Origin of the sequence: Agrobacterium sp. LY4 (assembly GCF_001526585.1) — a bacterium.
In the GTDB taxonomy this organism is placed as follows: Bacteria; Pseudomonadota; Alphaproteobacteria; order Rhizobiales; family Rhizobiaceae; genus Agrobacterium; species Agrobacterium leguminum.
In genome coordinates this window covers 54,452-111,758 of record NZ_ASYA01000055.1, presented here as the reverse complement: position 1 = coordinate 111,758, position 57,307 = coordinate 54,452, and the positions used below count along the sequence as shown (strand labels likewise).

The following is a 57,307-nucleotide window of genomic DNA, read 5'->3' as shown; positions in this document are numbered from 1 at the left end:
GCGTCGAGAAACTGTGTCTGGCCGAAGGTTTCCGTAACGCCTTCGTGCGCGGCGCGCTGGGCAGTCTGGTGGATGCGTGTCTCGGCACCCGCAGCGGCGCGTTTTTGCAGATAAGCGGTCCTGCCGTTGAAATCGTTTCGATTGCCGGTGAGGTACGCGCCCAGCCGGATGGTTCCCTGCGCGCCGCGCTGACCGGCGTTGTCGCCGATACCGATGGCGCGGTTTACGGCGGTCCCTTCATCGCCGGCGCCAACCCCGTGTGCATGACCTTCGAGGTGACGCTGGAAGAATGGCTGCCTGCGGAAAAGCCGCAGGTGGCGTGAGGTGCGGTAAGGCGGGCGGTGGAGTTGCACCGCGCAACTCATGAGGCCGCCCCCTGTCTTTCGGTCAGAAGCAGCTCGAAAGTCACGCAGACCGGGTTTTTGCCGCGCACCAGCCGCCCGCCGCTGATCTGCGTGGTAAGATCGACCATCGCAATATCCAGCATTGCCCGTTCGCCACCCGTGGCGGCGGGGTGGATGCGGCCATTGCGGATGAGGATTTCGCTGGCATAGGCGGTGAGGCTTGTTCCGTCTTCATAATCCGCACCGATCAGGCTGCCGATACCATTGACCTCGGCCTCTCGCAGGTCGAACTGTCTGCAGGCGGCTTCAAGCGCCGTGCAGATATCGGTATTGGGCCGCACTGTGCACAACAGCGCCCGGAGCCCCGCATCTTTCCGGTTGCGCGGCTGCGTGATGGGCGTGAAGAGGGGGAAATTGGTTTCCTCATCCTTCTGCACGTCCAGAATTGCGCCATCCAGCGCCAGCGCCTCGAGCGGCGTTTCCCCGGAAAATTCAGACTCCAAAGGCAGCAGGTGCCCCATGGATAGAACGCCTTCGGCACTTTCCCACGAACCATGGCAGTGCAGGAACGGCTGACCGTCGCGTCGCCCCATATGCAGGCCGGCATCGATGATCGTGCCTCCCGGCATGGAGAATGTTTCGCTATACCAGGCGGCGTGGGCATCATCGGGGGCGGCTGCGGGCATGACATAGTGCAACCGCTTCATCGGCACATTTTTCAGTCTGACATAACCACCATCGAAACCCTGTTCGACAAAGGCCTCTGCAATCGCTTCGTTGACGCAGACACCGGGTCTGGCATTCAGCGTGACCGGATGGGCGTGGCAGCCGACGACGCGGAAGCGTTCGGGTGTTGCCGGCCCCGGATGGACGATGCTGCGCGAAAGCCCCTCCGGGGGCATTGTCGTCATACTGCAAGCCCTGCGGTAATGAAGCCGCCATCCACGGCCAGCACCTGTCCGTTGATGTAGCTCGCGTCGTCCGACACAAGGAAAGCCACGGCAGAGGCGATCTCGTCCGTCCTGCCATAGCGGTGCATGGGAACGCGGCTGTGCCATTGGTTGCGAACATTCTCCGTATGAACCGCCTGGGTGAGGGGGGTATCGACGGGGCCGGGCGCAATCGCATTGACGCGAATGCCCGATTGCCCCAGCTCGTTTGCCATAACCATCGTCAGAAGATTGACGCCGCCTTTTGAAGCGCCATAGGCGCTGCGGCCGCGATTGCCGCACATGCCGGAAACCGAGCTGATATTGACGATCGAACCGGAAATTGCGCGGTCCAGCCAGTAACGCGCGGCGGCGCGGGCCACGGCGAAACTGCCGACGAGATTAACGTCAACGATGCGACGGAATTCTTCCACGCTGGTATCGACGGAAAGCTTGTCGATGCCGATGCCGGCGCTGTTGACGACGGCCACCAGATCAACGGCATGATCGGCGCCGCCTGCCGTCAAGGCGGCGAAAGCCTCTTCTATCGACGCCTCATTCGCCACGTTGCAGACGATGCCGCGCGAGGCATCGATGCCGAGTTTTTCACAGGCCGCATCCAGCGCCTCACGCTTGAGGTCCAAAAGCCATGGCTGCCAGCCGCGCGCCATTAACAGCTGCGCCGTGGAAAAGCCGATACCCGATGCGCCGCCGGTGATGGCGACAGCGCCTTTTATCTCTCTCGTCTGCTGTGTCATACCGTCTCCTCCCGGTTATGCGTTACGGCCTTCAGCCGGTCAGTTTTTCCTCGAAAACCGGCATCTGGCCGCGCTTTTCCAGCTCCTCGCGGATCATCTTCTTGGTGATCTTGCCATAGGCGGATTTCGGCATGGCATCCCAAAACACAACGGCTTTCGGCAACTTGTAGCGGGCCATCTTACCGTCGAGATAGGCTTTCAGGTCGATGCCGGCGATATCCGCGCCCTCCCGCGCCACGCAGACGGCGACGCCGACCTCGCCCCAAACCGCATCCGGCACGCCCAGAACCGCTGTCTCGCTGATATCCGGGTGCATGAGGATTTTCTCCTCGATCTCACGCGGATAGATGTTCGAGCCGCCGGAAATATACATGTCGGAGGCGCGGCCGGTGATGTAGACGAAACCGTTCTCGTCGCGGTGACCAAGATCGCCGGTGCGGAACCAGCCGTTGCGGAAGGCTTTGGCATTGGCATCGGGATTATCGTAATAACCCGCGAAAACAGCAGGACCGATCACGCAGATCTCGCCGGTTTCACCGGCCTGAAGCTCCTCGCCCGCATCGTTCTGGATTTGCACTTCCATGCCGGTGCGATCGAAGCCGCAGGTGCCGATCCGCGCCTCCGGGCCGTCCTCGGCGGCGTGGAAGGAAGGCGGCAGCACGGTGATGTTGCCGGTCACTTCGCCGAGGCCGAAATATTGCACCAGCACCGGGCCGAGCTTGGCGAGCGCCCGTTTCTGATCGGCGCGATACATGGGCGCACCGGCATAGATGACGTAGCGCAGCGAGGAATGATCGAAACGATCCACGGAAGGGTCTTCGATCAGCATTTTCAGAATGGTCGGCACGGTAAAGGCATTGGTGATGCGCCATTTCTCGATCAGCGCCCACACCGCAGGCACATCGAGTTTTTCCGCAGCCGGAAGCACCGTTTTTGCCCCATGCGCCACCTGCACCAGCTGGTGAATACCCGCGCCATGCGAAAGCGGCGCAACGACGATGGAAGCGTCGCCTGGTCCGGTGCCGGGCATCAGATCGCAAAGATGGTTGGTGATGACGAAAGCCATCTGGCCATGGGTCAGCACCGCCGCCTTGGGCCGACCGGTGGTGCCGGAGGTGAAGAAGAACCAGCAGGGATCGTCCCGATCCACCGCCTGGCTTTTGACTTTCTGGCCCAGATGACGGGCCACGATGGTATCGTAGTCCTCGCCGAATTCGGCCGTGCCGATGGCGACGGTGAAATCGATCGCGGTCGCTTCCCGGCTGGCCCTTGCATGCTCGGGAAAAGCGCTCGCGCAGATCATGCCGCGTGCGCCGCTGGCTTTCGCCAGATAGGCCACCTCATCGGGCGACTGGCGATAATTGGTCGGCACCCACACCGCGCCTACGCGGAAGCAGGCGAACATGGATTCGAACATCTGGTTGTTGTTGGAAGACTGCACCAGAATGCGGTCACCTTTCCTGACGCCGAATTCCGTTACCAGCGCCTGCGCCATGGCATCGACGCGGGCGTCCATTTCAGCCCATGTCCAGGTCTTCTCACCCCATACGAAGCCGATGTCGGCGGGGTTGCGGCGCGCTGCCTGGGTCAGGAAATGCGAGAGATTCATCACCCGCGTGGTGGAAGGCGCAACTCCGCCGGGAGGATGCTGCACGGCGCTTTGTATCGTCATTTCACGCGCTCCATGATCGAGACATAGTTGGCAACCGCAGTTCCCCCCATGTTGAAAACACCGGCGAGCGAGGCGCCGGGGATCTGCATGTCGCCCGCTTCACCCATCAATTGCATCGCCGCCATGACATGCATGGAGACCCCGGTTGCTCCGACCGGATGCCCCTTGGATTTCAGCCCGCCGGAGGGGTTGATCGGCAGGCGACCGGTTTTCAGGGCCGTGCCTTCGCGCACCACCCGATGACCTTCACCGGGCTTTGCCAATCCCATGGCCTCATATTCGATGAGTTCGGCAATGGTGAAGCAATCATGGGTTTCGACGAAGGAGAGGTCGTCGAGCGTCGCCCCGGCGAGTTCCAGCGAACCTGCCCAGGCGCGGCGCGCGCCCTCGAAGGCCAGCGGATCGCGGCGGCTGAGCGCCAGAATGTCATTGACATGCTTGCGGCCCCTGAAACCGATGGCCCGGTTGAGTGTCGCTGCAGTTTCCTCATCGGCCAGAATGATGGCGGCGGCGCCATCGGAAATCAGCGAGCAGTCGGTGCGGCGCAACGGGCCTGCGACGTATGGGTTCTTCTCCGATACCGTGTTGCAGAAATCGAAGCCGAAATCCTTGCGCATATGGGCATAGGGATTGACCGCGCCATTGGCGTGGTTCTTGGCGGCGATCATCGCCAGTTCTTCCGAGCGATCGCCATAGCGCTGGAAATAGGCCTGTGCTATGCGTCCGAACTGGCCGGCAAAGCCGCCGGAAATATCGGCTTCCTCAGCACGGTAGCAGGCGGATAGCAGGATTTCACCCACCTCGGCGGTTGGCAGCGCCGTCATTTTTTCGGCGCCGACAACGAGCGCGATGCGTCCACGCCCGGCCTCGATGAAATCCATGGCGCTGTAAAGGGCGGCCGATCCCGTCGAGCAGGCATTCTCGAAACGCACGGCGGGCGTATAGGCGAGGCGCTCATCGCCCATGGCCACCAGCGCGCCCTGGAAATCCTGTTTCGAGAAACCGTTATTCATCACGCCGACGAAAATGCCGTCTATATCGCCGACATCGACGCCGGCATGATCGATGGCCGGCGCCACGACCGAAGCCATCAGTTGCTCGGTATTTTCAAGGGCCGATTTGCCGAAAGGCGAATGCGCCCAGCCGACGATCTGCGCTTTGCTCATTTGCTCGTTCTCCTTGTTTGCCGTTTCGCGTCGCCTTCGCCGCGCGTGCGGGCGCGGCTGGCCATCATTTCCGCAATGCGTGTCTCGATGCGGGTCACTTCCTCGCGCAGCACCGCCGCCAGTTCCGGCTGGCGCTCCGGCCGCATGCGGCTGTCGACGGCGGCAATGCTCAACGCCCCCGCCACCGCGCCATCCGGTGTTCGGATGGCAACGCCGATACCCCAGGAATTCGAGAGGATCAGACCCGGATTGAGCGAATAACCATTGGTTCGCGTCAATTCGACATCGCGGCGCAGTCCATCCAGCGTGATGCCGGGATAGTTCGCGGCAATCAGCCCGCTATTGGCGGCAATGACGCTTTCCACCTCGGCATCGGGCAGCGCCGCCAGCATGGCGAGCGATCCCGCGCCAATACCCAGCGGGTGCTCGAAACCGGCCTGAAGCGCGTGGGTGCGCACCGGCCAGGTGCCTTCTTCGCGATAGAGGCACAGTGCAAACGTATCGCGACGCACGGAAAGGAAGCTCGAATCTTCTGTGCGGCGGGAAATGCGCGTCAGACTGTCCTGGGCCATCTGCAGCAAGCCGAAACGGCGCGATGACAGGCTGCCCAGCACATAGGCTTCCTCGCCCAGATAATAACGGCGCGTTTCCTCATCCTGCTCCACCAGGCCTGCGCGGATCAGCGCCAGCAGCAGGCGGCGGGCCGTGGGCTTGTTCAGCCCGCTTTCGGTGACGATGACCGAAAGCGCCACACCGCGTTCGGCATGACGCCCCACCATCGATAGAAGCCCCAGCGCCCGGTCTACCGCGCGCGCGCCTGTCAGGTCGTTTTCCGTCGGGATCATCGTGGCCATATCAGGAAAACGCTCCCACCGCACAGCTTTGCCCGCCATCGACCGGCAGGCAGATGCCGGTGATGAACTTGGCTTCATCGGATGCCAGAAAGACTGCCGCGCGGGCGATATCGAAGGCATCGCCCATGCGGCCGACCGGGACCGCGGCATTGCGCGCTGCCACCATATCCTCGACGGAGGCATATTGATTGCTGATCTGCTTGTAGATCAGCGGCGTGTCGATCATTCCGGGCAGAACGCAATTGGCGCGAATGCCCTGGCGGGCATATTGCATGGCCAGCGCCACGGTTGCCTGGTTTACGGCGGCTTTCATGGCGTAATAGGCAAAATAGGGATAGCCGGTCCAGCGAATGGAGGCGAGCGAGGAGATGTTGACGATGGCCCCGCCGCCCTGCACCAGCATCACCGGCAGCACCGCCTTGGCGGTGCGATAAACGGAGCCGATATTGAGATCGACCGAGGCTCGAAAACGTTCCTCGTCCAGCTCGACCGGGCCGCCCATATGGGTCGCGCCGACATTGTTGTGCAGGATATCGATGCCGCCGAAGACCTCGCAGGTCCGCGCAACCGTGGCCGATACGGAATCGAGTTCCGTGACATCGGCAGCAATCGCAATCGCCTCGAAACCTTCGCCGCGAATGATCTGCGCGGTTTCCTCGGCCGCATCAGCGGAGAGGTCGACACAGGCCACGCGTGCGCCTTCGCGGGCAAATTGCACGGCCGCAGCCTTGCCATTGCCGAAACCCGGACCAGATGATCCTGCGCCAAAAACAATGGCGCGTTTTCCCGTCAGGCGACCTGTCAAAACAGTCTCCATTACAATCGTCAGAAATAGTCGGGTCGGCCCCGCCTGATGCGGGGCCAGTTATTCAGCGGACCGATCAGGTCAGGCTGGCGCCAACGGCCTTTTCGAGAATGGCCCAGGCTTCATCGCCATATTTGCCCTTCCATTCGGAATAGAAACCGGCTTCCTTGAGGGTTGCACGGAAGAGTGAGGCGTCGGTATCGTTGAAGGTCATGCCCTTGGCAATCAGGTCTTCCTTCACCGAGGCATTGAGTTTCGCCACATCGGCCCGCTCGTCCTTGCCGGCCTGATTGAGGTTTTTGGCAACGATGGCGCGCAGGTCATCCGGCAGGCGCTCCCAGGCGCGCTTGTTCGCCAGGAACCAGAAGCCGTCCCACATATGGTTGGTGACCGAGCAGAATTTCTGCACTTCGAACAGCTTGGCGGTGGAAATGATCGCCAGCGGGTTTTCCTGGCCATCGACAACGCCGGTCTGCAAGGCGGTGTAGACTTCAGCGAAATTGATCGAGGCAGGGGCCGACTTGAAGGCCTTGAACATCGAGGTCCAGAGCGGGCTTACCGGCACGCGGATCTTGAAGCTTTCGAGATCGGCCGGCGTGGCGATGGGCTTCGAAGCGCTGGTGATCTGGCGGAAACCGTTATCCCAGATGGTGTCCATGGCAACGAGGTTCTGCTTGGCGATTTCGCCGCGCACATATTTGCCGAGATCGCCATCCATGGCCGCCCAAACCGAATCGTAGTTCGGGAAGGCGAAGCCGATGCCGCTGATGGATGCATTCGGCACCAGCGTCGACAGGATCAGTGGCGAAAGCGTAAAGAATTCAACGCCGCCCGAGCGTACCTGACTCAACACATCGGTATCGGCACCCAACTGGCTGCTGGGGAAGATGTTGATATTCACCTGGCCGTCGGTTTCCTTGGCGATACGGTCAGCCGCTTCCTTGGCGCGGATGTTCATGGGGTGCGCGGCAGGCAGGTTGTTGGCATATTTATAATTGAATTGCGCAGCGCGGGCGCGCGACACAAAAGCGGTGGCAAGAACGGCAGAACCGGCGCCGGCCAACACGGTACGTCTGTTGATATTCATTGCTTTCTCCTCCCAAAATAAAAGCATGTGTCATTCATCGGCGTGGCGGGTGGACCCGCCACGGTCTCAGAGCAGAATTGTCGAGAAGCCCGGAATTGCCGCAATCAGCAGCAGACCTATGACCATGGCTGCGAGATAGGGCCAGATGGCGCCCATGGCCTCATCAGGCGAAACATTGCCTATCTTGCAGGCGATATAGAAACCGATGCCGATGGGCGGCGCCATCAGGCCGATATTCATGGCGACCACCACCACCATCGAATAATGGATGTCGTTGATGCCAAGCGTGCGGGCAATGGGGAACATGATCGGTGCGAGCAATACGATTGCCGGCAGGCCTTCCAGCACGCAGCCGAGGATCATGAAAATCAGGATCGACACGACCATATAGGTCATCCAGCCGCCCGGCAGATCGGTGATCATCGCGGTCAACTGAAAGGCAAAGCCGCTCTGCGTCAACCCCCAGGCCATGGCCGAGGCGCAGCCGAGGATCAGCAGGATCGCCCCGGAAAGGGCGGCCGTCTCCACCAGCATGGAATAGAGCTTTTTGAGGCTGATACCGCCATAAAGCACCGCACCGATAATCATCGCATAGAGCACGGCAATGGTGGAAACCTCGGTTGCCGTCGCCACGCCGCCGCCGACGAGGCTGCGGATGAGGAAGGGCAGAACCAGCGCCGGTGCTGCAATCAGGGCCGCCTTGCCGACCAGCGGCCACGGGGTGCGTTTTGCGCCTTCCATGTTTTCATGCCGCGCCTTCCAGCGGGCCAGAACGGCCAGCACCAGAAGCAGCACCATGGCGATCATGAAGCCGGAAGTGAACAGGCCGGCAATCGACACGCCCGCCGCCGAACCGAGAACGATCAGCACGATGGAGGGCGGAACCGTATCGGCCATAGCGGCGCCGGTGGCGAGCAGCGCAATCATTTCCTTGGGTTTGTGGCCACGGCGCTTCATTTCCGGAAACAGCGCCGGTGCAACCGTCGCCATATCCGAAACCTTGGAGCCGGAAATACCCGAGACCAGAAATAGCGAGCCCAGCAGCACATAGGACATGCCGGCGCGAATATGGCCGAACATCGAGGATAGCAGTTCGACAATCGCCTTGCCCATGCCGGTGGCATCGAGCACACAGCCCAGCAGCACGAAAACCGGAACCGACAGCAGAATGATGCCCGACATGCCCTCGTCAATGCGTCCGATCATCACGATGGTCGGAACCCAGGTGGTAAAGGTCAGGTAGGCGAGGGTTCCAAGGCCGAAACAGAAGGCAATCGGTACGCCCAGCACCAGAAACACCGCCACGAACAGGCCGAGGAAGATCGCCAGATTGAAATTGCCGAAAGTTTCGAGCGTCGGCGATGCCAGATAGAGCAGGCCGGAGGCGACCGCGACGGTGACAACGGCTGCGATGATGTCCCGCAGATTTTCTCTGCGGAAGAGGTTGTTGAGGACCAGCAGCAGCATTAGACAGGCGCCAACCGGCAGCGCCGCGGCGCGGAAGGACATCGGAATATTCAGCGCCGCCGAGGTGACGACCCATTCCTCGATGGCATATTCTATCGCCGGCTTGATAATCGCCGCAAGAAATGTCGCCACCAGCACCAAAGCGAGCGAATTGACATAGCCCAGAATACGCTGCGGAAACATGTTGAGAAACAGCGTCAGGCGCAGGTGTTCGCTGCGATCGATGGCAATTGCCGCACCCAGCATGGCAAACCAAAGGAAGCTCAACGACGCCGTTTCATCGATCCAGACGATTGGCAAATGCAGGGCATAGCGCGATGTCACGCCCAGCAGAAGCAGGCCGATCATCACCGCCAGCAGCACCGCCGCCACGGCCTCGATGGGTCGCATGAACCACGAGCCTGTTACCGGCCCGGTATGCAAAAGCTCTCCATCGAGTACAAATACGTCGTCATTCGCGTTTGCGGTCATGGTCATCGGGGCCTCCTCTCCCACAGAACAACCTTCGCAACGGACTGCGGCAGACAAAGAGAATTATCCGCGCCGAGGCCAATATCATGACCGACGCATCAGGATATATCTGTCATTGCCAGACCGGCCAGACCCCTCCAAAAGCCTGAAACTAGCGGTATATTGCCTCCACAATATGGACCGTTAAAAAACTATGCATTCGGGATACACAGGAAAAGTGCCAAAATCAACTGTATAAATGCAGTATTGCGCGGTTTTCATCGCATGTTTATAGGTCCACATAGTGGATCTACTGTAATTGATTGAAATTTATCTGTGATGTAACGAGCGCGCAGCAATTTCCGGGGCTTTTCGGAAGCCCGTCGAGACGAAAGCGCTTATGATGCCGGGCGATCCGGATGGTCTGGCGCTATGCGCTGGAGAAGTCGGGGAGGGCATCCACAGTCTATTGCGGCAATGACGGTCATAAAGTCGTCAGGTCGCACGACTTGAGCGGATAAGGCTGCCCATGGTGGACATGCTTCCACGCAGGTAGCGATGCACAATCAAAACGGTTGAGAATTATCAGTCAGGTAAAATGAAAGACGATTGGTCCGGGTGACGGAATACGGATGATGATCTTGCTTTATCAAACGAAGCAGCCGCCCGTTGGGGCGGCTGCTGTTTATCTGATGTTCTCTGTGAGGCTCAGGCTGCCTTTTCGAGTTCCTGTTTCCAGTTGCCCTTGGCGGCGAGGCTGTTCATCGCGGCGCGGTGCGTGAAGGCGCGCTGGCCGGCGGCGACGTTTTCCTGCTTGCCGCCCCATGTCTTGAGGGCCGTATCCTGAAGCGCGCGGCCGTAGGAATAGGTCAGCGACCAGGGCAGGTCGTAGCCGGCATTCATGGCGGAGAGATGGGCGGTCGCCTCTTCGGAGGACTGGCCGCCGGAAAGGAAGGCGATGCCCGGAACGGCGGAAGGCACGGTCGCCTTCAGAACCTTCACGGTCTTTTCGGCCACTTCCTCGACGGAAGCCTTGCGGGCCTTCTTGCCGTCGATGATCATGTTCGGCTTGAGGATCATGCCTTCAAGGTTCACGCGGGCGTCGAACAGGTCCGCAAAGACGGTCTGGAGAACCCACTGCGTGACTTCCGCACAGCGGTCGATGTCATGCGTGCCCGGCTCGCCGTCCATCAGCACTTCCGGCTCCACGATCGGCACGATATCCGCCTGCTGGCAGAGGGCGGCGTAACGGGCGAGCGACTGGGAGTTTGCCTTGATCGAACCCCAGCTCGGACGCTGTTCACCAATGGTGATGACGCCGCGCCATTTGGCGAAACGGGCACCGGCCTCATGATACTTGCGCAGGCGCTCGTAAAGACCGTCGAGGCCTTCGGTGATGAATTCATGCGGATGGAAAGCCATCGGCTTGGCGCCGATATCCACCTTGATACCCGGCAGGCTGCCAGCGGCCTTGATGATATCAACGAAAGGCGTGCCGTCGGCGGCCTTCTGGAAAAGGGTCTCTTCATAAAGGATGACGCCGGAGATGTATTTCTTCATGGCGTCGTCGGAACGGAACAGCATCTCGCGATAATCGCGGCGGGCGGTCTCGGTGGACTCCAGATTGATGCTGTCGAAACGCTTTTTGATCGTTCCTGTGGATTCGTCGGCGGCGAGCAGGCCCTTGCCGTCGGCGACCATTTTGATTGCGATGTCTTCGAGACGTTCGGTCATTTGCTATTCTCCCAAGGCACAATAAATTTCCGATAACAGAAGTTCCAGGGCAGGGAAATGGCACGCTAACTCATTGAAACGATTGAAATGATTTCAATCGTTTGAAAGTTTTCCTCCCGGTGCCGCTTACCAAAAAGCAAGGCCGGACAAGCATGGCTTGTCCGGCCTCGTGTCAGGCAAGTAGGGTGAGTTTACTTGGCGGCGGTCAGGATGGCAACGCCCGGCAATTCCTTGCCTTCCATCCATTCGAGGAAGGCGCCGCCGGCCGTCGAAACATAGGAGAAATCCTCGGAAACGCCGGCATGGTTGAGCGCGGCAACGGTATCGCCGCCGCCAGCGACGGAGACGAGCTTGCCGGCCTTGGTGCATTCCGCCGCGTGTTTTGCAGCGGCAACGGTCGCCGCGTCGAAGGGCTCGATTTCGAAGGCGCCGAGCGGGCCGTTCCAGACCAGCGTTTCGGCGCGGGAAATCCAGGCCTTGATGCTTTCAACCGATTTTGGGCCGACATCGAGAACCATGGCATCAGTGGGAATGGCGTTGATGTCGACGATTTCATTGGCGGCACCGGCCTTGAATTCGCGAGCGACAACGCCGTCCTCCGGCAGCACGATGGCGCAGCCGGATGTCGCAGCCTCGATCATGATCTGCTTTGCGGTCTCGGCGAGATCATGCTCGCACAGCGATTTGCCGACCTGCGCGCCGCGGGCGGCGAGGAAGGTGTTGGCCATGCCGCCGCCGATGACGAGGGCGTCGACCTTCTTGACGAGGTTCATCAGCAGATCGATCTTGCTCGAAACCTTGGCGCCGCCAACGATGGCGACGACCGGACGAACTGGCTGGCCGAGGCCCTTTTCCAGGGCCTCAAGCTCGGCCTGCATGGTGCGGCCGGCATAGGCGGGCAGGTGGCGTGCAAGGCCTTCGGTGGAAGCGTGGGCGCGGTGGGCGGCGGAGAAGGCGTCGTTCACATAGATATCGCCATTGGCAGCCAGAGCTTCGACGAAGGCCGGATCGTTCTTTTCTTCGCCCTTGTGGAAACGGGTGTTTTCCAGAAGCAGGATATCGCCATCGTTCAGGTTCGCGACGGCATCCGCCGCCGGTGCGCCGATGCAGTCGGCTGCGAAGGAAACGGCGTGATCGAGCACTTCCTCGACGGCAGGCACGATCTGGGAAAGCGACATGTCGGCCACCGGTTCACCCTTCGGACGGCCGAAATGGGCAAGCAGAATGACTTTCGCGCCCTTGGAGGACAGTTCCAGAATGGTCGGCGCAACGCGTTCGATACGGGTTGCGTCCGTCACCTTGCCATCTGCGACCGGCACGTTGAGATCAACGCGGACGAGAACGCGCTTTCCGGCAATGTCGTTGAGGTCGTCGAGGGTCTTGAAAGCGGGCATAGGTCGATCCTGATTTGTTGCGAGTTCGGCACGGACCATACTATGCCTGATTGACGACGCAAGCCGGTCAGGCCTCATTTTCTCTTACTGTATTCGCAGCGGCGGGGGCGCCTTCTTCAACGCTGGCGGCGCGCGGCTGGCGCTTCTCTGCCAGATGGTTGCGCACACGATTGAGGATTTCCGAAAAGCTGATGAAGATCGGCAGGCTGGTGGCCGGTTCCACCGGTTCGAGGGAGATGCCCACACCGGTTATCGCCTCGTGTTCGTCCAATGTGCGGACGATCAGCACGATGGAGCCGAGGCGCACGCGGTCGGCATAATCGGCCTTTCCGGCAAGACGGGCCTCGATGAGTTCTGCGACGCTCATCGCCTGTTCGGCGGGCGAAAGCAGGCCGGGGCCATAGGCTGCGTCCAGCTCCTTTGCCGGACGGGTGGGCGAGATCGCGAAGGTGCCGAAGAAATCGGCGTCGTCATCGGCAACCGGCAGGGCGCTCGCAAACAGCCGGTCGATAAGGCGGGAATAGCCGGGCGCGATGAAGAGATAGACGAGATCGTTCTCCCGCAGCCGCCCGGCATATTGATAGCGGATCGATTTGCCGTCGCGCACCACCAGCGAGGGCATGGCCCAGCGCGGAATGCGCTCGCCCTGCATGATGGCGCTACCCTTGGCGACCCGGTAGGAGATCAGTTCGTGATTGGCGGTGCCGGGAAGGTCCACCTCCAGCTTGTCCACTTCGCCCATGCGCGGCGGCACGATCAGCCCGAGCCTTGTTGCCACCGGCTTGATGGTCCAGCCCTGCACGAGGAGCGACACCAGCACGTGATGAAGGCGGCGTTGAAATAGATCTGCGCATCGTCAAGTCCGCCGAGAATGGGCATGATGGCGAGCAGGATGGAAACCGCGCCGCGCAGGCCCACCCAGGCGACGAAGGAGGTTTCCTGCTGGGTATAGTTGAAGGGCATCAGGCTCAGCCAGACCGCAAGCGGGCGGGCGACGAAGATCAGGAAAAGCGCGAGCAGCACGGCCGGAATGGCGATTGCCGGAAATTGCGACGGGGTGGCCAGAAGGCCGAGCATCAGGAACATGATGATCTGGGCAAGCCAGGTCAGCCCCTCATGGAAACGGCGGATGGTTTCCTTGGCGAAAATCCGCCGGTTGCCGGCAACGATGCCAGCCACATAGACCGCCAGAAAACCGCTGCCGCCAATTGTGCCGGTGAAGGAAAAGACCAGCAGCGCCAGCGCCAGCACGAAGATTGGCGCAAGCCCGCGGTCGGCGGCGAACCGATTGACGACGGTGGCGATCATGACGCCGCCGAGCAGGCCGAAAATCACGCCAAGGCCCATCTGCTCGATGAAAAGCAGCAGAAAGCCGCTATCGATGCCGGCCAGCCCCTGGCCCTTGGCGATGATTTCGACCAGGGCGATGGTGAGGAAGATCGCCATCGGATCGTTGGTACCGGATTCGACTTCCAGCGTCGAACGCACCTGATCGCGGATATGGATGCCGCCGATGCGCAGCAGGAAGAACACGGCCGCCGCATCCGTGGAAGCGACGATGGCGCCAAGCAGCAGGCCCTCAAGCCACGAAAGCCCGAGCAGCAGGGCCGCCGCGCCCGCAAAAAAGACGGATGTGAGGATGACGCCGACTGTAGCGAGAGCGACGGCGGGTGCCGCCGAAAGCCGGAAGGACTGGATGGACGTGCCGAACCCGGAATCGAAGAGGATGACGGCAAGCACCAGCGAGCCGAGCATATAGGCCAGCGGATTGTTGGTGAATTCGATACCGAGGCCATCCACACCAGCCACAAGGCCGATCATCAGGAAAAGCAGGAGGAGCGGCGCGCCGAAGCGGAAGGCGATGAGGCTGGAAAAGGCGGCGACGAGAACGAGAACAGTTGCGACCAGCAACAGAAGATAAAATGATTCCACGTCCACCGCCTCATTCAAACCGCGTTGACCGCTGCAATGAATGCTCTGCGCGTCTGCAGTCAATGCGCCACGGGTTGCGGTCTGTCAGCGCTGTTTCGGGTGGCGTTGAAAGGCGACGCAAGGCGGGGTGTATCGAATGATACGGCAGGGCCGAAGTGCATTGCGCACGACCGTTAACCCTGTGTTTCTTGTCCGTCCCAAAGTGGACCAGACAAAGGCAGGAAATGGGAATTTTTTCGGCGTGCAGGGAAAACATGCAAGGCCTGGAGAAGCGGCGCATAGCCTGCACAAACAATTCAGCCGCCGGTGTTTCAACGTAACATAGAGACAATGCAGCTGCGTTAGTTCTCGCCTCCGAATTGCTTTTCCCCATGATCGGAGCGATCGGATGAAACGGATATCTACCTTTATGATGCTGCTGGCGGCCGGCCCGATAGTTTCGGGTTGCTCGAGTACGGAGCAGACGGCAGAAAACATGGCCGCGCAACGGGAGCGCTGTCGCGTCTTCGGCTATTACGAAGGCTCGCGGGATTTCGCCGACTGCATGATGAAACTTTCCATGCAGCAAAGCGAATTGAGGCAACAGACTTTCGATACGATCTGGAGCAGTGCCGGCAATTCCGGTCCGGTCATTATCAACAATAGAAAATGACGAATGCGCGCACCTCTTCCGGCTGGTTGAGGGACGGCTTGCATCGTCGCTTGGCCAGTGACGGTTTTCGATCCGAAGCGCCCCGCCTTGCTTCTGGATCAATGCCGGCGGGATCCCTCATTCCCGCCGGCATTTTTAGGCAAACAAAAACCGGCAGGATCGCTCCTGCCGGTTTTTACGAAAGTGATATTTGCTTAGATGGTCTTCGCGAAGGCGACGGCCGTGTCCGACATGCGGTTGGAGAAGCCCCACTCGTTGTCGTACCAGGACAGAACGCGCACGAACTTGCCTTCCATGACCTTGGTCTGGTCGATAGCGAAGATCGAGGAATGGCTGTCGTGGTTGAAGTCGCGGGAAACCAGCGGCTCCTCGGTATAGCCGAGAATGCCCTTCAGCTTGCCATTGGCGGCAGACTTGATCGCCTCGTTGATTTCCTCGACCGTCGTGTCGCGCTTGGCGATGAACTTGAAGTCGACGACCGAAACGTTCGGGGTCGGAACGCGGATCGAGGTGCCGTCCAGCTTGCCCTTGAGGTGCGGCAGAACGAGGCCAACGGCCTTGGCGGCGCCCGTCGAGGTCGGGATCATGGAAAGGGCTGCGGCGCGGGCGCGGTACAGATCCTTGTGCATGGTGTCGAGCGTCGGCTGGTCGCCCGTGTAGGAGTGGATCGTGGTCATGAAGCCATGGTCGATGCCAACGACGTCATCGAGAACCTTCACGACTGGCACGAGGCAGTTGGTGGTGCAGGACGCGTTGGAAATGACCAGATGGTCCTTCGTCAGCTGGTCGTCATTGACGCCGAAGACGACCGTGAGGTCTGCGCCGTCAGCCGGAGCAGACACGATGACGCGCTTTGCGCCGGCCGTCAGGTGTGCTGCGGCCTTGTCGCGGGCGGTGAAGATACCCGTGCATTCCAGCGCGATGTCGACGCCGAGTTCCTTGTGCGGCAGCGTTGCCGGATCGCGAACGGCCGTAACCTTGATCGGCTTGCCGCCGCCAACGATGATCGTGTCGCCTTCGACCTTCACATCGGCCGGGAACTTGCCGTGAATCGAATCGTAGCGCAGCAGGTGGGCGTTGGTCTCCACCGGGCCGAGGTCGTTGATGGCAACGACTTCGATATCGGTGCGGCCGGATTCGACGATGGCGCGCAGGACGTTGCGGCCGATGCGGCCGAAGCCGTTAATGGCAACTTTTACAGTCATTTACAGTCTCCCGAACAAGAATGGGCGTGGTCTTTGCTGAATGGTGAGGGCCTGGGAAGCCCTCACGCAAGTTTTGCCTCGACTGCGGCGACGACGGCTTCCGCCGTGATGCCGAAGTGCTTGAAGAGATCCTTCGCCGGCGCGGACGCTCCAAAGGAGTGCATGCCGACGAAAGCACCGTCGTTACCGATGAAATAATCCCAGCCCTGGCGGATGGCGGCTTCGACCGCGATCTTGACCGGAGCCTTGCCGATGATGGCGTTGCGATAGGTTTCCGGCTGTTCCTTGAAAAGCTCGAAGCAGGGGACGGAAACGACACGGACGGAAACGCCGTTGTCCTTCAACGTTGCGGCGGCCTTCAGCGCCACTTCGACTTCCGAACCAGATGCGAAGATCGAAACCTTGGCGTCGCTGGCGGAGACGAGTTCGTAAGCGCCGTAAGCAGACAGGTTCTTCTCTTCATATTCCTTGCGCGAGGGCGCAAGGTTCTGGCGGGTAAGGGCCAGCGCGGAAGGACGATGCTTCTGCTCGAGAGCCAGCTGCCAGCATTCCGCCGTCTCGGTTTCATCCGCCGGGCGGAAGACGAGCAGGTTCGGAATGGCGCGCAGGGCTGCGATCTGCTCCACCGGCTGATGGGTCGGGCCGTCTTCGCCGACGCCAATGGAATCATGCGTCAGAACGTGGACGACACGGATGCCCATGAGCGCTGCAAGGCGGATCGAGGGACGGCAATAATCCGAGAAGATCAGGAAGCCGCCGGCATAGGGAATGAGACCGCCATGGAGCGCGATGCCGTTCATCGCCGCCGCCATACCGTGCTCGCGGATGCCGTAATGCAGGTAACGGCCGGAGAAGTCCGTCGGCGTGATGGACTTCATCTGGCTGGTCTTGGTGTTGTTGGATGGCGTCAGGTCAGCCGAACCGCCGATCATTTCCGGCAGGACGCCGTTGATGACTTCGAGCGAATCTTCCGAGGCCTTGCGGGTGGCGACGGTCGGGTTGTTCTCGATGATCTTCTTCTTGAAGGCATCGATGGCGCTGTCGAAATTGCCGGGCAGGTCGCCGGCGAAGCGGCGCTTGAATTCGGCCTTCTTGCCGGCTTCAGCGGCTTCAAGGCGGGCTTCCCAGTCCTGGCGGGTCTTGGTGGAGCGCAGGCCGGCAAGACGCCATGCATCGAGCACGTCTTCCGGAACGACGAAGGCTTCGGCTTCCCAGTTCAGGTGCTTGCGGGTGGCGGCGATTTCTTCGGCGCCGAGCGGGTTGCCGTGAACCTTGTGGGTGCCCTGCTTGTTGGGCGCGCCGAAACCGATGACGGTCTTGCAGGCGATGAAGGTCGGGCGGTCGGATTTCTGCGCGGCTTCGATGGCGGCTGCAATCGCGTCCGGATCGTGGCCGTCGACGCGGATGGTGTTCCAGTGAACGGCCTGGAAGCGGGCGATCTGGTCGGTGCTGTCGGAGAGGCCGACTTCGCCGTCGATGGTGATGTTGTTGTCATCCCAGAACAGAACGAGCTTGTTGAGCTTCAGGTGGCCGGCAAGCGCGATGGCTTCGTGGCTGATGCCTTCCATGAGGCAGCCGTCGCCGCAAAGCACATAGGTGAAGTGGCTCTGCAGGTCGGAACCGAACTCCTCTTCCAGCTTGCGCTCAGCGATTGCCATGCCGACGGCGTTCGCGATGCCCTGGCCGAGCGGGCCGGTCGTCGTTTCGATGCCGGTCGCGTGGCCGTATTCGGGGTGGCCGGCGGTCTTGGAACCGAACTGACGGAAACGCTTGATCTCGTCGATCGTCATGTCCTCGTAGCCCGTCAAATAAAGCAGCGAGTAAAGAAGCATCGAGCCATGACCTGCTGACAGCACGAAGCGGTCGCGATCCGCCCAGAGCGGCGCCTTGGGATCGAATTTCAGGTAACGGGTGAAGAGAACGGTGGCGACATCAGCGGCGCCCATCGGCAGACCGGGATGGCCGGAATTGGCCTTCTCCACTGCATCCATGGCAAGAAATCGGATCGCATTTGCCATCCGGTTGTGTTTGTCGCGAGAAATCATGGCTTTTCCGTCTGTTTCCGGGTGAAAGGAGATAGTTTTACGCAACTATCCAAAAAGCGGGTTGATCCATAGCAGGTGAGGCCGGCAAGTCAATAAATCCACGGGCGTTTGCGGTTCGCTGAAGGAGAAAAAATCGTTTAGAAAATCGGGCATCCTGACAAAATCCGTGCGATAGGCGCTGCCGCCTCTTCGTTCATCCACAGAGCAAAACGTCTCAATGCACTGGTTTGATTGACGGGATGGTAAATCGGGTAATAACCTCGTGATTGTTGAAAAGGCCTGAAACCGGACGATTCGGCCGGTGGCGTGCGAGTTGGAAAAAACGATGTCGGCTGACAAGACCGTACAATCTGCGCTGACGGAGCTGAATGCTGCCATCACAAATCTCGAAAATGCCATCGATATGCGTATCGAGCGGCAAAGGGAGACGGGCGAGATCGATAACGAGGTCAAGCGGGTCCATGTCGACCGCGCAAGGCTCGCGCACGAGTTGGATCAGGCCGAGTTTCGCGCCAATCGTCTTGAAGAAGTCAATCGCGAGGTTTCCCGCCGGCTGGTGACGGCGATGGAGACGATCCGCGCGGTGCTGGATCGATAGGAGCGGGCTCATGGCGCAAGTCACAGTTATGATCGACGGCAAGGCCTATCGCATGGCGTGCGAGGCGGGGCAGGAAGACCATCTGACTGATCTCGCAACGAGGTTCGACCGGTATGTCGGGCACCTCAAGAGCCAGTTCGGTGAAATCGGCGATCTTCGCCTGACCGTCATGGCGGGCATCATGGTGATGGACGAGCTTTCCGAACTCAATCGCAAGATCGAGAAGCTGGAAGGTGAGGTCGCATCCCTTTCCCGCAACCGCGACGGCATGGCCGAGCACCGGGCGAAATCGGACGAGATGGTGGCGCTCGCCATCGGCGATCTGGCCGACCGCCTGAACGGGATCACCGAAAAACTGCTGGCGCGGCCGAAGCCCGCCGCGCATTGATGGCCTGAACGGTTCTGAGGCGGCAAAATTTCGCGCGCTGCCCTCTGGCGGTTTTCTCCGATCCGTCCTATATCTTCTATGCGTTCTGCGCTTCCCGACAGGAACCACAATCCCTGGGGCCATACTCGATCCAAAGGGAGCTGTCCCTGGCCAGTCCCGTGGGGCTGGACACACGGTGCCCACCTACTTTTGTAGGCGCCCAGGATCGTAAATCTCCATCGGTCGCCGTGGATCGCGCTTGAAGTTTCGGATCAACCTCCGGGGCTTTCCTGTATCCTTGATATATTCGACAGTCATTTTTCATAACTGCCGGACGCGGCTTTTTTATATTGCCGTCATTGCAATGGCGGAACAATTCCCTATTATCCGGATTGGTATGTCTGTCATGCCCTTTAAAAAAGGGCGCTGCGGTCAAAACCGCGACGTGCCGTTCAACAGCCCAAAGAGCTAAACTTGTTTACTGAAATTATGATCGTGGTCCTGCTCACCGTATTGAACGGTGTGCTTGCCATGTCCGAGCTTGCCGTTGTCTCCTCCAGACCGGCGAGGCTCAAAGTGCTTGCCACACAAGGCAGCAAGGGCGCCACAATGGCGCTCAGCCTTTCCGAAAATCCCGGACGCTTTCTTTCCACGGTGCAGATCGGCATCACGCTGGTCGGCGTCCTTTCCGGCGCTTTTTCCGGCGCCACGCTCGGTGCCCGCTTTACGGCGTGGCTTCTGGAGCAGGGCGTTCCCGACCGTGCCGCCGATGCGCTCGGCGTCGGCTCGGTGGTCGTCGCCATCACCTATCTGTCGCTGATCGTCGGCGAGTTGGTGCCCAAGCAGATTGCGCTGCGTGATCCCGAAAAGGTCGCCGCCCGCGTCGCCCCCACCATGATGCTGCTGTCCAAGGTCGGCGCGCCGCTGGTGTGGCTGCTCGACCGGTCGGGCAAGGCCGTTCTGGCGCTTCTCGGCCATAGCGGTGAATCCAACGCGTCGGTCACCGACGATGAAATCCGCACGGTTCTGGCCGAAGCCCACAGTGCTGGCGTGATCGAGACCGAGGAATCGGCGATGATCACCAGCGTCATGCGCCTTGCCGACCGCAATGCGCGCGGCCTGATGACGCCGCGACGCGATGTGGAAGTGGTCGATATCGAAGACAGCGCCGAAGAAATCCGCGAGCAGCTTCGACAGACGCAGCGTTCGCGCCTGCCGGTGCGCAACGGCGCCTCGGATGAAATTCTCGGCGTGCTTTTCGCCAAGGACGCTTTCGATGCGCTCGCTTCCGGCAAGGAACTCAACATTCGCGAGCTTCTGCGGGAAGTGCCGGTCGTATCGGATCTGACGAGCGCGGTGGATGTCATCCAGTCGCTGCGTCGCTCCACCGTCCATATGGTGCTGGTTTACGACGAATACGGCCATTTCGAAGGCATCATCAGTTCCGGCGACGTGCTGGAAGCCATCACCGGCGCGTTCCAGGAAGATGATGACGAGGAGCCGGCCATGGTCGAGCGCGAGGACGGTTCGTTCCTCGTCGCCGGCTGGATGCCCGCCGACGAGTTCGCCTATCGCATGGGTTTCCAGATCGACGAGGATGCCGAGTTCGAAACCGTTGCCGGTCTGGTTCTGGACGAGTTCCGCCGCCTGCCGGAACTGGGCGAGCATGTCACCCGCAATGGTTGGCGTTTCGAGGTTATCGATCTCGATGGCCATCGTATCGACAAGGTTCTCGTGAGCCGGGCCGCCTGATGCCCGGTGACGTTGCCGAAAAAGCAAGGCTGCGCGGCGAAAGGCTCGCCGCGCGCGATGCGCTGACGCTGGCGGAGCGCCAGCAGAAGAGCCAGTCCATAACGGCCCATGGCGCCTCCGGCATCCCCTTTGCACCGGGCACCGTAATTTCCGGCTTTATGCCGATCCGCTCCGAGGCCGATACCCGGCCGCTGATGGAAGCGTTGCGGACAAGGGGCGGGCGTCTCGTCCTGCCCGTTGTGCTGGATCGTGAAACCATTGTCTTCCGCGCCTTTGAAACGGATACGCCGCTGGTGAAGACCGGCTTCGGCACGACCGGGCCGGGCGAGGATGCGGAGGTTCTCGATCCGGATATTCTGCTCGTGCCTCTTTCCGTCTTCGATGGCAAAGGTCAGCGGGTCGGTTATGGCGCGGGCCATTATGACCGCGCCATTGCGCGATTGCATGGCAAAGGTCGGTTTCCCATTCTCATCGGCGTCGCCTTTGACTGTCAGGAAGTGCCGTCGGTACCGGCAGAACCCCACGATGTGCCGCTTCATGCCATTTTGACGGAGAGCGGCCTGCGCTGGTTTTCCGGCCAGCCGTTGATGTCTGATAATGGGCAAACGGCGCTTTAGCACTTTTTAAAAGACGGATTACCCGCTAGAGGGACGAAATCCAAAGAACATACGCAAAACGGGGCGGTGAATGAGACTTCTTTTTCTCGGAGATATGGTTGGCAAGACCGGACGCACGGCTGTCTGGGAGCGGTTGCCGGGGCTGATTTCCGACCTGAAGCTGGATTTCGTCATCGTCAACGGTGAAAACGCTGCCGGCGGTTTCGGCATCACCGAGGATATCTATCTCGAGACCATCAATGCTGGCGCCGATGTGGTGACCACCGGCAACCATGTCTGGGATCAGAAGGAAGCGGTTTCCTTCTGCGAGCGCCACGACCAGTTCCTGCGGCCCGCCAATTATCCTGACGGTACGCCGGGCAAGGGCTCGGGAATTTTTTATGCCCGCAACGGCGCGCGTGTGCTCGTCGCCAACATCATGGGCCGGGTCTTCATGCATCCGGAACTGGACGACCCCTTCAAGTCGGCGGAAAACATTCTTGCCGCCTGCCCGCTGAAGGAGCAGGCCGACGCCATCATTTTCGATTTCCACGCGGAAGCGACCAGCGAAAAACAGTGTTTCGGCCATTTCGTTGATGGGCGCGCTAGTTTCGTTGTCGGCACCCACACCCATGTTCCGACCGCCGATGCCCAGATATTGAACGGCGGAACCGCCTATATGTCGGATGCCGGCATGTGCGGCGATTATGACAGTTCGCTTGGCATGGAGAAGGAAGAGCCGATCAACCGCTTCATTTCCAAAATGCCGAAGGGCCGTTTCGAGGCTGCGAGCGGACCTGCAACGATCTGCGGTGTCGGCGTTGAGATTTCCGACCGAACCGGACTTGCGGAAAAGATTGCGCCGCTGCGCATCGGACCGCGACTTTCGGAAACCCTGCCATCCTTCTGGGTTTAATCTTCCCCGAAGCGTTCACAATGACGAGAGTGTAAGCCTTCCGTTGCTCTTGTAACTGGACGCTCGCCAAAACCTGTCCCATCCTCTCAGCTTCGCAAGTTCAGGGGAGTGGCATGATGCTGCGCGTGCTAATGCTTGCAATAGCGGGGCTGATCGCCTGTTCGGGAGCGGCCTTCTCCCAGACGGCGAGCCGTCCTCCCGTCAGCCAGTGCCAGGCGATCGCCAGCAACATTCCGGGCGTCATGTTCGCGAGCTTCAATCCGTCGGGTGTTCAGCTGGCGCAGGCGACGGCGAAGGAAGAGGTGAAGATCAGCTTCATCGGCCATTCCACCTATCTGATCGAAAGCCCCGGCGGTGTGACCATCGCCACCGATTATAACGGCGTCTATCGTCCGCCCGTCACGCCGACGGTGGTGACGATGAACCGGGCGCATTCGACGCATTTTACCCTCAGTCCGGACCCGGCCATTCAATATGTGCTGCATGGCTGGAGCGATACGCCGGGAGAAAAGGCCGAGCACAAGGTTCTGGTGGGCGATGTCTATATCCGCAATGTCGCAACCGATATCCGCAACCGCTGGGGCGATTACGAGTCCTTTCAGGAGAACGGCAATTCCATCTTCATCTTCGAGGTTGCCGGGCTTTGCATCGGCCATCTCGGGCATCTGCATCATGAGTTGACGGATACGCATTATGCCGAGATCGGCCGTCTGGATGTGCTGATGGTGCCGGTGGATGGCGGGCTGACCATGGGTGCCGACAGCATGAGCCGGGTGGTCAAGCGTCTGCGCTCCGCGCTTATCCTGCCGATGCACCGCACCGGCCCGCCGCTGGAGCAGTTTCTGACGATGTTCGGCGAAAGTTTCCGCATTGCCTATGCGACCGATCCGGTGATCCGGGTTTCGATGAGGAACCTTCCCCGCCAGCCGCAGATACTGGTGCCGAAGGGCATGTAGCATGGCGACAGGCGAGGAGGGCCGGGGAGAGCCGTTTCTCAGGCAAAGGTGAGGTGCTGGCGGACGCCGACGTCAGGCGTCTTGTCATCCGACATGTTCGCCTTGGCGATTTCCCAGCCGAATTTCAGCGTGCTGTCCGTCGAAGCCCAGATATCGGCATCGTCGACATGCAACGCCAGCATGGTCAGTTGCGGGTCGCTTTTGCCATGTTCGTACCAGGCCGCCGTGACGGAGTTCCAATATTCGTCGATCTTGGTTTTGTCGTCGCGCGCTTCGAGGATGCCTGAAAGGCAGGCGTGGTAGTCATGATCCTTGCCCACCACGCAGAAATGCGCCCGGGAGCCGGATTTCAGCGATTTTACCAGATCGGTGTCTTTTTTGGAGAAAAACCAGATGGTGTTGGTCTTGGGGTCAGCATGAGGCGCCATGGGCTGCATGTGGTTGTGCAGTCCTTCGAGACCGAGCATGCCGGCATGGACGGAATTGATCTCGTCCCATAGCTGGCGGGCCGGTGCTTCTCGTGCTTCAGTCAGGCTGACCATATGTTTTCTCCTTTGGGTCTCATGCTGCGACGGAGGAAAAATGCCCTGTTCCGCCGCGTTCATGATCAGAACGAAGAGCGGATAAATCAGTTCCTTCTGTTGTTGCGGCAAGAGAAAGCGCTTGCGGGGTTGAATGGCGCGGCTATCGCACTTATAAGGCCCGCAATCTCCAAATTACGACAATCAGGTTTTCCATGGCTGGTCATTCACAGTTCAAGAACATCATGCACCGCAAGGGCAAGCAGGACTCCGTGCGGTCCAAAATGTTTTCCAAGCTTGCGCGCGAAATCACCGTTGCGGCAAAGACGGGCATGCCCGACCCGAACATGAACCCGCGCCTGCGTCTGGCAATCCAGAACGCCAAGGCCCAGTCCATGCCGAAGGACAATATCGAGCGCGCGATCAAGAAGGCCTCCGGCGCCGATGGCGAAAACTATGACGAAGTCCGCTACGAGGGTTACGGCCCGGGCGGCGTTGCCGTCATCGTCGAGGCCCTGACGGACAACCGCAACCGCACCGCCTCCAACGTTCGCTCCATCTTCACCAAGGCCGGTGGTGCGCTTGGCGAAACCGGTTCGGTCTCCTTCTCCTTCGACCGGGTTGGCGAAATCTCCTACAAGGCTGAAGTCGGCGATGCCGACAAGGTCATGGAAGCCGCCATCGAGGCCGGTGCCGACGACGTCGAATCCAGCGAAGACGGCCACACCATCATCTGCGGTTTCGAAGCGATGAACGAGGTTTCCAAGGCGCTGGAAGGCGTGCTGGGCGAAGCCGAAAGCGTCAAGGCCATCTGGAAGCCGCAGAACACGGTGCCGGTGGATGAAGAAAAGGCGCAGTCGCTGATGAAGCTCATCGACAATCTCGAAGACGATGACGACGTACAGAACGTCTATTCCAACTTCGAAGTGTCCGAAGAAATTCTCGCCAAGCTTTCCGCCTGACGTCTTTCAAAAAAGCCCCGGCAGCGATCCGCTCCGGGGCTTTTTGTTTAGGCGGCCTTCTTTATGGAGGTCCGCACGGCGGCAAAAATCTCCACGGATCGCAGCCGCTTTTCGATGTCATGGATCGGCATGGAAACGATCAGCTCATCCGCCTGCGTTTCCGCCAGGAAACCGTCGAGATGGCGCTGGATCGTCTCAGGCGAGCCCACGGCTGCGAAACGCAGCGTGTGTTCGACAGAGAAACGTTCCATCTCGTTCCAGTAATCGTCCATGCTGTGCACCGGCTTCGGAAACTGCGTGCGCACGTTGCGGCGCAGGTTGACGAATTGCTGCTGCGACGAGGTGAAGAGATGCTGCGCCTCCTCGTCCGTATCGGCGCCGACCCCCATCACACCCACCATCACATAGGGCTTGTCCAGCACTTCGGAGGGCTGGAAGCGCTCGCGATAGATATGGATCGCTTCCATCAGCATGTCAGGGGCAAAATGCGAGGCGAAGGAATAGGGCAGGCCGAGGGCTGCGGCGAGATGCGCGCTATAGGTGCTGGAGCCGAGCAGCCAGATCGGCACATTCGAATTCATGCCGGGCACGGCGAGAATCGCCTGATCCTGCTGCGGCGGGCCGAGGTAACGCTGGAGTTCGACGATATCGTGCGGGAAATTTTCCGCGCCGGCATCGAGATTGCGGCGCAGCGCCCGTGCCGTGCGCATGTCGGTTCCAGGCGCACGGCCGAGACCGAGATCGACACGGCCGGGAAGCAGCGCCGCAAGCGTGCCGAATTGTTCGGCGATGACGAGCGGGGAGTGGTTGGGCAGCATGATGCCGCCGGAACCGACGCGGATATGTTTCGTGGCCGCGCCCACATGGGCGATGACGAGCGATGTCGCCGCACTGGCAATGCCCGGCATGCCGTGGTGCTCCGCCAGCCAGATGCGGTTATAGCCGTGTTCTTCGGCCTTGATCGCCATTCGGCGGGAATTTTCAAGCGCCTCGCTGACGCTCTCGCCTTCGCCGATGGGCGAAAGGTCGAGAATGGAAAAGGGGATCATCCGACGCTCCTGCGAAATTTAAATCTTTGCTGCGGATGTAAGGCGCGTGTCCCGATTTACCAGTGAAGTCGCGCAGAATTGAAGGATGGTTCAAAAAAATTGGGGCCTCCGGAGAGGCCCCTTTGCTTTTTCAGCCTGCCCGCCGAATTTGTCGGGCGTTGTGATTGCCTGCCGCATCCCGGTCGGAAGCCAGCGTGAATTGTCCAAGCCTGCCGTCCATTTCACCCGCTTCGGAGGCGAGATTGTGAATGGCGGCCGTCGTTTCTTCCACCATGGCGGCATTCTGCTGGGTCATGGTGTCGAGGCTGGCGACGGTGCTGTTGATTTCCGAGAGCGTGTGCGCTTCCTCGCGGGTGGAGTCCATGATCTCCTCGATGCGCGCGCTGATGGTCTGCACATGCTTGCCGATGCCGGAAAGCGACGTGCCTGCTTTTTCCACCAGCGCCACGCCGGCGGAAACCTCGTCGGTGGAGCGTTTCAGCAGGCTGGTGATCTCCTTTGCGGCCGCTGCCGAACGCTGCGCCAGTTCGCGCACCTCCTGCGCCACGACCGCAAAGCCCTTGCCTGCTTCGCCTGCGCGGGCTGCCTCCACGCCGGCATTGAGGGCGAGAAGATTGGTCTGAAAGGCGATTTCATCGATGACGCCGATGATCTGGTTGATCTGGCGTGATGAGGTCTGGATCGCTTCCATGGCGGCGATGGTCTGCTCCATCACGCGGCTGGATGCCGTGGCCTCCGCGCTGGCGTCGCGGGCGATCCGCGTTGCCAGTTCGGCGCGTTCGATCTGGTCGCGAACGGCTTCGGTGATCGCCTTGATGGCGCTTGCCGTTTCGGTGATGGAAGCTGCCTGCCGCTCGGTGCGTTCGGCGAGCTGGTCGGCGCCCACCCGCATTTCCTCGGAACCGCCACGAACTGCGGCGGAGTTGCCGCCGATGGCCTGCATGGTTTCGCTGAGCCGGGAAAGCGCCGTGTTGAAGTTATGACGCAGGCTTTCGAGATCGTCGGGGAAGACGGTTTCGATACGATAGGCGAGGTTGCCGTTCGCCAGCCGGTCCAGACCTTCATCCAGGGAATGCACGACCATCTGCAGGGTGCCGGCCTCGGCCTCCCGTTCCGCAAGATGCGCGCGGCGGGCCGTTTCGGCTTCCTCCCGCGTGCGTGATGCGGTTTCTTCCATCTCCCGCTGCAGGATGAGCTTTTCGCGGAAACTGCCGAGCGCCTGCGCCATGCGGCCGATCTCGTCCTTTCGGTCCTGATTGCCGATCTCCGCATCGAGACGGCCTGCGGCCACTTCGCCGGTCAATCCTGCAAGCTTTTCCAGCGGTGCAAAGAGACGCCGCGCGAAAAAGGCCGTGGCCGCGCACATGGCCGCCAGAACGCAAAGGCCGATCACGGCAAGCGTGCCGGCAATCGAAACCGAGCCCGCATTCAATTCGCTGCGCAGCATGCTTTCCACCGCGAGATATTTTTCCCCGGCAAAGGAGAAGGGGCGGGCATAGGCATTGGCCTCGCCATCCGCACGGTCGATCTTGGCAATCGTCATGCCCGTCGTATTCAGCGCTTGTCCATGGAAACCATAGATTGCCGGATCGAGGCCGACCAGCCTGTTGCCCTCCACGCCGATAACCTTGCCATCGGCGGAAACGATCGCGGACTGTTCGGAACTGCCGGCCGTCACACCCTTCGTGAGGATCTGGCTGAAGACCTCTTCCTTGACCCGGAAGAGGACGATGCCCTTGAACGCGCCGAACTTGACGACTGGAACGCCGAAATAAATGCCGGCTTCTTTCGTGGCGGCATCGATGCGCAGGCCGGAGAAGCTGGTCTGCGCTACGTCGTTTACGGCCTTTTCGGCATTCGCGGCACCACGCGCGAAAGCCGCGCCGAGGCCGCTTTCCGCCCAGGCGCCGCCTGTGACGGTTTCCCCGAAAGCCGATCCTTTCAGGTAAGAGTAATAGACCGTGCCTGCGGGATCGATGAAGAGAACGTCGCTGAACGGCGTTCCCTGCAGATAACCGCCAATATCCGTCTGGGTCTTTTCGTGGGTGGAATAATAAAAGCCGCTCGGGCTTTCCGGCTTGATCAGCTTTTCCTTTTCGCCAAAGGGGTTTTCCTTGACGAAGACGCGCTGCAGTTCCGCCCTCGCGTCGCCGGAGTTCTTCTGCACGGTCGCCCAGCCGCTGCGCATGGAGACGACAGCCATTTGCAGGGATTCGATCTTGGCAATGGAATCCGCCTGCGTTTTCAGCTGCTCAAGACGCTCCTGAAGCATGTCGCCGCGAAAGACGAGAATGCTCTCCATGGATTTCGACGCCTGTTCTTCGAGAACGCCGCTGCTGCTTTGATAGCCGAGAAGTGTCAGAGCCCCGGTCGAGATCGCCATCAGCGCCAGGAAAATCGCCAGCACTTTGGTGGATATGGAATGAAAACGGTTCAGCATGGCCGATGCAGCCCCCAATGCCGGATCAGTTCCCGCGCCAAGCATGTGGCGCCACCGGATGGCTGATATGGCTCAAATATTATGCTGCGGATCATCATGTCCGCAGCTCCCCTTTTTTTGGTTTTGTGGGGGAACAATGCGGTACGCGGTTTAAGCAGAGGTAAATGCTGCACTGCAAATTTGATGAATGTTGTCGTTTTGTTCACTTATCGCTGGCAGGGTCGCAGCCGGAAAGATAAGGTGCCTCATGCAAAAGACGATTCGAATCATCGGCATTGACCCCGGATTAAGGCGCACCGGCTGGGGGGTGATCGACACCCTCGGCAACAGCCTGCGGTTTGTCGCCTCCGGCACGGTGACGTCGGACGGCGATATGGATCTGGCCTCGCGGCTCTGCCAGCTGCATGACGGGCTGGCGGATATCGTGCACAGCCATCAGCCCGATGAAGCGGCGGTGGAGCAGACTTTCGTTAACAAGGATGCGGTTGCGACCCTGAAACTCGGCCAGGCGCGCGGCATAGCCATGCTGGTTCCGGCACGCGCAGGGTTGTCGGTCTTCGAATATGCGCCGAACGCGGTCAAGAAGGCCGTGATCGGTGTAGGGCACGGCGAAAAGCAGCAAATTCACATGATGCTGAAAATCCTGATGCCGAAGGCCGAATTCAAGGGTAACGATGCGGCGGACGCGCTCGCCATCGCAATCTGCCACGCCCACAATCGCGGCGGTGACAGGATGCGGCGACTGCTGGCGGCCGGTTGAATATTTAGAGTCTCATTGCAGCGGGCGGCATCATGATCGGAAAACTGAAGGGCAGCATCGAGGAAATCGGCGCGGACCATGTGCTGGTGGATGTGCACGGCGTCTGTTACGTCGCCTATTGTTCGGCGCGCACGCTGTCGAAAATCGGCTCCGTCGGGGAGGCGGTGGTGCTGTTCATCGAAACCTATGTGCGTGAAGACCAGCTGAAGCTCTTCGGCTTTCTCTCCGCGCTGGAGCGGGAATGGTTCAATCTTTTGCAAAGCGTGCAGGGCGTGGGCTCGAAAGTGGCCTTGGCCGTTCTTTCCACGCTGTCGCCCTCCGAACTGGCCAATGCCATCGCGCTACAGGACAAAACGATGATCTCACGCGCGCCGGGCGTCGGGCCAAAGGTGGCGGTGCGTCTTGTGACCGAGCTTCGCAACAAGGCTCCGGCCTTTGCGGGAGAGGCTTCCGCCTCAATCGGCCTCAAGCAGGAGCTTGGCGAAGGCGTCGCGTCCGCGCCGGTAGCGGATGCCGTTTCCGCGCTCACCAATCTCGGCTATTCGCGTGACCAGGCCGCCAATGCGGTTGCCGCCGCACTGAAGAACGGCGGGGAGGGCGGCGACAGCGCCAAGCTGATCCGGCTCGGGCTGAAAGAGCTTTCGCGGTAGGCCGGGCGCGGTACACATGGTGTTCGGGCGCGATGTTGAATTTCGTGAAGCGCCTTGGCGTGACAGTCATGATATAGCGGCGAAGACCACCTCATGAATTCGTTTAGAACAATGGAATGCCCTGAATGAGCGATGCGGACAGACTGATTTCGGCGGACAAGCGCGGTGAGGACATCGACACCACCCTGCGTCCGCAATCGCTGGACGATTTTACCGGCCAAGCGGAGGCCCGCGCCAATCTCAAGGTATTTATCGAGGCGGCCAAGAACCGTGGCGAAGCGCTGGATCATGTGTTGTTCGTCGGCCCGCCCGGTCTCGGCAAGACCACGCTGGCGCAGATCATGGCCAAGGAGCTTGGCGTCAACTTCAAGTCGACATCCGGCCCTGTCATCGCCAAGGCGGGCGATCTTGCCGCACTTCTGACCAATCTCGAGGAGCGCGACGTACTCTTCATCGATGAAATCCACCGTCTCAACCCGGCGGTGGAAGAGATTCTCTATCCGGCAATGGAGGATTTCCAGCTCGACCTCATCATCGGCGAAGGACCGGCGGCACGTTCGGTGAAGATCGATCTTTCCAAATTCACCCTTGTCGCCGCGACGACCCGTCTTGGGCTTTTGACGACGCCGCTGCGCGACCGTTTCGGCATTCCCGTCCGGTTGGCTTTCTACACCGTCGACGAACTGGAACTGATCGTCCGGCGCGGCGCGCGGCTGATGGGGCTGAACATGACCGACGAGGGCGCGCGCGAGGTGGCAAGGCGTGCCCGCGGCACGCCGCGTATCGCCGGACGGCTATTGCGCCGCGTGCGCGATTTCGCCGAGGTGGCGCGGGCGGAAGCGGTCACGCGCGAGATCGCCGATGAGGCTTTGACCCGGCTTCTGGTCGACAAAATGGGTCTCGACCAGCTCGACATGCGGTATCTGACCATGATCGCCGTCAATTTCGGCGGAGGCCCGGTTGGCATCGAAACCATCGCCGCCGGCCTTTCGGAGCCGCGCGACGCCATCGAGGATATTATCGAACCCTATATGATCCAGCAGGGCTTCATCCAGCGCACGCCGCGCGGCCGTATTCTGACCGGCACGGCCTGGAAACATCTGGGGATGCAGCCGCCGAAGGATCTTGAGGCGGCGCAGTTCCGGCTGACGCTGGAGGAGGATTGAGGGAACAAGCCCAGTGTGCCGGCATTTGATCGTCTTTGGCACGGAGATGATCATGTCGGTGTATCGCAAGGGCACGAAGGTCCGATGGAACTGGGGCAGTGGTACCGGTGAAGGTAAAATCGTCGAGATTTTCACGGATGATGTCGAACGCACCATCGCCGGCTCCAGAATAAAGCGGAAAGCGAGCAGGCAGGAGCCCGCCTATCTGATCGAGCAGGAAGACGGCGCCAGTGTTCTGAAAAGCAGATCGGAGCTGGAACGCGTCGATTGAACGACGCCGTCCTTCGGCGGCAATGGAGGAGCCTTCATGTCTTACGATCCGCTGCGGGTCTTCCGCAAACTTGCGCGCAACAACAGGCTGGCCAATTTTCGGCTGCATCAGGCTTGTCTTCAGCTTTCGCAGGAAGCGTTCGTCGCCTCTCGTGTGAGTTTCTTTCCAACGCTGCGCGCGACGCTGAACCACATCTACACCGTCGACCTTTTTTATATCGATGCCCTGCAGGGTGGCACACTTGGCCTTGCGGCCTTTGCCGAAGAAGAGCCTTTCGCCACCATGGCGGATCTGCGTGTCGCCCAGACGGAGTTGGACGAGGTGCTGATCGCATTTGTCGACAGTCTCGATGAAGACGGCCTTGCGGCTAACGTCAATATCCATCGCGGCGCGCGTATCCAGCAGGATCGCTGCGACGATGTTCTGTCGCATCTCTTCCAGCACCAGACGCATCATCGCGGGCAGGCGCATGCGATGTTGTCCGGCACAGCGATCAAGCCGCCGCAACTGGATGAATTCATTGTGGGAGATGACGCAAAAGCAAGAAAAGAAGAGATGGATGCGCTAGGGTGGACGGAAACCGATTTGATGTTTCCAGCCCGCAGGTCAGCGCCATGACACACGATACCAAGCAGGACACCCGTATCCGCATGAAGTTCAAGCCGAAGCGCATTTTCCAGATGCGGGTGGCGGGACTGGCGTTTCGCGATGGCCACGTGCTGGTGCACCGGGCGTCGCATGAAAAATTCTGGACCTTTCCGGGCGGCCGTGCCGAAATGGGCGAACGCTCCGAAGAAACGCTGGCGCGCGAAATGGTGGAAGAGCTTGGCGTCGAGGCCAAGATCGGGCGGCTTCTCTGGGCGGTCGAAAATTTCTTTCACTACGAAGGCAAGGACTGGCACGAACTCGGATTTTATTACCTGATGGACCTGCCGGAGACGCTGGCCTTTCATCCGACCGATATCATTCACCGCGTTCAGGACGGCGATAACGAACTGGAGTTCCGCTGGGTTGTGGCAACCCGTCAGGCATTGACGGAGCTTGATATTCCGCCCTATTTCATCGCCGACGAAATAGAGCACCTGCCGAAGGCCACGAGACACCTCGTCTGGCATGACGGCGACCTGGACGATAAATGACCTCTGCCCCCGAACGCCACATGATCCGGCTGGACCGGAAACCGCAGCTTTTCAGCATGCGCGTGGCGGCGCTGATCTTTCAGAACGGCCATGTTCTCGTCCAGCGCGGTGCGAAGGACAGTTACTGGGCCTTGCCCGGCGGGCGGGCCGAAATCGGCGAAAGCTCGCAGGAAACCATCATCCGCGAGATCGGCGAGGAGCTTGACCGGGATTGCTCGGTCGAGCGTCTTCTCTGGTCGGCCGAGAATTTTTTCGCCTATGACGATTTTGCGGCGCATGAACTCGGATTTTATTATCTCGTTTCGCTTCGCCAGCCCCTGCCGTTCCATGAAAGCGATATCGTGCATCGGGTGCTGGATGGCGTCGAAGTGGAGTTCCGCTGGCTGCCCGCGCAGCCTTCCGCGCTTCTGAAGAGCGATCTGAGGCCCCGTTTCATCGCGGAGCGTATCGAGGCGCTGCCGCAACGGCATGAGCATCTTATCGTCCGCGAAGGACGTCGCGATGCAGTTGAAATTCCCAAGGAGATAGTATGAGCGAGCTTGTGGTTTCGCTTTCGGGTGAGCTTATCGAACATGGCCACCGCCTGACGCAGCGTGTCTATTACGAGGATACGGATTTCTCCGGCCTCGTTTATCACGCGCGTTACCTGCATTTTCTCGAGCGCGGCCGCACGGACTACCTGCGTTGCCTCGGCTGCGAACAAAGCGCGCTTCTGACCGCTGACGAAGAAGGTCTGGTCTTCGTCGTGCATCGCATGGAGATCGATTTCAAAAGCCCGGCGCGGATGGATGACGTGTTGACGATCACCACCGTTACCGAGAAAGCCGGTGGCGCGAAAATGGTGCTCAATCAGGAAATCCGGCGCGGCGAAACGCTGCTGGTCGCCGCCAAGGTCATCATCGCCGTCATCAACGCCAATGGTCGCCCAAGGCGTCTTCCGGAGACAGTGGCGGAAAAATTCCTGAAGTAATTGACGGCCCGGTCCAGTAAATCCATCCGGCGTGGCCCGGCTGTAACACTCCTTTAACCATAATGGTGTCTTACTTTAGCAACTGGCATTTGTGCGGCGCACGCCTTCCTTTCACCAAATTTATTGGCAAGTAAGGCTTACTGGCAAGTATCGGGGTATGGCTAAGGGGTTGGCGGCTGTTGCCGCAGGACTTCGAGCGTTAACACGCGTTTGAATCGCCCGGTCCCGTACCGGGCGTTTGGATTCGGGGATTGGATATTTATGGAACAGGCAGGTTTGGCAGCGGCGACGCACGATGTAAGTCTCTGGGCACTGTTTATGCAGGCGGGCCTCATCGTGAAGCTCGTGATGATCGGACTTATCGCCGCCTCGGTCTGGACGTGGGCGATCGTCTTTGACAAATATGTGAGCTTCGGCAAGGCAAGACGCCAGTTCGACCAGTTCGAACAGGTCTTCTGGTCTGGCCAGTCGCTCGAAGAGCTTTATCGCACGCTGGCGGAGCGCCAGAATGGCGGTCTTGCGGCGATTTTCGTTTCCGCCATGCGCGAATGGAAGAAATCCTTCGAGCGCGGCGCACGCTCGCCCATCGGTCTGCAGATGCGCATCGACCGGGCGATGGACGTGACCATGGCGCGAGAAAGCGAACAATACGAGGCGCGCCTCGGTTCGCTCGCCACCATCGGTTCGGCCGGTCCCTTCATCGGTCTCTTCGGTACGGTTGTGGGTATCATGACCTCGTTCCAGGCGATTGCCGGTTCGAAGTCCACCAACCTTGCGGTCGTGGCGCCGGGTATCGCCGAAGCGCTTCTGGCGACCGCCATCGGCCTTGTCGCGGCTATTCCCGCGGTTATCGCCTACAACAAGTTCACGGCCGACGCGCACAAGCTTTCCGCCCGCATGGAAGGTTTCGCCGACGAGTTCTCCGCGATCCTGTCGCGCCAGATCGATGAAAAACTTCAGACGCGGCAGGCCGCCCAGTAAGTGGCCGCATGCTGTGCAGTAATTTGCCGCAAGGCAAAATGGAGTAAATGATATGGGTATGTCAGCAGGTGGCAGCGGCGGCGGTTCCGGTGGACGCCGGGGGCGCGGCGGACGACGCAGGGGCGGCGCGATAAGCGAGATCAACGTGACGCCGCTGGTCGACGTCATGCTCGTGCTGCTCATCATCTTCATGGTGGCGGCGCCGATGATGACGGTCGGCGTGCCGATCGATCTGCCGCAGACATCCGCCAATGCGCTGAACTCGGACACGCAGCCGATCACCATTTCCGTCAACGCCAATGGCCAGATCCATTTGCAGGAAACGGAAATCCAGGCGGCCGAAGTGGCCGACAAGCTGCAGGCAATCGCCACGACAGGTTATAACGAACGCATCTTCGTGCGCGCGGATTCCGTTGCCGCTTACGGCGTCGTTGCCGATGTGATGGCGCGCATCCAGGCGGCGGGCTTCAAGAATATCGGCCTTGTGACCCAGCAGAAACAGGACAATTGACGTAAAACGATGAAGGGCAGCCTTACCACATCCGCGATCGTGCATGCGTCGCTTCTGGCTTTCGCCCTCGTTTCCCTGGGCTCGCCGGAGCCGCTTGACGTGTCGCAGGCCGAGGCCCTGCCGGTGGAACTGGTGCCCATCGAGGAGCTGAGCCAGATCCAGCAGGGCGACAAGAACGCGCCGAAAGCGGAAAAATCGGCCCCGGTCCCGACCACGCGGCCGGATATTGTCGAGAACGCCCAGAATGTCGGCAACAACACGGTCGATCTTGACGCGCCGCCGACGCCGACCACCAAGCCCAACGACAATATCAGCGCCGCCGCTCCGCCAAAGCAGGAAAAGCCGCAACCCGTCGTCGACACCAAGGCGAACGAGGTAAAGGAAATCGTCAAGGAAGAAACCTCGGCTCCGAAGCCGCAAGAAATGGCCGCCTTGCCGCAGACCAAGCCTGAGATCGCACCGCAGCCGAAGACGGAGCCGCCGCCGCAGGAAACCAAGGCCGAAGAGCCGCCGCCCGCGCAGCAGGAACCGGCCGAAATCCCCGTGCCGCAGAACGTGCCGCGTCCGAACTCCCGTCCCGAGCCGCCGAAGCCGGAAGAGCCGAAGCAGGCCGAAACCAAGCCTGCCGAGCAGAAGCCCGCGGAAAAACCGGCCGAGACCAAGCCCGATCAGGCGAAGTCCACCGACAAGCCTTCCGACAAGAAGCCCGGCGAGAAGAAGCAGGAGACTGCGAAATCGGCTTCTTCGAAGGAAAGCGATTTTAACGCTGACGATATCGCCGCGCTTTTGAACAAACAGGCCCCATCGGGCGGCGGCGCCAAGCGCTCCACCCAGCAGGCCTCGCTTGGCGGCAAGAAGACGACGGGCGGTTCGACGCTCAGCCAGACGGAAATGGATGCGCTGCGTGGCGCGATCCAGAAGAACTGGCAGATCATTCCCGGCATGGCGGATGCCTCGGACGTTCGCGTCCGGGTCACTATGAAGCTCGACCGTGATGGAACCATCATCGGTCGGCCCGAGATTGAGGCGACCGGCGGTTCCGAAGGGACGCGTCGTGCTCTTTCCGGCGGAGCTTATCGCGCCATCATGCGTTCTGCTCCGTTCACCAACCTTCCTGCCGACAAATATGACGCATGGAACGAAGTTGTCGTGAACTTCGATCCCAGTGAATTGCTATGAATGCTGAAAGGCCTGGCAACATGAAGATATTTTCGCCGATCCGGCTGGTGCTCGCTGTTGCGGCCCTCATGTCGGTTTTCTCCGCACCGGCTTTTGCGCGGGTGGAAATCAACATCAACAAAGGCAATGTCGAGCCGCTGCCAATCGCCATCACCGACTTCATGTCGAGCGACGGCATCGGCGCGCAGGTTTCCGCGGTCATTGCCGCCGACCTGCAGCGTTCCGGCCTTTTTGCGCCGGTCAACAAGAACGCCTTCATCGAAAAGATCAGCAATCCGGATCAGCAGCCGCGTTTCGAGGACTGGAAGGTCATCAACGCACAGGCGCTCGTGACCGGCCGTGTCACGCGTGAAAGCGATGGCCGCCTGCGCGCCGAATTCCGCCTGTGGGATACGTTCGCCAACCAGCAGATGACTGGCCAGCAGTTCTTTACCCAGCCGGAAAACTGGCGCCGCGTCGCCCACATCATCGCCGACGCCATCTATGAGCGCATCACCGGTGAAAAGGGCTACTTCGACACCCGCGTCGTTTTCGTCTCTGAAAGCGGCCCGAAAACGGCCCGCAAGCGCCAGCTCTCGATCATGGATCAGGATGGCTTCAACGTCCGCAATCTCACCAACTCGAACGACATCGTCCTGACGCCGCGTTTCTCGCCGAACCGTCAGGAAGTGACCTACATGTCCTTCGAAGGCCAGCAGCCGCGCGTTTATCTGTTGCAGCTGGAAACCGGACAGCGCGAAGTCGTCGGCAATTTCCCCGGCATGACCTTCTCGCCGCGCTTCTCGCCGGATGGCCAGAAGGTCATCATGAGCCTGCAGCAGGATGGCAACGCCAATATCTACACGATGGACCTGCGCTCTCGCACCACGACGCGGCTGACGAACACGTCGGCGATCGATACGGCGCCGTCCTATTCGCCCGACGGTCAGCGCGTCGCCTTCGAAAGCGACCGTGGCGGCCGCCAGCAGATTTACGTCATGAATGCCGATGGTTCCGGCCAGCAGCGCGTTTCCTTCGGCGATGGTTCCTATTCCACGCCGGTCTGGTCGCCGCGCGGCGATCTGATCGCCTTCACCAAGCAGTCGGGCGGAAAGTTCTCGATCGGCGTGATGAAGACCGACGGTTCGGGCGAGCGCATCCTGACCAGCGGTTTCCACAATGAAGGCCCGACCTGGGCGCCGAACGGCCGCGTGCTGATGTTCTTCCGCCAGAACGCCGGTGCGGGCGGTCCGCAGCTCTATTCGATCGACCTGACGGGCTACAACGAGCAGCTCATCAAGACGCCGACTTTCGCTTCGGATCCGGCATGGTCGCCGCTTCTGGACTGATATGACTGCCATGACGGCGCCGGCATGAACCGGCGCCGTCATGTTTTACTTAATACCATGGGGAAGTGCGCCTCTTTCTTGCCGCAAAGTGTTGTGAGGGAGCAAAAAAATGGGACATTTCCTTTCTGTTAACCATAAGCGTTTGCCGGCTATTAACCGCGATCAGTTAGTGTCCGGCAACGTTATTGAAATCCTAAGGAGAGACCGGCGATGAGCCGTACACATATTTCGGCACTCAGCCCCATGCAGAAACTGGCCCGTAACCCGGCTGTCATCGCCATGACGCTCGCGCTCGCTCTCGCAGGCTGCGCGAACAAGAAGAACATGCCGAACAGCGCCGGTGAACTTGGCCTTGGTGGCGCGGGCTCCGCAACGCCGGGCTCCCAGCAGGACTTCACGGTCAATGTCGGCGACCGCATCTTCTTCGACACCGACTCGACCTCTATCCGCGCTGACGCCCAGCAGACCCTGCAGCGCCAGGCTCAGTGGCTCGCCCGTTACCCGAACTACGCCATCACCGTTGAAGGCCATGCCGACGAACGCGGCACGCGCGAATACAACCTGGCGCTCGGCGCCCGTCGTGCGGCTGCAACCCGCGACTTCCTGGCTTCCCAGGGTGTTCCGGCAAACCGCATGAAGACGATCTCCTACGGCAAGGAAAAGCCGGTCGCCGTTTGCGACGACATCTCCTGCTGGTCGCAGAACCGCCGCGCCGTGACGGTTCTCGGTGGCGCGGGCATGTGATTGCCTGACGTTATTGTGATCTTGAATGAAAGGCGGTCTTTGGGCCGCCTTTTGTTTTTTTCATAGTTTGGCCGAAGTTAAGTTGCTTTTTCGGTTGATATGGAAAAAATCCGGCTTGCGCCATTCCGGTGCAAATCAGTTAAGGCAGGACGAATGAGATGAAGAAACTTGTCGTGGCGGGAATGCTGGGGCTTGCAGCCTGCACCGGCTTGAGCGGCATCGCCGTTTCGGGTCCGCTGTTCGGTGCGGGGGGTAGCTTCGGCACGATCAACTCTCAGCAGCCCCCGGTCGTCCGGGTTCAGGCCAATGAAGCCTATCGGGTTCAGCAGCTTGAAGAACAGATCCGGCAGCTCAACGGCCGTATCGAGGAAATGAGCTTCCAGCTTCTGCAGATGCAGGAAACGATCCGCAAGGCGCAGGAAGACAATGAGTTCCGCTTCCAGGAACTGGAGAGCGGCAATGCCGGCGGCAAGGGTGCAAGCCCGACCGCTGCACCGAAAAAGAAGGCGGAAGCCAGTCCGGTCAATCCGGCCTCACCGCCGACCGACGACGTTGCAACGATCATCGAAACGCCACCCGAGGGTGGCGCTTCCGTTTCTCCGTCTGCTCCCTCCACCGCCCCGACAGGCGCACCGGGAGAGACGACGCTCGGCTCCATCGAGCTTGATTCCAAGGGAATGCCGGTTGGCGGTACGTTGAATCAGGGCGCTAACAATTCCTCCGCCAGCCTTCCGGGCGTTAGCACGGGCAATAGCCAGCGCAAGACGGATCCGGTGAATACGGCGGCGCTTACCAGCGAAGGCGATATTTATCAGGCCGCTTACGGCCATGTTCTTTCCGGTGACTACAAGCTGGCGGAACAGGGGTTCCAGCAATATCTTCAGGGTTATCCCAAGGGCACGAAGGCTGCGGATGCGAGCTTCTGGCTGGGCGAAGCGCAATATTCCCAGGGCAAGTTCAACGAGGCCGCAAAGACCTTCCTGAACGGCCATCAGGCCTACGGCAAATCTCCGAAGGCGCCGGAAATGCTGATGAAGCTCGGCATGTCGCTTGCCGCTCTCGACAATACCGAAACCGCCTGCGCCACGCTGCGCGAGGTGCCGAAGCGTTATCCCAATGCTTCTAAGACCGTGCTGAGCAAGGTTGCCAGCGAACAGAAACGGCTGAGCTGCTGATTTTTCCCTGCGATCGCGGGTATTTCCATGCCGGTTGATGCCCGCATTCTGAACGAAAAGACTGTTGCGCCGCTCGCGGCGGCGAGGTCTTTTGTCGAAAATCTCCACACACCCGCCCATATCCTCGTCGCAATCTCTGGAGGCAGTGATTCCACCGGTCTGTTGCTGGCCTTGCATGAGGCAATGGCGGAGATGGATCGGGATGGCTTGCGCCTTTCCGCCGTCACCGTAGACCATGCGCTGAGAGCGGAATCTGCCGATGAGGCGCGCAAGGTGGCGATGCTCTGCGCCGAACTCGGCATCCCCCACGTTACCCGCCGATGGGACGGTGCCAAACCGGCCTCCGGCCTCTCCGAAGCCTCCCGGCTTGCCCGCTACCGCCTGATTGCCGAGGTCGCCCGCGAGACCGGAGCCGATCTTGTCGTGACGGGACATACAATCGGCGACCAGCGCGAAACCGTGGCGATGCGCGCCGCCCGCAGCGGCGGCTCTGACAATCTCGGTCTCTCCGGCATGGCGGATGCGGTCTTATACGATGGCCGCCACTGGATCATGCGGCCGTTCCTGATGTGTGAGAGGCAGGCGATCCGTGACTATGTGTCTTCCCGCTCGCGCGGCTGGCTTGACGATCCGAGCAATGAAAATACCCGATATGAGAGGGTGCGTGTACGGCAGGCGCTTCCCGTCTCTCCCGTCCGGATCGATGCGGAAACCTCTCTTAAAAGACAGGCGCTTTCCGAAACAACGGCCACCTTCCTGCGCGGTCATACACAGGTTTTCCACGCTGCGCTCGCCAGATTGGCCGGCGATGGCGTCAATCCCGATCGTCCCGAGTTCCGGCATGGGCTGGCGGCGCTGATCGCCACCCTTGGCGGAAGGGCATATTTTCCGGCTGCAAGCAGCATGGAACGTGTTCTGCGGTTTCTCAAAACGGCTGAACGCGGGCGACTGACGGTCGGTCGCGTCCTGCTCGATCGCCGGCGGGACGGGCTCTATATGTTCCGCGAGCAGCGAAACCTGCCGGAGCTTAACATTGGCGCAAACGACCAAGGGCTATGGGACGATCGTTTCCTCGTAAAGAACGGATCGGCTTTTCCAGTCCACGTCAAAGCGCGCAGGGTCGGTGACGCTGCGGAAGCGGCCGCGCTTTTTCCGTCCGTACCGGCCGGGGTGGCGAAACAGGCAATGGCGGGGCTGCCGCAAATTGCCGCAGCGGCCGATGAGCCGGGTTCGCGGGCGGATGCCGTCACCATCACGCCGAGGCTCGCACCTTTCGATCTTTTCCTGTCGCGTTTCGACCTTGAGTTGGCGAATGCAATCGCCAATTTATTCGGGCGGACGGCATATCCACAGCCCCCGGTTTAAATCCGGCCTCTTTTTCGTGAATTGCCTTGGAATAGTTTTTACACCAAAACGCATCAGATAATGCGCTTTGCCTTGGCAACGGCAGATGTCGTCCTTATGTTAGGGGCACGTAAGAGCGGGCAGCAGATATGCCTGTGTGAGTTCGGGGAGTTCGATGAACCCAAATTTCAGAAATTTCGCCTTGTGGGCCGTGATTGCCCTCTTGCTGATCGCATTGTTCAGCATGTTCCAGACGTCGCCGACGCAAACGGGTTCGCGGGAAATTCCGTATTCCCAGTTTCTTCGCGATGTGGATTCCGGGCGAGTTCGCGACGTGACCGTCACCGGTAACCGGGTTCTCGGAACCTACACCGAAAACGGCACGGCCTTTCAGACCTATTCCCCCGTCATTGACGACAGCCTGATGGAGCGCTTGCAGAGCAAGAACGTGACCATCGTGGCGCGTCCCGAAAGCGACGGTTCCTCCGGTTTCCTGAGCTATCTCGGCACGCTTCTGCCGATGTTCCTCATTCTCGGCGTCTGGCTGTTCTTCATGCGGCAGATGCAGGGCGGCTCGCGTGGTGCGATGGGCTTTGGCAAGTCCAAGGCCAAGCTCCTGACGGAAGCCCATGGCCGCGTGACGTTCGATGACGTTGCAGGCGTGGACGAAGCCAAGCAGGACCTCGAGGAAATCGTGGAATTCCTGCGCGATCCGCAGAAGTTCCAGCGCCTCGGCGGTAAAATTCCGCGCGGTGTGCTGCTCGTCGGCCCGCCCGGCACGGGTAAGACGCTTCTGGCGCGCTCCGTCGCCGGCGAAGCCAATGTGCCGTTCTTCACCATTTCCGGTTCGGATTTCGTGGAAATGTTCGTCGGCGTCGGCGCAAGCCGTGTGCGTGACATGTTCGAGCAGGCCAAGAAGAACGCGCCATGCATCATCTTCATCGACGAAATCGACGCTGTCGGCCGCCATCGCGGCGCCGGTCTTGGCGGCGGTAACGACGAGCGCGAGCAGACGCTGAACCAGCTGCTGGTCGAGATGGACGGTTTCGAGGCGAATGAAGGCATCATCCTCATCGCGGCCACCAACCGTCCAGACGTTCTCGACCCTGCACTTCTGCGTCCCGGCCGTTTCGACCGTCAGGTCGTCGTGCCGAACCCGGATATTGTCGGCCGCGAGCGCATCCTCAAGGTGCATATCCGCAACGTGCCGCTGGCGCCGAATGTCGACCTCAAGGTTCTGGCCCGCGGCACACCCGGTTTTTCGGGTGCGGACCTGATGAACCTCGTCAACGAAGCCGCCCTGATGGCCGCCCGCCGCAACAAGCGCGTCGTTACCATGCAGGAATTCGAAGACGCCAAGGACAAGATCATGATGGGTGCGGAACGTCGTTCCTCCGCCATGACCGAGGCCGAAAAGAAGCTGACCGCCTATCACGAAGCCGGACACGCCATTACCGCGCTGAAGGTTGCCGTGGCCGATCCGCTGCACAAGGCGACGATCATCCCGCGCGGTCGCGCGCTCGGCATGGTCATGCAGCTGCCGGAAGGCGACCGCTACTCCATGAGCTACAAGTGGATGGTGTCGCGTCTCGTCATCATGATGGGTGGCCGCGTTGCCGAGGAGCTGACCTTCGGCAAGGAAAACATCACCTCCGGCGCGTCTTCGGATATCGAGCAGGCCACCAAGCTTGCCCGCGCCATGGTCACGCAATGGGGCTTCTCCGATGCTCTCGGCCAGGTCTCCTATGGTGAAAACCAGCAGGAAGTCTTCCTCGGCCATTCCGTCTCGCAGTCGAAGAACGTCTCCGAGGCGACGGCCCAGACCATCGACACGGAAGTTCGCCGCCTGATCGACGAGGCTTATGGTGAGGCCCGCCGCATCCTGACGGAAAACCACGATGGTTTCGTTGCGATTGCCGAGGGTCTGCTTGAATACGAAACCCTGACGGGCGACGAGATCAAGGCCCTGCTGAAGGGCGAGAAGCCCGCCCGCGACCTGGGTGACGATTCTCCGGGCAGCCGTGGTTCGGCAGTGCCGAAGGCAGGCACCAAGAAGGACGGCCCGAGCGAAGCAAAGGGCGACGGTGAGGCCGAAGGCGGCATGGAGCCGCAGCCGCACTGACCGCCTGCACAAGCTAAAAATTGTAAAAGGCCATCCGGGTTTCCGGGTGGCCTTTTCATTTTGGTAACAAGATATAAGCCATTTTTGCGCTAATTTACGTGCTGTTTATCGTGGTTTGTGGCATCTAGCCAAAAACGCTTCCGGCTGTTTTCAGCTTTTGCCGGAATGCTGGAAAAGATTTGGAGTTCAAATGGCACGCCGTTATTTCGGAACCGATGGTATCCGCGGACAATCGAACGTATTTCCCATGACGCCTGATCTGGCGATGCGTGTGGGCATTGCGGTCGGGACGATCTTCCGCCGTGGCCATCATCGCCATCGCGTGGTCATCGGCAAGGATACGCGCCTTTCCGGTTACATGCTGGAAAACGCGCTGGTCGCTGGTTTCACCGCCGCCGGTCTCGATGTCTTCCTGCTCGGCCCCATTCCGACGCCCGCCGTCGCCATGCTGACCCGCTCGCTGCGCGCCGATATCGGCGTGATGATCTCGGCCTCGCACAATCCCTTCTCCGATAACGGCATCAAGCTTTTCGGACCGGATGGTTACAAGCTCTCCGACGAGCTGGAACTGGAGATCGAGGACCTTCTCGACAAGGATATCTATGCGCAGCTTGCCAAGCCGAGCGAGATCGGCCGCGCCAAGCGTGTGGATGGCGACATCTACCGTTATATCGAATTCGTCAAACGCACTCTGCCGCGCGATGTGACGCTGAGCGGACTGCGGATCGCCATCGACTGCGCCAATGGCGCGGCCTACAAGGTGGCGCCCGCTGCGCTCTGGGAACTCGGCGCGGAAGTCGTCACCATCGGCAATGAGCCGAACGGCATCAACATCAATCTGGAATGCGGCTCTACCCACCCGGAAGCGCTGCAGAAGAAGGTGCATGAAGTACGGGCCGATATCGGCATCGCGCTCGATGGCGATGCGGATCGTGTCATCATCGTTGACGAGCGCGGCGAGATCGTCGATGGCGACCAGCTGATGGCCGTCATCGCTGATAGCTGGGCTGCCGACAACACGCTGCGCGGCGGCGGTATCGTGGCGACCGTCATGTCGAATCTCGGTCTTGAACGCTTCCTGGGCGACAAGGGCCTTACCCTTGCCCGTACCAAAGTGGGCGACCGTTATGTCGTCGAACACATGCGTAACCACAATTTCAACGTTGGCGGCGAGCAGTCCGGCCATATCGTGCTGTCGGACTATGGCACGACGGGCGATGGCCTTGTTGCGGCCTTGCAGGTTCTCGCCAAGGTCAAGCGCTCCGGCCTCACGGTCAGCGAAGTCTGCCGCAAGTTCGAGCCGGTGCCGCAGCTTTTGAAGAATGTCCGTATTTCCGGCGGCAAGCCGCTGGAAAACCCTGTCGTGCAGCAGGCGATTGCGGATGCGGAAAGCGCATTGGCCAATAATGGCCGCCTCGTCATCCGTCCCTCCGGTACGGAGCCGCTGATCCGCGTCATGGCAGAAGGCGACGACAGCGCGAAGGTGGAGCAGATCGTCAACGATCTCGTCGGCGTCATCGCCAATGCCCGCTCGGCGGCGTGAGCTTCCGCGACAGTAACGCCTGAAAAAGCCGGCTTTGCAGCCGGCTTTTTCTTTGAGTATTTCCTAATAAATATAGTGAATGATCGTGGTTAATCGGGACTTAACCATTTTACGTCAATCTCCATGACTGAACAGTTCACTGGCATCTGCTGCCGAAACCGCACGTGCCTCTTCTGGAGTGGAAGTCATGAAAAACGTCCTGGCCGGATTTCTGGCCGTCCTGCTGACCGGTACCAGCGCCATCGCTGCCGATCTTTATCAAGCCGAGCCCGCACCGGCCTATGTCGAGGCCCCCGAAGTCGAGATTACCCAGGCAAGCGGCTGGTATCTGCGCGGCGATGTCGGTTATTCCTTCAACAAGCTGCGCGGCGCCCATTATTATCAGGGCGGCCCCGGCGGCTATCTCGCGGATTTTGATACCGCGACGATCAAGGACAGCTATGTCATCGGTGCAGGTGTCGGTTATCAGTTCAACAACTATTTCCGCAGTGACGTGACCTTCGACTATATGGGTAAGTCGGATTTTCGCGGCTCCACGAGCGGTTTCTGCGGTTCCGTTCCAGGTCGCTGCGTCTCGGAGGACCTTAGCTCGGTTCGCGCCTATACTCTGATGGCGAATGCCTACGTCGATCTCGGCACTTACGGTCGGGTGACGCCTTATGTCGGCGGCGGTATCGGCGGCTCCTACGTCAAGTGGGACAAGCTGCGCAACACATCCTGCAGCGTCAATGGCCTGGGCTGCGACCCGACCACGGAGCATGGCGGCAAGGGCAAGTGGCGCTTCGCCTATGCTCTGATGGCCGGCGCATCCATCGACGTCACCTGTAACCTGAAGGCCGATATCGGCTATCGTTTCCGCCATATCAACAAGGGCGATATGTTCGCTTATGAGAATGGCGGCGGTCCGGGCCGTGACAAGGGCCTTTATTCGCATGAAGTGCGCGTCGGTGGCCGTTATGTCTTCAACGGCTGCGATACCGCGCAATACATGCCGCCCGCCGATATTCCGCTGCAGCCTGCCGTTTATAAATAAACGTCACGCCCAGCTGGTAGTTTCAGACCGTCCGCATCCTCCGGGTGCGGGCGGTTTTGTTTTACCGGCATCTGACACGGGCATGACGCATATGGACCAAAATTCTTCTGCGTAGCGACATATTCCGCTTGACTGGGATCGGCGAGAGGAATAGCAACGGCGTCAGGACACCTCTCCCTAACGAGAGGCGCCTATCTGAAAGGGTAGTTAAATGACAGATATCGTGAAGCCGGACGTCCGTCCGGGCAATACGCATTTTTCCTCTGGTCCCTGCTCGAAGCGTCCCGGTTGGTCGCTAGATGCTCTCTCCGGTGCGCCGCTCGGTCGCTCGCATCGCGCCAAGGTTGGCAAAGCCAAGCTGAAGCAGGCCATCGATCTCACCCGTGAAGTTCTGAACGTTCCTGCCGATTATCGCATCGGTATCGTTCCCGCATCCGACACCGGCGCCGTTGAAATGGCGCTCTGGTCGCTGCTCGGTGAACGCGGCGTCGATATGCTCGCCTGGGAAAGCTTCGGCGCTGGCTGGGTCACAGACGTCGTCAAGCAGCTGAAGCTGAAGGACGTGCGCAAGTTCGAGGCCGACTACGGCCTGCTGCCGAACCTTGCCGAAGTCGATTTCGACCGTGATGTCGTCTTCACCTGGAACGGTACCACCTCCGGCGTTCGTGTTCCCATGCCGATTTCATCCCGGCTGACCGCAAGGGCCTGACCATCTGCGACGCCACTTCGGCGGCCTTCGCACAGGACATGGATTTTACGAAACTCGACGTCGTCACCTTCTCCTGGCAGAAGGTTCTGGGCGGTGAGGGCGGCCATGGCGTCATCATCCTTTCGCCCCGCGCTGTCGAGCGTCTGCTGAGCTACGCGCCGGCATGGCCGCTGCCGAAAATCTTCCGCATGGTCTCCGGCGGCAAGCTGATCGAAGGCATCTTCACCGGCGAAACCATCAACACCCCGTCCATGCTTTGCGTTGAAGATTATATCGACGCGCTGCTGTGGGCGAAGAACCTCGGTGGTCTCAAGGCGTTGATCGGCCGTGCCGATGCCAATGCCAAGGTTATCTACGACTTCATCGAAAAGAACGACTGGATCGCCAACCTGGCCGTCAAGCCGGAAACCCGCTCCAACACCTCCGTCTGCCTGAAGATCGTCGATCCCGAGGTGCAGGCGCTGGATGCCGCCGCACAGGCCGATTTCGCCAAGGGCGTCGTCGCCCTGCTCGAAAAGGAAAATGTCGCCCTCGATATCGGCGCTTACCGTGACGCACCGTCCGGCCTGCGCATCTGGGCCGGCGCGACCATCGAGACGGCGGATATGGAAGCCGTCATGCCCTGGCTCGCCTGGGCTTACCAGACGCAGAAGGCAGCACTTTCCAAGGCTGCCGCCTGATTTTGATACCGGCCCTGCGCTGATGCAGGGCCGCACATTCCCCGCTTTCAAAACTGCACCGTTTTCAAGGAGCCCGTGAACCATGGCACCTCGCGTACTCGTATCCGACGAACTGTCGGAAACCGCCGTCCAGATCTTCCGCGATCGTGGCGTCGAAGTCGATTTCCAGCCGAAGCTCGGCAAGGACAAGGACAAGCTTGCCGAAATCATCGGTAACTATGATGGTCTCGCCATCCGCTCCGCCACCAAGGCAACGGAAAAGCTGATCGAGGCGGCGACCAACCTCAAGGTCATCGGTCGCGCCGGCATCGGCGTCGACAATGTCGATATCCCGGCCGCCTCGCGCCGCGGTATCATCGTCATGAACACGCCCTTCGGCAACTCCATCACGACAGCCGAACATGCGATTGCGCTGATGTTCGCCGTCGCCCGCCAGCTTCCGGCCGCTGACAGCTCCACGCAGGCCGGAAAGTGGGAAAAGTCGAAATTCATGGGTGTCGAAATCACCGGCAAGACGCTCGGCGTCATCGGTGCCGGCAACATCGGAGGCATCGTCTGCTCGCGCGCACTTGGCCTCAAGATGCATGTTCTGGCCTACGACCCCTTCCTGTCGCCGGAGCGCGCGCAGGAAATGGGCGTGACCAAGGTTGAGCTGGACGAGCTTCTGGCCCAGGCGGATTTCATCACCCTGCACGTGCCGATGACCGACAAGACGCGCGGCATCCTCAATGCAGAGAACCTTGCCAAGACGAAGAAGGGCGTGCGTATCGTCAACTGCGCCCGCGGCGGTCTGGTGGATGAAGCGGCCCTTGCGGATGCCATCAAGTCCGGCCATGTCGCCGGCGCCGGTTTCGACGTGTTCGAAGTCGAGCCCGCCACCGAGAGCCCGCTTTTCGGCCTGCCGAACGTCGTCTGCACGCCGCATCTCGGTGCTTCGACCACGGAAGCGCAGGAAAACGTCGCCCTTCAGGTTGCCGAGCAGATGTCGGATTACCTCGTCAAGGGTGCGGTTTCCAACGCCATCAACATGCCGTCGATCACGGCTGAGGAAGCACCTCGCCTGAAGCCGTTCATCCGTCTTGCGGATGTTCTCGGCTCCTTCGTCGGTCAGGTGCAGGAAAGCGCCACCAAGGAAATCGAAATCCTTTATGACGGCGCAACCGCCAGCATGAACACCAAGGCACTGACCAGCGCCCTGCTGGCCGGCCTGATCCGCAGCCAGGTTGCGGATGTGAACATGGTTTCGGCCCCGGTCATGATCAAGGAAAAGGGCATCATCCTCTCCGAGGTCAAGCGCGACAAGACCGGCGTTTACGACGGCTACATCAAGCTGACGGTCAAGACGGAAAACCAGATACGCTCGGTTGCCGGCACGGTGTTCTCGGATGGCAAGCCGCGCTTCATCCAGATCAAGAACATCAACATGGATGCCGATGTCGGATCGCATATGATCTACATCACCAACACCGACGTTCCCGGCATGATCGGCTTCATGGGCACCACGCTCGGCGAGGCTGGCGTCAACATCGCCAACTTCCAGCTCGGCCGTGAAAAGGAAGGCGGCGACGCCATCGCGCTGCTTTATGTCGACGGCCCGGTTTCTGAAGCCGTGCTCGACAAGCTGCGCGCCAACCCGGCGATCCGCCAGGTCAAGCCGCTGACCTTCAACGTCGACTGATCTTATCGTTCCTCCCAAGGGGACAATAGGAACCGGTGCAGGGGAAACCCTGCGCCGGTTTTTGTGTTTACTGCTGCTAATTTTGCGGCAGGTTTTGCCAGTCTCCCGCTTTGGTTGCATATCACAAAAAATTTAAGCCAAGTGCTCTAAAAATGATGATCATGAGTTGCTATATCGCCTGCTGACATGCCGCTCATGGGAGGGCGGCCAACAGGAGATAACGATGTTTGCTGCCTTTCGGCGCTTCAAGGGTTTGTTCGCAGTCGCCGCGCTTGGTATCGCGGTGTCTTTCGTGGCGGTTGATATGGCGGAAGCGCGTCGCGCCAGCGGCGGTTTCGGCAGCCGCGGCACGCGGACCTATTCCGCTCCGCCTTCGACCAGCACGGCACCCGGCCAGACCGCGCCGATCAACCGCAGCATGACGCCCAACACCAATCAGGCAGCGCCAAGCGCTGCTCAGCCGGCCCGTCCGGGCGCGCAGGCGCCGCAGCAGAATCGCGGCCTGTTCGGCGGCATGATGGGTGGTTTGATGGGCGGCCTGTTGATGGGCGGTCTGTTCGGCATGCTGCTGGGTGGCGGTTTTGGCGGCATGGCCGGTTTCTTCGGTATGCTGTTGCAGGTGGCGCTGATTGGTCTTCTGGTCATGCTCGCCATGCGTTTCTTCGCCTCGCGCCGTCAGGGCCAGCCCGCTTATGGCTCGGCCGGCGGGTCGCAGCGCACGGATCATTCCGGTTCTTCCTATAATGGCGGTTCGCAGGCGGGTTCTACCGCTTCCTCGTTCAAGATTCCGAAGATCGGCGCGCTGGCCGGCGCTGCGGGCGGTGTGGCCGCCACTGCCGCAACGGCAAAGCCTGCGCCTCATGCCAACGCCATGTCGGAAGGTGATGAAATCGGCATTACCCAGGGCGATCTCGAAACTTTCCAGAAAATGCTGGAAGACGTGCAGGCCGCCTATGCCGCCGAGGATTATGGCACATTGCGCAAGCTGACGACGCCGGAAGCCATGTCTTACCTCGCAGAAGAACTGAGCGACAACGCCACGAGCGGCGTGAAAAACGACGTGCGCGATGTGACGTTGCTACAGGGCGATGTTGCCGAAGCATGGCACGAAGAGGGTCAGGATTATGCAACGGTGGCCATGCGCTACTCCGCCATCGACGTGATGCGCGACCGCACCTCCGGCAAGGTGATCGAAGGCGACGAGCACCAACCTTCTGAAGCGGTGGAAATGTGGACCTTCGTTCGCCGCCCCGGAAACGACAACTGGCAGGTGGCCGCTATTCAGGCCGCTGCCTGACGAATCGGAACGTGTTTAACGGATAAAGGCCCGGCGGTTTGGTGACCGCCGGGCCTTTGCTCGTCTCGCTTCCAGAAAGCATGGTCACGCCGACGCTCGCTCCGCCAAGGGGACAGCAAGATGCGGTCAAAAAACGACTGATAAATCTAACGGGTGATATCTCCCCCGCTCATCGGCGGTGAATTCCGCTTCGCCCTGCTATGCAAGGCTTTGAGCCCTGCTTGCCGCGGCATGTTGCCCGCGCATGGCTCATCCGCTTCACGGAATTGCCTTTTTTTATTCATCCGGCATTCAGTCCCTGCATCCTAACCAGAACGCATACACGTCAATGTGACTTTTCGTGCCGGTTCTAAACCGCTTTGGAAAGGGAACCTCAGGCGCAAAACAGCGTTGACAATCCAATCCCCGGCCCCTCCCAAGCCGGGCTGGGTGGCTGGGCAATGCAGGCCCTGCGAGAACGGAGAGCTATCGAGATGAAACGCTTTGACCTGATCGACGGGATGCGTGGTTACTTCCTCGTCTTCATGCTGATCAACCATCTGGTGTTTGCCGGCGGCTTCTGGCTGGTGGAAATCAATCACCGGCAGTTTGCCTTTGTCGAGGACGCCCAGGGCTTTGTGTTCCTGTCCGGCCTGCTGATCGGCATGGTCTATGCGCGCAAGATGATGAAATACGGCTATGATGCCGGCAAGCAGATGATCTGGAACCGGGCGCTGGAGCTTTATCGTTACGCGATGGGTCTCGTCATCGCCGTGCTGTTCTTCCGCATGGTCATCCCGCATGCACCCTATATCTGGTACAACTGGCTCGGCATGACGTCGTTCGACGATCCGCTGCGACTGGCGGCGATTGCGACATTCCTGTTCCAGCCGACCTTCATGGATATTCTGCCGCAATATATCGTCTACATGATCTTTGCACCGGTGCTGGTGAAGCTCTGCCTTGATGGCAAGTGGGCCTATGTCATGGCCGGCTCCCTGCTGGTCTGGATGGCCGGTCAGCTCGGTCTTCAGCAGATCGTGACGACCCCGCTCAACGAACTCGTGAAAGGTGCGGATGAGCAGGGCATTCGCGTCAGCTTCAACCTGCTCGGCTGGCAGCTCGTATTCTATTCGGCGCTGGTGATGGGCGCGATGACGGCGCAGAACCGTATTCCGTGGAAGGCGATCTTCTCGCCTGAGCACACGTGGCTGCCGAAGGCGGCGCTCGTCATCTGCCTGTTCTTCATGCCGCTGCGCATCGCCACAGCCTGGGGCCTGATGCCGGAATTCATGATGGGCAAATTCTCCACGATGGAAATCCGCGCCGATTTCGGCCTGGTCTATCTCATGAACTTCCTCGCTGTCGGCGTCGGCCTGACCTGGCTGGTGATCGCAGGTCCGAAGCACCACCGTCCGCTCGTGCGTTCCATCGCCGAAGGCGTCATCTGGGTGCTGTCGCTGAAGTTCCTGCAATTGCTCGGCCGCCATTCGCTGCAGGTCTATGTCTGGCACGTGGCCATCGTTTATGGCGTCTATTATCTGGACGGCCGCACGGCGGAACTGTCGCAGCTCAACAAGACGCTGATCGCCTTCACGGCTATCGGATTGCTGGCCCTGCCAGCCCTGTGGCGGGAGCGCGACAAGTGGTTCGGCAGCAGCGGCCAGAAGACGGCCGGCGCCTGACGGCCGGTCCCAGCCCGAATCTGTCGGCATTGCGGGGCGGTTTTCCGCCCCGTACTTGCGTGCGCGGCCATTCCTTTCTATATGCAGCCCTTAAATCCGCAGGATGACGAGACAGGACGGCCCCATTGATGGCCAGGTTTCTCGCGGCGGATGACCGACAGGCGGCGGGGCCTTTACCCCCGTTATGACTGACGATGGGAAAAAACGTGAATACGCTCGATTTTGACAAGAGGCCGGAAGATACCCGGATCGTTGTCGCCATGTCCGGTGGCGTCGATTCTTCGGTGGTGGCCGGTATCCTCAAGCGCGAGGGCTATGATGTCCTCGGCATTACCCTCCAGCTTTACGACCACGGTGCTGCCGTGCACCGCGCGGGCTCCTGTTGCGCGGGGCAGGATATAGACGATGCGCGCCGGGTCTGCGAAACGCTCGGCATTCCCCACTACGTGCTGGATTACGAAGCGCGGTTCCGTGAAACCGTCATCAACCCCTTTGCCGAAGCCTATGCGATGGGTGAAACGCCGATCCCCTGCGTGGCCTGCAACCAGACGGTAAAATTCGCCGATCTGCTCGCCACGGCGCAGGAACTCGGCGCCGATGCGCTGGCGACCGGCCATTACATTCGTTCGCGTCCCAATCCCGTTTCCGGTCAGCCGGGGCGGCGTGCGCTTTATCGGCCGATCGACAGCGACCGTGACCAGAGCTGGTTCCTGTTCGCCACGACGCAGGAACAGATCGATTATCTGCGCTTTCCGCTCGGCGGCCTCTCCAAGGCCGAGACGCGCGCTTTGGCGGAAGATATGGGACTTGTCGTGGCCAAGAAGGCTGACAGCCAGGACATCTGTTTCGTGCCGCAGGGCAAATATACCGATATCATCAACAAGCTGAAGCCGAATGCGGCATTGGCAGGCGATATCGTCCATCTCGACGGGCGCGTGCTCGGCCGCCACGATGGTATCGTGCATTATACGATCGGTCAGCGCCGCGGCATTGGTGTCGCGACCGGGGAGCCGCTTTATGTCGTGCATCTCGATGCGCGCGGCCGCCGGGTCATCGTTGGCCCGCGCGAAGCGCTGGAAACCCGCCGGGTCTATCTGCGTGACATGAACTGGCTGGGTGACGGCGAGTTGGCGAGCGATGCCGGGCAGGGCTTTGCCTGTTTCGCCAAGGTGCGCTCCACCCGCCCGCCGACGGAAGCGATGCTGCATGCGGACGAAAACGGTATTTATGTGGACCTGATGACCGGGGAGGCCGGTGTCGCTCCCGGTCAGGCCTGCGTGCTTTATTCCGCGCCGGGGGCCGATGCCCGCGTTTACGGCGGCGGTTTCATCGAACGGTCGGAACGCTCGGCGGAAGCCGAGGCGTCGCTGAAGGCGCTTCTGGAAAAGCCGGTTGCCGCCTGAAACCATTCGCTTTTTGCAGCGATGCGGAAAGCGAATTTTTTGCGCATCTTGCGCTTGACACTTTGGGGAGCGGCACCTTATAAGCCGCTCATCCTGATGGAACGGCCGGTCACATGACTGTCACGTTTCCCCTGTGGCGGGGTAGCTCAGGTGGTTAGAGCAGCGGAATCATAATCCGCGTGTCGGGGGTTCAAGTCCCTCTCCCGCTACCACTTTCCTTCATATGAAAAATCCAGTTCGCACCATTCTGCGCCCGTGTTTCATTGCTTTTCCGAGCCTGAGAAACGATGGATCCGATGGTGCCTGCCGGTAAGTTATGCCCATGTACCCTGTAGCGCGAAATCGGAATTTTGACACGAGAAATCGGAATTTCTGAAATTCTGATAGCGCCGTCAAACCGGCTGTGAGTGCCTCGTGGGAGTGGTTTAAGGCCCACCTTGCGCGAATTCAGGCGGGCAGCTCATCGTCACAGCGCTGATACGTTCAGCACGGTTTTCGTGACAGGATCGAAGTCACAAGTGTACCTCACACGCTTCCATGCGCCGAAGCCATTCTGCATTTTTAACTTGTCACCAATGTAGGTGACGATGCCGTCCTTTTGGCTCTTCCAACGATAGTGCGAGAGTTTCGTTTCAGACCAGCTGTCGGTCCATTCGAAATCCCACTTTGCAAGCTTCTCGATTTCATCCGGGCAACGCGTCGTAGCGGCAGCCCACCCTTCTTCCCCCCAGCACTGGATGTCTGCGCGGCACGCGGCATCCTTCGCTTTCCTCTCATCCTCGTCTTTCTGTTTTTGAGCTTCCGCTGCGAGTGCTGCGGTCCTTGCATCCTCGTCTGCTTTCGCCTTTTGAGCTGCTTCAGCCAGTTGGCGTTTTTCAGCCTCTTCAGCGGCACGCTTCGACCGCACTATTTCGTCGGCCTTCTTTGTTTCAGCCCAGATTGCAGCATCCTTGATACCAGCCTCATTTGCTTTGGACCGATCCTCCATGCTCGCAAATCCCGCCAATTTGGCATCGCGGTCGAATGATAAACTGATGCCAACCAAAATCCCGATTCCCACCACAAAACCAGCTATAGCTCTACGCTTAAGTGATTTGCGATGGTCTTTCCGCCAGACCATTGAGACGATTGACCACAGAACAAATCCGCAGGCCAGTATCCATGTGAAGATGAGAAAGAGCGTCATTTTGTACCCCAACCAGCGACGACAACTATGCGGTTGTAGCGAGTTGGAAATGACCCGTACAGAGGGCGATGTTACCGCCCTTGATTAAACGATCCGGACGTGTTCGATCACAAACCAGACAAGCCAGCCCGCGCCACCGATGACGGCAACCACGGCGCAGATCAGGCCGAAGATCGCAAGATGGAAGATTACGGAGAGATCAGGGATCAAAGCGCAACTCCTTCAGGCCAAACGATGGCGTCAACGATGGCGTTCGCCGCATCCGCGCTGGCAGCCCCGTCTATTGCCTTCTTGGCGTTCATCCGGACCTTCTCGATGCCCGCCCCTATAACGGCCCACGCGGCATCCATCGCCAGCACGATTGTCGCGACCTCTTTGACAGTCTCGCCATCCACACCAAGGGAAGCGGCAAGCATCGTATAGTCGGCCGCTGTCGGTTCTTCTTCCAGGATGGCGCGTTTGGCCTCTTCGACCTTGCGCTGATAGGTCATCGCCTGCCCTTCGCCGGGGGTGATGTACCTTTTGCGCTCGGCCTCGGCCAAGGCATCAACACGGGCCTTCAGTTTGGCCTTGATTTCGGAAAGCGGAATTTCTTCCGCTGGAGGCGGAGCGACAATCGCGCCATCCTTGATGGTGTAGCCGAAGCCCGAAATTAGCATCAGCCATTCATCATGGCTGATTTCGAGGACGTCGAGGGTTTCCGGTGGCGGGCTGTCGATTGAATCGTAAAACCCGGTGATCTGCCCCTCGGCATCAAACGCTGCGTATTTCTGTCCCATGGCGGTTTCCTTCAGTACCCGATCGCGATCCAGTTGACGCCCAGCCCGTTCTGGCCTTCCCAGCTCTTCGACGTGGCGTTCCATCGAAGCGTGTAAATTCTGACCTGCGATGCGGTCCATGTTGAGTTTTGCGGTGCGGACACGTCGGGAATACCCGCGCCCCAGTTCGCATCGCCGGCGTTCCCCTGGCTGGCCACGCACGTCAAAATCCCGGTTGGGAAAGCGATCGGGAAAGTGATTGTTTGAGCCGGGTTGGAGGTTGTGACGTAAGTCCCCCATTGCAGGATGAAGCCGGATGGGAGCTTCTGATAGCCAATCCCGCTCTTCACCATCGGGAAATCGGTCACCCCCAAAGCGCGTAGCCGCCATGCAGTACCGGTCCAGATGAACTCCCGGATTGTGCCCGCCTGTAGCTCTCCGGCGATCAGGGCGGCACCAAGCGTAGACACCACCGAAACCGCACCAAGACCCACGTTCAGCGTCACGGCCCCGGTGTTGGTCGTTGCGATCTTCAGGCGAATGGTCATGCCTTCTGTCAAGGCGGCCGGCACGGGCGACAAAACGGCGGTCAGCGCATTCGCTGTGCCGCCCGCAACGGCGTAAGTCCATTTGCCAGATTGCGCATCGAGCGCCAGCTTTTCGACATAGGTGCCGGCGATGCGCTCGAACACGCGACCGTCCGGCAGGCTGATGCCGTGTCCGTCAGGCGGCGTCAGGTATGACCATGCAGACCCTGTCCACTGCGCAATCTCGCCCACATGGGTTGCCCAGATGCCGGTCGCGCCGGTCGGGATCAGATAGGTGTCGCCCGCCGAGGGCGCACCTGGGGCGCTGGAGAGCGTCATGGAGATGACGGACAGCCAGCGACGGCTGCGGCTCCCTGCCGACAGGCCATGTATCTGCAACGCTTGCCAGAGCTGCGTCCAGTCGCCTTCACTCGGGGCGAGGCCCGCTTCGGTGATGACCTTCAGGATTTCTTCCTGAACCATGTTGAGAAAGAGCGCGGTCACCTCTGTGCCGGCAGCGCCGGCCACAAGGTTCTCATCGCGAAAGCCGCGACGACCGCCGCCGATATCGATTGTGTCAGCGCCGTTGATGCGATCCATCAGGCTTCTCCGTACTTGAAAACGAGTTGGGTGTGGGCGGGCTTGTAGCGCCGCAGAACGCATTCGATGGCCGAGAGTTCAAATGAGCCGAGGCGATGGCCGGCGCGGCTCGCGCCTGCCCGGAAGTTCGTCACGGTCACGAGACCCGGAATATTGACGCGCCAGACGAATTGCGAGCCTTCCGGCCGCAATGGCTGTCCGGCGCGAAGAACACCGGCTCGGCTCGGCCAGAACTCTTCAACGGTGACGGTCACGCCGAGCGCTGCCGCAATCGACACGAAATAAGGGATCGACTGCCCGCCTCGGGCCGTCCAGCGCTGGAAGGCGAGCTGGCGGCGCTGGTGAACCGTCAGGCCGTCATTGTCACGCCCGCAGGGATCGGGACCAAGGCAGCGCTCGAAATCCGAAAGAAGCTTATCAGCCAGACGCGGGTCCGTTTCGTTCATCATCGCCTCGGCCGCTATCTCGGCGTCGGCAATGGCCTCGGAGATCGCGCCGAGGATCACGCCCATGACGCCGCCGCGATAGCGGAGTGCCCAGCCGATCGGCAGTTTCGAAAACAGGCTTTGAAGGATCGTTGAAGAAGTCCTGGACATGCTTCAAAGCCCCCTTAATCCAGCCAAGTGATGTCGGTGGCGACGGGGCATTCCTTGGTGCCGAGCGTGTATCTGGCGGCCGGGACTGTGAGATCGTGCGAATATTCGCCGTCGGCGGCCGAGATCGCTTCCGAGATGCGCGACGGCTCGATGGTCGCGCCGATCGGGCTTTCGTTCTCGATATCGTCCTCGTCACCGATGGTGGCGATGAAGCGATCATAGGCGGCCTGCACCGCCGCCCTGGTCAATGCGCCGTCCGGACGAAGGCGTACGCTTGCCGGCACCTGCACCAGCTCGGCCGCCAAGGGGATGACGCGAGCCGTGACGGGCCTGACGCCGGTCTGGCTACCCTGAGCGCCGATATAGCTGCCGATCGCGGTCAGCTCCAGTTCGGTCGGGACACGCGGCGTGCCGTCATCGTTCTTCAGGGCGATGACGAGACCCACGGAGCCGCGACCGATCCAGTCTTCCACGACCTTGACGGCGTAGACGCTGGCGACGTTGCCCACCCACGCCTTGTAGTCTGCGGAAGAGCCGCCCATCGGCGGCTCGCGGATGCGCTGAAGATATCGCACCTGGACTTCTTCCGGCGTCTCATCGTCAGCGCCGCCCGCAAAGGCGGTCGCGACCGTGATCTTCGAA

At 60.2% G+C, this 57,307-nt stretch carries 52 protein-coding genes, 1 tRNA gene, 1 other RNA gene and 2 pseudogenes (2 of these 56 cut by a window edge); 34 read left to right on the top strand and 22 right to left on the bottom strand.

Features of this window, described 5'->3' with window-relative positions; translation table 11 throughout:
- On the top strand, positions 1-323 hold the 3' portion of the coding sequence (locus tag L904_RS26440) for a PPC domain-containing DNA-binding protein (RefSeq protein WP_020812235.1). 85 nt of this gene lie to the left of the window's left edge; only the last 323 of its 408 coding nucleotides appear in the window; its start codon lies off the left edge, out of view; it ends in the stop codon at positions 321-323.
- Between the two features lie 38 nt (positions 324-361).
- Here the strand turns inward: L904_RS26440 and L904_RS26435 are convergent, their stop codons facing one another.
- The 11 genes and pseudogenes from L904_RS26435 to L904_RS26385 form a co-directional block, all read right to left on the bottom strand.
- Positions 362-1,255 (bottom strand): PCC domain-containing protein, encoded by an 894-nt coding sequence (locus L904_RS26435; RefSeq protein ID WP_059762470.1) that lies wholly within the window; start codon positions 1,253-1,255, stop codon positions 362-364.
- The gene (locus L904_RS26430; RefSeq protein WP_020812234.1) at positions 1,252-2,031 is read right to left on the bottom strand and encodes an SDR family NAD(P)-dependent oxidoreductase; all 780 of its coding nucleotides are present in this window, start codon (positions 2,029-2,031) and stop codon (positions 1,252-1,254) included. The genes L904_RS26435 and L904_RS26430 overlap by 4 nt, the downstream gene beginning before the upstream one ends.
- A gap of 31 nt (positions 2,032-2,062) precedes the next feature.
- On the bottom strand, positions 2,063-3,703 hold the full coding sequence (locus L904_RS26425) for an acyl-CoA synthetase (protein WP_020812233.1): 1,641 nt from the start codon (positions 3,701-3,703) through the stop codon (positions 2,063-2,065).
- A complete protein-coding gene (locus L904_RS26420; protein WP_020812232.1) occupies positions 3,700-4,869 on the bottom strand; it encodes an acetyl-CoA acetyltransferase in 1,170 nt (389 codons plus the stop codon). Before L904_RS26420 ends, L904_RS26425 begins: the two co-directional genes overlap by 4 nt.
- Entirely contained in the window at positions 4,866-5,723 is an 858-nt protein-coding gene (locus L904_RS26415; RefSeq protein WP_020812231.1) for an IclR family transcriptional regulator, read from the bottom strand. Before L904_RS26415 ends, L904_RS26420 begins: the two co-directional genes overlap by 4 nt.
- Position 5,724: 1 nt before the next feature.
- The gene (locus tag L904_RS26410; protein ID WP_035260111.1) at positions 5,725-6,528 is read right to left on the bottom strand and encodes an SDR family NAD(P)-dependent oxidoreductase; all 804 of its coding nucleotides are present in this window, start codon (positions 6,526-6,528) and stop codon (positions 5,725-5,727) included.
- Between the two features lie 76 nt (positions 6,529-6,604).
- Entirely contained in the window at positions 6,605-7,615 is a 1,011-nt protein-coding gene (locus L904_RS26405; protein ID WP_003520342.1) for a TRAP transporter substrate-binding protein, read from the bottom strand.
- A gap of 66 nt (positions 7,616-7,681) precedes the next feature.
- Positions 7,682-9,559, bottom strand: coding sequence for a TRAP transporter large permease subunit (locus tag L904_RS26400; RefSeq protein ID WP_020812229.1), 1,878 nt, complete (start codon positions 9,557-9,559; stop codon positions 7,682-7,684).
- A gap of 681 nt (positions 9,560-10,240) precedes the next feature.
- Positions 10,241-11,266: a class I fructose-bisphosphate aldolase gene (locus L904_RS26395; RefSeq protein WP_003523197.1), complete on the bottom strand. Its 1,026-nt coding sequence runs from the start codon at positions 11,264-11,266 to the stop codon at positions 10,241-10,243.
- Between the two features lie 191 nt (positions 11,267-11,457).
- On the bottom strand, positions 11,458-12,660 hold the full coding sequence (gene pgk / locus L904_RS26390; protein ID WP_020812228.1) for a phosphoglycerate kinase: 1,203 nt from the start codon (positions 12,658-12,660) through the stop codon (positions 11,458-11,460).
- Between the two features lie 67 nt (positions 12,661-12,727).
- Positions 12,728-14,592, bottom strand: a pseudogene (locus L904_RS26385) (potassium/proton antiporter).
- Positions 14,593-15,001: 409 nt separating this feature from the next.
- On the opposite strand from L904_RS26385, the gene L904_RS26380 reads away from it, so the two are divergent.
- Positions 15,002-15,244: a hypothetical protein gene (locus tag L904_RS26380; protein WP_020812226.1), complete on the top strand. Its 243-nt coding sequence runs from the start codon at positions 15,002-15,004 to the stop codon at positions 15,242-15,244.
- A 194-nt stretch (positions 15,245-15,438) separates the two neighbouring features.
- On the opposite strand, the gene gap is transcribed toward L904_RS26380, so the two are convergent.
- Both gap and tkt read right to left on the bottom strand, forming a co-directional pair.
- Positions 15,439-16,449, bottom strand: a complete 1,011-nt coding sequence (gap, locus tag L904_RS26375; RefSeq protein ID WP_003506200.1) for a type I glyceraldehyde-3-phosphate dehydrogenase — start codon at positions 16,447-16,449, stop codon at positions 15,439-15,441.
- A 62-nt stretch (positions 16,450-16,511) separates the two neighbouring features.
- On the bottom strand, positions 16,512-18,494 hold the full coding sequence (gene tkt, locus L904_RS26370; RefSeq protein ID WP_020812225.1) for a transketolase: 1,983 nt from the start codon (positions 18,492-18,494) through the stop codon (positions 16,512-16,514).
- Positions 18,495-18,819: 325 nt separating this feature from the next.
- On the opposite strand from tkt, the gene L904_RS26365 reads away from it, so the two are divergent.
- From L904_RS26365 to L904_RS26335, 7 genes are all read left to right on the top strand, one after another.
- Positions 18,820-19,092, top strand: coding sequence for a DUF4164 domain-containing protein (locus L904_RS26365; protein ID WP_035263131.1), 273 nt, complete (start codon positions 18,820-18,822; stop codon positions 19,090-19,092).
- Between the two features lie 10 nt (positions 19,093-19,102).
- Complete coding sequence (locus tag L904_RS26360) at positions 19,103-19,480, top strand: cell division protein ZapA (protein ID WP_003523207.1); 378 nt, start codon at positions 19,103-19,105, stop codon at positions 19,478-19,480.
- 79 nt (positions 19,481-19,559) lie between these two features.
- Positions 19,560-19,718, top strand: a non-coding RNA gene (gene ssrS / locus L904_RS26355) — 6S RNA.
- Between the two features lie 230 nt (positions 19,719-19,948).
- Positions 19,949-21,211, top strand: coding sequence for a hemolysin family protein (locus L904_RS26350; RefSeq protein WP_020812224.1), 1,263 nt, complete (start codon positions 19,949-19,951; stop codon positions 21,209-21,211).
- Positions 21,211-21,828 (top strand): 5-formyltetrahydrofolate cyclo-ligase, encoded by a 618-nt coding sequence (locus tag L904_RS26345; RefSeq protein ID WP_020812223.1) that lies wholly within the window; start codon positions 21,211-21,213, stop codon positions 21,826-21,828. Before L904_RS26350 ends, L904_RS26345 begins: the two co-directional genes overlap by 1 nt.
- A 70-nt stretch (positions 21,829-21,898) precedes the next feature.
- Positions 21,899-22,723 carry a TIGR00282 family metallophosphoesterase gene (locus L904_RS26340; RefSeq protein ID WP_020812222.1) on the top strand — a complete coding sequence of 275 codons (825 nt, stop codon included), beginning with the start codon at positions 21,899-21,901 and terminating at the stop codon, positions 22,721-22,723.
- A gap of 113 nt (positions 22,724-22,836) precedes the next feature.
- Entirely contained in the window at positions 22,837-23,679 is an 843-nt protein-coding gene (locus L904_RS26335) for an MBL fold metallo-hydrolase (RefSeq protein WP_020812221.1), read from the top strand.
- 38 nt (positions 23,680-23,717) lie between these two features.
- On the opposite strand, the gene L904_RS26330 is transcribed toward L904_RS26335, so the two are convergent.
- The gene (locus L904_RS26330; RefSeq protein ID WP_031234299.1) at positions 23,718-24,221 is read right to left on the bottom strand and encodes a pyridoxamine 5'-phosphate oxidase family protein; all 504 of its coding nucleotides are present in this window, start codon (positions 24,219-24,221) and stop codon (positions 23,718-23,720) included.
- Between the two features lie 194 nt (positions 24,222-24,415).
- Here L904_RS26330 and L904_RS26325 point away from each other — a divergent pair, with 194 nt between their 5' ends.
- On the top strand, positions 24,416-25,162 hold the full coding sequence (locus L904_RS26325; RefSeq protein WP_003523214.1) for a YebC/PmpR family DNA-binding transcriptional regulator: 747 nt from the start codon (positions 24,416-24,418) through the stop codon (positions 25,160-25,162).
- Between the two features lie 47 nt (positions 25,163-25,209).
- Here L904_RS26325 and L904_RS26320 read toward each other — a convergent pair whose 3' ends face one another.
- Together L904_RS26320 and L904_RS26315 are read right to left on the bottom strand one after the other, a co-directional pair.
- Positions 25,210-26,211 (bottom strand): LLM class flavin-dependent oxidoreductase, encoded by a 1,002-nt coding sequence (locus tag L904_RS26320; RefSeq protein WP_031234298.1) that lies wholly within the window; start codon positions 26,209-26,211, stop codon positions 25,210-25,212.
- A 130-nt stretch (positions 26,212-26,341) separates the two neighbouring features.
- Positions 26,342-28,651 (bottom strand): methyl-accepting chemotaxis protein, encoded by a 2,310-nt coding sequence (locus L904_RS26315; RefSeq protein ID WP_020812219.1) that lies wholly within the window; start codon positions 28,649-28,651, stop codon positions 26,342-26,344.
- A gap of 247 nt (positions 28,652-28,898) precedes the next feature.
- On the opposite strand from L904_RS26315, the gene ruvC reads away from it, so the two are divergent.
- The 24 genes and pseudogenes from ruvC to L904_RS26195 all read left to right on the top strand — a co-directional run bounded on the left by ruvC (position 28,899) and on the right by L904_RS26195 (position 53,210).
- Positions 28,899-29,411, top strand: coding sequence for a crossover junction endodeoxyribonuclease RuvC (gene ruvC, locus L904_RS26310; RefSeq protein WP_020812218.1), 513 nt, complete (start codon positions 28,899-28,901; stop codon positions 29,409-29,411).
- 32 nt (positions 29,412-29,443) lie between these two features.
- On the top strand, positions 29,444-30,061 hold the full coding sequence (ruvA, locus tag L904_RS26305; RefSeq protein ID WP_035263130.1) for a Holliday junction branch migration protein RuvA: 618 nt from the start codon (positions 29,444-29,446) through the stop codon (positions 30,059-30,061).
- Positions 30,062-30,186: 125 nt separating this feature from the next.
- Positions 30,187-31,227 (top strand): Holliday junction branch migration DNA helicase RuvB, encoded by a 1,041-nt coding sequence (gene ruvB / locus L904_RS26300; protein ID WP_031234297.1) that lies wholly within the window; start codon positions 30,187-30,189, stop codon positions 31,225-31,227.
- A gap of 52 nt (positions 31,228-31,279) precedes the next feature.
- Entirely contained in the window at positions 31,280-31,498 is a 219-nt protein-coding gene (locus tag L904_RS26295; protein WP_080657615.1) for a DUF2945 domain-containing protein, read from the top strand.
- Positions 31,499-31,534: 36 nt separating this feature from the next.
- A complete protein-coding gene (locus tag L904_RS26290; RefSeq protein ID WP_020812216.1) occupies positions 31,535-32,116 on the top strand; it encodes a DinB family protein in 582 nt (193 codons plus the stop codon).
- Complete coding sequence (locus L904_RS26285; RefSeq protein WP_020812215.1) at positions 32,113-32,637, top strand: NUDIX hydrolase; 525 nt, start codon at positions 32,113-32,115, stop codon at positions 32,635-32,637. Before L904_RS26290 ends, L904_RS26285 begins: the two co-directional genes overlap by 4 nt.
- The gene (locus L904_RS26280; protein ID WP_020812214.1) at positions 32,634-33,170 is read left to right on the top strand and encodes an NUDIX hydrolase; all 537 of its coding nucleotides are present in this window, start codon (positions 32,634-32,636) and stop codon (positions 33,168-33,170) included. The genes L904_RS26285 and L904_RS26280 overlap by 4 nt, the downstream gene beginning before the upstream one ends.
- Positions 33,167-33,607, top strand: coding sequence for a tol-pal system-associated acyl-CoA thioesterase (gene ybgC, locus L904_RS26275; protein WP_020812213.1), 441 nt, complete (start codon positions 33,167-33,169; stop codon positions 33,605-33,607). Before L904_RS26280 ends, ybgC begins: the two co-directional genes overlap by 4 nt.
- A 261-nt stretch (positions 33,608-33,868) precedes the next feature.
- On the top strand, positions 33,869-34,588 hold the full coding sequence (gene tolQ / locus L904_RS26270; protein WP_003523238.1) for a protein TolQ: 720 nt from the start codon (positions 33,869-33,871) through the stop codon (positions 34,586-34,588).
- Between the two features lie 52 nt (positions 34,589-34,640).
- Positions 34,641-35,099: a protein TolR gene (tolR, locus tag L904_RS26265; RefSeq protein ID WP_003523240.1), complete on the top strand. Its 459-nt coding sequence runs from the start codon at positions 34,641-34,643 to the stop codon at positions 35,097-35,099.
- Positions 35,100-35,108: 9 nt separating this feature from the next.
- Positions 35,109-36,278: a cell envelope integrity protein TolA gene (locus tag L904_RS26260; RefSeq protein ID WP_003523241.1), complete on the top strand. Its 1,170-nt coding sequence runs from the start codon at positions 35,109-35,111 to the stop codon at positions 36,276-36,278.
- A gap of 20 nt (positions 36,279-36,298) precedes the next feature.
- The gene (tolB, locus tag L904_RS26255; protein ID WP_003523242.1) at positions 36,299-37,606 is read left to right on the top strand and encodes a Tol-Pal system beta propeller repeat protein TolB; all 1,308 of its coding nucleotides are present in this window, start codon (positions 36,299-36,301) and stop codon (positions 37,604-37,606) included.
- Positions 37,607-37,816: 210 nt separating this feature from the next.
- Positions 37,817-38,350 carry a peptidoglycan-associated lipoprotein Pal gene (pal, locus tag L904_RS26250; RefSeq protein WP_003506243.1) on the top strand — a complete coding sequence of 178 codons (534 nt, stop codon included), beginning with the start codon at positions 37,817-37,819 and terminating at the stop codon, positions 38,348-38,350.
- Positions 38,351-38,508: 158 nt separating this feature from the next.
- Positions 38,509-39,525, top strand: coding sequence for a tol-pal system protein YbgF (gene ybgF / locus L904_RS26245; RefSeq protein WP_003523244.1), 1,017 nt, complete (start codon positions 38,509-38,511; stop codon positions 39,523-39,525).
- A gap of 27 nt (positions 39,526-39,552) precedes the next feature.
- Entirely contained in the window at positions 39,553-40,890 is a 1,338-nt protein-coding gene (gene tilS, locus L904_RS26240) for a tRNA lysidine(34) synthetase TilS (RefSeq protein WP_020810669.1), read from the top strand.
- Between the two features lie 154 nt (positions 40,891-41,044).
- Positions 41,045-42,991, top strand: coding sequence for an ATP-dependent zinc metalloprotease FtsH (ftsH, locus tag L904_RS26235; RefSeq protein WP_003523247.1), 1,947 nt, complete (start codon positions 41,045-41,047; stop codon positions 42,989-42,991).
- A gap of 190 nt (positions 42,992-43,181) precedes the next feature.
- Positions 43,182-44,534, top strand: coding sequence for a phosphoglucosamine mutase (gene glmM / locus L904_RS26230; RefSeq protein WP_003523248.1), 1,353 nt, complete (start codon positions 43,182-43,184; stop codon positions 44,532-44,534).
- Between the two features lie 187 nt (positions 44,535-44,721).
- Complete coding sequence (locus L904_RS26225; RefSeq protein ID WP_020810670.1) at positions 44,722-45,567, top strand: outer membrane protein; 846 nt, start codon at positions 44,722-44,724, stop codon at positions 45,565-45,567.
- A gap of 211 nt (positions 45,568-45,778) precedes the next feature.
- Positions 45,779-46,956 (top strand): annotated as a pseudogene (locus L904_RS26220) (phosphoserine transaminase).
- An 82-nt stretch (positions 46,957-47,038) separates the two neighbouring features.
- A complete protein-coding gene (serA, locus tag L904_RS26215; RefSeq protein ID WP_035264192.1) occupies positions 47,039-48,634 on the top strand; it encodes a phosphoglycerate dehydrogenase in 1,596 nt (531 codons plus the stop codon).
- 223 nt (positions 48,635-48,857) lie between these two features.
- The gene (locus tag L904_RS28020; RefSeq protein ID WP_035264190.1) at positions 48,858-49,931 is read left to right on the top strand and encodes a Tim44 domain-containing protein; all 1,074 of its coding nucleotides are present in this window, start codon (positions 48,858-48,860) and stop codon (positions 49,929-49,931) included.
- Positions 49,932-50,404: 473 nt separating this feature from the next.
- On the top strand, positions 50,405-51,595 hold the full coding sequence (locus L904_RS26205; protein WP_035264188.1) for an OpgC family protein: 1,191 nt from the start codon (positions 50,405-50,407) through the stop codon (positions 51,593-51,595).
- Positions 51,596-51,801: 206 nt separating this feature from the next.
- Positions 51,802-52,998 carry a tRNA 2-thiouridine(34) synthase MnmA gene (gene mnmA / locus L904_RS26200; protein WP_035264186.1) on the top strand — a complete coding sequence of 399 codons (1,197 nt, stop codon included), beginning with the start codon at positions 51,802-51,804 and terminating at the stop codon, positions 52,996-52,998.
- 135 nt (positions 52,999-53,133) lie between these two features.
- A tRNA-Met gene (locus L904_RS26195) sits at positions 53,134-53,210 on the top strand.
- 254 nt (positions 53,211-53,464) lie between these two features.
- Here the strand turns inward: L904_RS26195 and L904_RS26190 are convergent.
- The 6 genes from L904_RS26190 to L904_RS26170 all read right to left on the bottom strand — a co-directional run.
- On the bottom strand, positions 53,465-54,184 hold the full coding sequence (locus L904_RS26190) for a hypothetical protein (protein WP_051671924.1): 720 nt from the start codon (positions 54,182-54,184) through the stop codon (positions 53,465-53,467).
- An 84-nt stretch (positions 54,185-54,268) separates the two neighbouring features.
- A complete protein-coding gene (locus L904_RS28555) occupies positions 54,269-54,394 on the bottom strand; it encodes a hypothetical protein (protein WP_256364475.1) in 126 nt (41 codons plus the stop codon).
- Positions 54,391-55,047, bottom strand: coding sequence for a hypothetical protein (locus L904_RS26185; RefSeq protein ID WP_155272903.1), 657 nt, complete (start codon positions 55,045-55,047; stop codon positions 54,391-54,393). The genes L904_RS28555 and L904_RS26185 overlap by 4 nt, the downstream gene beginning before the upstream one ends.
- A complete protein-coding gene (locus L904_RS26180) occupies positions 54,975-56,069 on the bottom strand; it encodes a DUF2793 domain-containing protein (protein ID WP_051671922.1) in 1,095 nt (364 codons plus the stop codon). Before L904_RS26180 ends, L904_RS26185 begins: the two co-directional genes overlap by 73 nt.
- Positions 56,069-56,665 (bottom strand): YmfQ family protein, encoded by a 597-nt coding sequence (locus L904_RS26175; RefSeq protein ID WP_035264185.1) that lies wholly within the window; start codon positions 56,663-56,665, stop codon positions 56,069-56,071. Before L904_RS26175 ends, L904_RS26180 begins: the two co-directional genes overlap by 1 nt.
- Positions 56,666-56,679: 14 nt before the next feature.
- Positions 56,680-57,307: the 3' portion of a baseplate J/gp47 family protein gene (locus L904_RS26170; RefSeq protein ID WP_035264184.1), read on the bottom strand. Its footprint extends 512 nt past the window's final position; only the last 628 of its 1,140 coding nucleotides appear in the window; its start codon lies beyond the right edge, outside the window; its stop codon occupies positions 56,680-56,682.

What these genes read in the sequence shown, in the direction of transcription:
- tolB (WP_003523242.1), top strand. Translation starts at nt 36,299, where the DNA reads ATGAAGATATTTTCGCCGATCCGGCTGGTGCTCGCTGTTGCGGCCCTC.
- L904_RS26315 (WP_020812219.1), bottom strand. Translation starts at nt 28,651, where the DNA reads ATGCTGAACCGTTTTCATTCCATATCCACCAAAGTGCTGGCGATTTTC.
- L904_RS26225 (WP_020810670.1), top strand. Translation starts at nt 44,722, where the DNA reads ATGAAAAACGTCCTGGCCGGATTTCTGGCCGTCCTGCTGACCGGTACC.
- L904_RS26185 (WP_155272903.1), bottom strand. Translation starts at nt 55,047, where the DNA reads ATGGAACGCCACGTCGAAGAGCTGGGAAGGCCAGAACGGGCTGGGCGT.
- L904_RS26190 (WP_051671924.1), bottom strand. Translation starts at nt 54,184, where the DNA reads ATGACGCTCTTTCTCATCTTCACATGGATACTGGCCTGCGGATTTGTT.
- L904_RS26260 (WP_003523241.1), top strand. Translation starts at nt 35,109, where the DNA reads ATGAAGGGCAGCCTTACCACATCCGCGATCGTGCATGCGTCGCTTCTG.
- tolR (WP_003523240.1), top strand. Translation starts at nt 34,641, where the DNA reads ATGGGTATGTCAGCAGGTGGCAGCGGCGGCGGTTCCGGTGGACGCCGG.
- serA (WP_035264192.1), top strand. Translation starts at nt 47,039, where the DNA reads ATGGCACCTCGCGTACTCGTATCCGACGAACTGTCGGAAACCGCCGTC.
- tkt (WP_020812225.1), bottom strand. Translation starts at nt 18,494, where the DNA reads ATGATTTCTCGCGACAAACACAACCGGATGGCAAATGCGATCCGATTT.
- ybgC (WP_020812213.1), top strand. Translation starts at nt 33,167, where the DNA reads ATGAGCGAGCTTGTGGTTTCGCTTTCGGGTGAGCTTATCGAACATGGC.
- L904_RS26365 (WP_035263131.1), top strand. Translation starts at nt 18,820, where the DNA reads ATGTCGGCTGACAAGACCGTACAATCTGCGCTGACGGAGCTGAATGCT.
- L904_RS26380 (WP_020812226.1), top strand. Translation starts at nt 15,002, where the DNA reads ATGATGCTGCTGGCGGCCGGCCCGATAGTTTCGGGTTGCTCGAGTACG.
- L904_RS26360 (WP_003523207.1), top strand. Translation starts at nt 19,103, where the DNA reads ATGGCGCAAGTCACAGTTATGATCGACGGCAAGGCCTATCGCATGGCG.
- L904_RS26415 (WP_020812231.1), bottom strand. Translation starts at nt 5,723, where the DNA reads ATGGCCACGATGATCCCGACGGAAAACGACCTGACAGGCGCGCGCGCG.
- pal (WP_003506243.1), top strand. Translation starts at nt 37,817, where the DNA reads ATGAGCCGTACACATATTTCGGCACTCAGCCCCATGCAGAAACTGGCC.
- L904_RS26345 (WP_020812223.1), top strand. Translation starts at nt 21,211, where the DNA reads ATGCCCGGTGACGTTGCCGAAAAAGCAAGGCTGCGCGGCGAAAGGCTC.
- L904_RS26205 (WP_035264188.1), top strand. Translation starts at nt 50,405, where the DNA reads ATGAAACGCTTTGACCTGATCGACGGGATGCGTGGTTACTTCCTCGTC.
- L904_RS26430 (WP_020812234.1), bottom strand. Translation starts at nt 2,031, where the DNA reads ATGACACAGCAGACGAGAGAGATAAAAGGCGCTGTCGCCATCACCGGC.
- L904_RS26420 (WP_020812232.1), bottom strand. Translation starts at nt 4,869, where the DNA reads ATGAGCAAAGCGCAGATCGTCGGCTGGGCGCATTCGCCTTTCGGCAAA.
- L904_RS26280 (WP_020812214.1), top strand. Translation starts at nt 32,634, where the DNA reads ATGACCTCTGCCCCCGAACGCCACATGATCCGGCTGGACCGGAAACCG.
- L904_RS26350 (WP_020812224.1), top strand. Translation starts at nt 19,949, where the DNA reads ATGATCGTGGTCCTGCTCACCGTATTGAACGGTGTGCTTGCCATGTCC.
- glmM (WP_003523248.1), top strand. Translation starts at nt 43,182, where the DNA reads ATGGCACGCCGTTATTTCGGAACCGATGGTATCCGCGGACAATCGAAC.
- gap (WP_003506200.1), bottom strand. Translation starts at nt 16,449, where the DNA reads ATGACTGTAAAAGTTGCCATTAACGGCTTCGGCCGCATCGGCCGCAAC.
- L904_RS26335 (WP_020812221.1), top strand. Translation starts at nt 22,837, where the DNA reads ATGATGCTGCGCGTGCTAATGCTTGCAATAGCGGGGCTGATCGCCTGT.
- ftsH (WP_003523247.1), top strand. Translation starts at nt 41,045, where the DNA reads ATGAACCCAAATTTCAGAAATTTCGCCTTGTGGGCCGTGATTGCCCTC.
- ybgF (WP_003523244.1), top strand. Translation starts at nt 38,509, where the DNA reads ATGAAGAAACTTGTCGTGGCGGGAATGCTGGGGCTTGCAGCCTGCACC.
- L904_RS26175 (WP_035264185.1), bottom strand. Translation starts at nt 56,665, where the DNA reads ATGTCCAGGACTTCTTCAACGATCCTTCAAAGCCTGTTTTCGAAACTG.
- L904_RS26330 (WP_031234299.1), bottom strand. Translation starts at nt 24,221, where the DNA reads ATGGTCAGCCTGACTGAAGCACGAGAAGCACCGGCCCGCCAGCTATGG.
- L904_RS26320 (WP_031234298.1), bottom strand. Translation starts at nt 26,211, where the DNA reads ATGATCCCCTTTTCCATTCTCGACCTTTCGCCCATCGGCGAAGGCGAG.
- tilS (WP_020810669.1), top strand. Translation starts at nt 39,553, where the DNA reads ATGCCGGTTGATGCCCGCATTCTGAACGAAAAGACTGTTGCGCCGCTC.
- L904_RS26435 (WP_059762470.1), bottom strand. Translation starts at nt 1,255, where the DNA reads ATGACGACAATGCCCCCGGAGGGGCTTTCGCGCAGCATCGTCCATCCG.
- L904_RS28020 (WP_035264190.1), top strand. Translation starts at nt 48,858, where the DNA reads ATGTTTGCTGCCTTTCGGCGCTTCAAGGGTTTGTTCGCAGTCGCCGCG.
- L904_RS26400 (WP_020812229.1), bottom strand. Translation starts at nt 9,559, where the DNA reads ATGACCATGACCGCAAACGCGAATGACGACGTATTTGTACTCGATGGA.
- L904_RS26290 (WP_020812216.1), top strand. Translation starts at nt 31,535, where the DNA reads ATGTCTTACGATCCGCTGCGGGTCTTCCGCAAACTTGCGCGCAACAAC.
- ruvB (WP_031234297.1), top strand. Translation starts at nt 30,187, where the DNA reads ATGAGCGATGCGGACAGACTGATTTCGGCGGACAAGCGCGGTGAGGAC.
- L904_RS26425 (WP_020812233.1), bottom strand. Translation starts at nt 3,703, where the DNA reads ATGACGATACAAAGCGCCGTGCAGCATCCTCCCGGCGGAGTTGCGCCT.
- L904_RS26395 (WP_003523197.1), bottom strand. Translation starts at nt 11,266, where the DNA reads ATGACCGAACGTCTCGAAGACATCGCAATCAAAATGGTCGCCGACGGC.
- L904_RS26180 (WP_051671922.1), bottom strand. Translation starts at nt 56,069, where the DNA reads ATGGATCGCATCAACGGCGCTGACACAATCGATATCGGCGGCGGTCGT.
- ruvC (WP_020812218.1), top strand. Translation starts at nt 28,899, where the DNA reads ATGCAAAAGACGATTCGAATCATCGGCATTGACCCCGGATTAAGGCGC.
- pgk (WP_020812228.1), bottom strand. Translation starts at nt 12,660, where the DNA reads ATGCCCGCTTTCAAGACCCTCGACGACCTCAACGACATTGCCGGAAAG.
- L904_RS26405 (WP_003520342.1), bottom strand. Translation starts at nt 7,615, where the DNA reads ATGAATATCAACAGACGTACCGTGTTGGCCGGCGCCGGTTCTGCCGTT.
- tolQ (WP_003523238.1), top strand. Translation starts at nt 33,869, where the DNA reads ATGGAACAGGCAGGTTTGGCAGCGGCGACGCACGATGTAAGTCTCTGG.
- L904_RS26340 (WP_020812222.1), top strand. Translation starts at nt 21,899, where the DNA reads ATGAGACTTCTTTTTCTCGGAGATATGGTTGGCAAGACCGGACGCACG.
- L904_RS26325 (WP_003523214.1), top strand. Translation starts at nt 24,416, where the DNA reads ATGGCTGGTCATTCACAGTTCAAGAACATCATGCACCGCAAGGGCAAG.
- L904_RS26295 (WP_080657615.1), top strand. Translation starts at nt 31,280, where the DNA reads ATGTCGGTGTATCGCAAGGGCACGAAGGTCCGATGGAACTGGGGCAGT.
- L904_RS26285 (WP_020812215.1), top strand. Translation starts at nt 32,113, where the DNA reads ATGACACACGATACCAAGCAGGACACCCGTATCCGCATGAAGTTCAAG.
- ruvA (WP_035263130.1), top strand. Translation starts at nt 29,444, where the DNA reads ATGATCGGAAAACTGAAGGGCAGCATCGAGGAAATCGGCGCGGACCAT.